The 57,671-nt window shown below is 43.0% G+C and carries 40 protein-coding genes and 1 tRNA gene (1 of these 41 cut by a window edge); 26 read left to right on the top strand and 15 right to left on the bottom strand.

Annotated features, from left to right (window positions below):
* Both dusB and apaG read left to right on the top strand, forming a co-directional pair.
* Positions 1 to 699, top strand: partial view of a tRNA dihydrouridine synthase DusB gene (gene dusB, locus AB6735_RS16790; RefSeq protein ID WP_370997006.1) — the 3' portion only. 294 nt of this gene lie to the left of the window's left edge; only the last 699 of its 993 coding nucleotides appear in the window; the start codon falls outside the window, past its left edge; it ends in the stop codon at positions 697 to 699.
* Positions 700 to 745: 46 nt separating this feature from the next.
* Positions 746 to 1,132: a Co2+/Mg2+ efflux protein ApaG gene (apaG, locus tag AB6735_RS16785; protein ID WP_370997005.1), complete on the top strand. Its 387-nt coding sequence runs from the start codon at positions 746 to 748 to the stop codon at positions 1,130 to 1,132.
* A gap of 106 nt (positions 1,133 to 1,238) precedes the next feature.
* Here apaG and AB6735_RS16780 read toward each other — a convergent pair whose 3' ends face one another.
* On the bottom strand, positions 1,239 to 2,270 hold the full coding sequence (locus AB6735_RS16780) for a YXWGXW repeat-containing protein (protein ID WP_370997004.1): 1,032 nt from the start codon (positions 2,268 to 2,270) through the stop codon (positions 1,239 to 1,241).
* Between the two features lie 367 nt (positions 2,271 to 2,637).
* Here AB6735_RS16780 and AB6735_RS16775 point away from each other — a divergent pair, with 367 nt between their 5' ends.
* Positions 2,638 to 4,314, top strand: a complete 1,677-nt coding sequence (locus tag AB6735_RS16775; RefSeq protein ID WP_370997003.1) for a GMC oxidoreductase — start codon at positions 2,638 to 2,640, stop codon at positions 4,312 to 4,314.
* A 496-nt stretch (positions 4,315 to 4,810) separates the two neighbouring features.
* Here the strand turns inward: AB6735_RS16775 and AB6735_RS16770 are convergent, their stop codons facing one another.
* A complete protein-coding gene (locus AB6735_RS16770; protein WP_370997002.1) occupies positions 4,811 to 5,539 on the bottom strand; it encodes a zinc metallopeptidase in 729 nt (242 codons plus the stop codon).
* Positions 5,540 to 5,677: 138 nt separating this feature from the next.
* Here AB6735_RS16770 and AB6735_RS16765 point away from each other — a divergent pair, with 138 nt between their 5' ends.
* On the top strand, positions 5,678 to 6,817 hold the full coding sequence (locus AB6735_RS16765; RefSeq protein WP_370997001.1) for an NAD(P)/FAD-dependent oxidoreductase: 1,140 nt from the start codon (positions 5,678 to 5,680) through the stop codon (positions 6,815 to 6,817).
* A gap of 220 nt (positions 6,818 to 7,037) precedes the next feature.
* On the opposite strand, the gene AB6735_RS16760 is transcribed toward AB6735_RS16765, so the two are convergent.
* Positions 7,038 to 7,430, bottom strand: a complete 393-nt coding sequence (locus AB6735_RS16760) for a winged helix-turn-helix transcriptional regulator (protein ID WP_370997000.1) — start codon at positions 7,428 to 7,430, stop codon at positions 7,038 to 7,040.
* A 94-nt stretch (positions 7,431 to 7,524) separates the two neighbouring features.
* Between AB6735_RS16760 and AB6735_RS16755 the strand changes: the two genes are divergently transcribed.
* Entirely contained in the window at positions 7,525 to 8,265 is a 741-nt protein-coding gene (locus tag AB6735_RS16755) for an SDR family NAD(P)-dependent oxidoreductase (RefSeq protein WP_370996999.1), read from the top strand.
* A 57-nt stretch (positions 8,266 to 8,322) separates the two neighbouring features.
* Here AB6735_RS16755 and murF read toward each other — a convergent pair whose 3' ends face one another.
* On the bottom strand, positions 8,323 to 9,675 hold the full coding sequence (gene murF / locus AB6735_RS16750) for a UDP-N-acetylmuramoyl-tripeptide--D-alanyl-D-alanine ligase (RefSeq protein ID WP_370996998.1): 1,353 nt from the start codon (positions 9,673 to 9,675) through the stop codon (positions 8,323 to 8,325).
* Positions 9,676 to 9,812: 137 nt separating this feature from the next.
* Positions 9,813 to 11,969, bottom strand: coding sequence for a DNA helicase RecQ (gene recQ / locus AB6735_RS16745; protein ID WP_370996997.1), 2,157 nt, complete (start codon positions 11,967 to 11,969; stop codon positions 9,813 to 9,815).
* A 204-nt stretch (positions 11,970 to 12,173) separates the two neighbouring features.
* Between recQ and AB6735_RS16740 the strand changes: the two genes are divergently transcribed.
* Positions 12,174 to 14,678, top strand: coding sequence for a M14 metallopeptidase family protein (locus AB6735_RS16740; RefSeq protein WP_370996996.1), 2,505 nt, complete (start codon positions 12,174 to 12,176; stop codon positions 14,676 to 14,678).
* A 121-nt stretch (positions 14,679 to 14,799) separates the two neighbouring features.
* Here the strand turns inward: AB6735_RS16740 and AB6735_RS16735 are convergent, their stop codons facing one another.
* The 4 genes from AB6735_RS16735 to AB6735_RS16720 all read right to left on the bottom strand — a co-directional run bounded on the left by AB6735_RS16735 (position 14,800) and on the right by AB6735_RS16720 (position 19,886).
* Positions 14,800 to 17,262 (bottom strand): TonB-dependent receptor domain-containing protein, encoded by a 2,463-nt coding sequence (locus tag AB6735_RS16735; RefSeq protein ID WP_370996995.1) that lies wholly within the window; start codon positions 17,260 to 17,262, stop codon positions 14,800 to 14,802.
* 345 nt (positions 17,263 to 17,607) lie between these two features.
* The gene (locus AB6735_RS16730) at positions 17,608 to 17,826 is read right to left on the bottom strand and encodes a hypothetical protein (RefSeq protein WP_370996994.1); all 219 of its coding nucleotides are present in this window, start codon (positions 17,824 to 17,826) and stop codon (positions 17,608 to 17,610) included.
* 29 nt (positions 17,827 to 17,855) lie between these two features.
* Positions 17,856 to 19,529: a PspC domain-containing protein gene (locus AB6735_RS16725; RefSeq protein ID WP_370996993.1), complete on the bottom strand. Its 1,674-nt coding sequence runs from the start codon at positions 19,527 to 19,529 to the stop codon at positions 17,856 to 17,858.
* 24 nt (positions 19,530 to 19,553) lie between these two features.
* Entirely contained in the window at positions 19,554 to 19,886 is a 333-nt protein-coding gene (locus tag AB6735_RS16720) for a PadR family transcriptional regulator (RefSeq protein WP_370996992.1), read from the bottom strand.
* A 183-nt stretch (positions 19,887 to 20,069) separates the two neighbouring features.
* Between AB6735_RS16720 and AB6735_RS16715 the strand changes: the two genes are divergently transcribed.
* From AB6735_RS16715 to AB6735_RS16690, 6 genes are all read left to right on the top strand, one after another.
* Entirely contained in the window at positions 20,070 to 23,297 is a 3,228-nt protein-coding gene (locus AB6735_RS16715; RefSeq protein ID WP_370996991.1) for a SusC/RagA family TonB-linked outer membrane protein, read from the top strand.
* An 11-nt stretch (positions 23,298 to 23,308) separates the two neighbouring features.
* Positions 23,309 to 24,808 carry a SusD/RagB family nutrient-binding outer membrane lipoprotein gene (locus tag AB6735_RS16710; protein ID WP_370996990.1) on the top strand — a complete coding sequence of 500 codons (1,500 nt, stop codon included), beginning with the start codon at positions 23,309 to 23,311 and terminating at the stop codon, positions 24,806 to 24,808.
* Positions 24,809 to 24,827: 19 nt separating this feature from the next.
* Complete coding sequence (locus AB6735_RS16705; RefSeq protein ID WP_370996989.1) at positions 24,828 to 25,676, top strand: BT_3987 domain-containing protein; 849 nt, start codon at positions 24,828 to 24,830, stop codon at positions 25,674 to 25,676.
* Between the two features lie 133 nt (positions 25,677 to 25,809).
* Positions 25,810 to 26,763, top strand: coding sequence for a carboxypeptidase-like regulatory domain-containing protein (locus AB6735_RS16700; protein WP_370996988.1), 954 nt, complete (start codon positions 25,810 to 25,812; stop codon positions 26,761 to 26,763).
* A gap of 506 nt (positions 26,764 to 27,269) precedes the next feature.
* Positions 27,270 to 30,590: a SusC/RagA family TonB-linked outer membrane protein gene (locus AB6735_RS16695; RefSeq protein WP_370996987.1), complete on the top strand. Its 3,321-nt coding sequence runs from the start codon at positions 27,270 to 27,272 to the stop codon at positions 30,588 to 30,590.
* A gap of 5 nt (positions 30,591 to 30,595) precedes the next feature.
* Positions 30,596 to 32,035, top strand: coding sequence for a SusD/RagB family nutrient-binding outer membrane lipoprotein (locus AB6735_RS16690; protein ID WP_370996986.1), 1,440 nt, complete (start codon positions 30,596 to 30,598; stop codon positions 32,033 to 32,035).
* Positions 32,036 to 32,118: 83 nt separating this feature from the next.
* On the opposite strand, the gene AB6735_RS16685 is transcribed toward AB6735_RS16690, so the two are convergent.
* Positions 32,119 to 32,526 (bottom strand): DoxX family protein, encoded by a 408-nt coding sequence (locus AB6735_RS16685; RefSeq protein WP_370996985.1) that lies wholly within the window; start codon positions 32,524 to 32,526, stop codon positions 32,119 to 32,121.
* A gap of 343 nt (positions 32,527 to 32,869) precedes the next feature.
* Positions 32,870 to 33,826: an LD-carboxypeptidase gene (locus AB6735_RS16680; protein WP_370996984.1), complete on the bottom strand. Its 957-nt coding sequence runs from the start codon at positions 33,824 to 33,826 to the stop codon at positions 32,870 to 32,872.
* A 409-nt stretch (positions 33,827 to 34,235) separates the two neighbouring features.
* Between AB6735_RS16680 and metG the strand changes: the two genes are divergently transcribed.
* From metG to AB6735_RS16635, 9 genes are all read left to right on the top strand, one after another.
* A complete protein-coding gene (metG, locus tag AB6735_RS16675) occupies positions 34,236 to 36,308 on the top strand; it encodes a methionine--tRNA ligase (protein ID WP_370996983.1) in 2,073 nt (690 codons plus the stop codon).
* A gap of 143 nt (positions 36,309 to 36,451) precedes the next feature.
* Positions 36,452 to 36,523 (top strand) — tRNA-Arg (locus AB6735_RS16670).
* Positions 36,524 to 36,639: 116 nt separating this feature from the next.
* On the top strand, positions 36,640 to 37,302 hold the full coding sequence (locus AB6735_RS16665) for a hypothetical protein (RefSeq protein ID WP_370996982.1): 663 nt from the start codon (positions 36,640 to 36,642) through the stop codon (positions 37,300 to 37,302).
* 206 nt (positions 37,303 to 37,508) lie between these two features.
* Positions 37,509 to 38,099, top strand: a complete 591-nt coding sequence (locus tag AB6735_RS16660; RefSeq protein ID WP_370996981.1) for an RNA polymerase sigma factor — start codon at positions 37,509 to 37,511, stop codon at positions 38,097 to 38,099.
* A 71-nt stretch (positions 38,100 to 38,170) separates the two neighbouring features.
* On the top strand, positions 38,171 to 39,115 hold the full coding sequence (locus AB6735_RS16655) for a FecR family protein (protein WP_370996980.1): 945 nt from the start codon (positions 38,171 to 38,173) through the stop codon (positions 39,113 to 39,115).
* Between the two features lie 128 nt (positions 39,116 to 39,243).
* Entirely contained in the window at positions 39,244 to 42,636 is a 3,393-nt protein-coding gene (locus AB6735_RS16650) for a SusC/RagA family TonB-linked outer membrane protein (protein ID WP_370996979.1), read from the top strand.
* 28 nt (positions 42,637 to 42,664) lie between these two features.
* The gene (locus tag AB6735_RS16645) at positions 42,665 to 44,203 is read left to right on the top strand and encodes a RagB/SusD family nutrient uptake outer membrane protein (RefSeq protein WP_370996978.1); all 1,539 of its coding nucleotides are present in this window, start codon (positions 42,665 to 42,667) and stop codon (positions 44,201 to 44,203) included.
* Positions 44,204 to 44,276: 73 nt separating this feature from the next.
* Positions 44,277 to 45,326, top strand: a complete 1,050-nt coding sequence (locus AB6735_RS16640; RefSeq protein ID WP_370996977.1) for a metallophosphoesterase — start codon at positions 44,277 to 44,279, stop codon at positions 45,324 to 45,326.
* Between the two features lie 299 nt (positions 45,327 to 45,625).
* A complete protein-coding gene (locus AB6735_RS16635; protein ID WP_370996976.1) occupies positions 45,626 to 46,006 on the top strand; it encodes a VOC family protein in 381 nt (126 codons plus the stop codon).
* 160 nt (positions 46,007 to 46,166) lie between these two features.
* Here AB6735_RS16635 and AB6735_RS16630 read toward each other — a convergent pair whose 3' ends face one another.
* Positions 46,167 to 48,797: a DUF5686 family protein gene (locus AB6735_RS16630; protein ID WP_370996975.1), complete on the bottom strand. Its 2,631-nt coding sequence runs from the start codon at positions 48,795 to 48,797 to the stop codon at positions 46,167 to 46,169.
* 203 nt (positions 48,798 to 49,000) lie between these two features.
* On the opposite strand from AB6735_RS16630, the gene AB6735_RS16625 reads away from it, so the two are divergent.
* The gene (locus AB6735_RS16625) at positions 49,001 to 49,531 is read left to right on the top strand and encodes a dihydrofolate reductase family protein (RefSeq protein WP_370996973.1); all 531 of its coding nucleotides are present in this window, start codon (positions 49,001 to 49,003) and stop codon (positions 49,529 to 49,531) included.
* 128 nt (positions 49,532 to 49,659) lie between these two features.
* On the opposite strand, the gene AB6735_RS16620 is transcribed toward AB6735_RS16625, so the two are convergent.
* Positions 49,660 to 50,115 carry a hypothetical protein gene (locus tag AB6735_RS16620; RefSeq protein WP_370996972.1) on the bottom strand — a complete coding sequence of 152 codons (456 nt, stop codon included), beginning with the start codon at positions 50,113 to 50,115 and terminating at the stop codon, positions 49,660 to 49,662.
* A gap of 225 nt (positions 50,116 to 50,340) precedes the next feature.
* On the opposite strand from AB6735_RS16620, the gene AB6735_RS16615 reads away from it, so the two are divergent.
* From AB6735_RS16615 to AB6735_RS16600, 4 genes are all read left to right on the top strand, one after another.
* The gene (locus AB6735_RS16615; RefSeq protein WP_370996971.1) at positions 50,341 to 52,518 is read left to right on the top strand and encodes a peptidase domain-containing ABC transporter; all 2,178 of its coding nucleotides are present in this window, start codon (positions 50,341 to 50,343) and stop codon (positions 52,516 to 52,518) included.
* Positions 52,519 to 52,648: 130 nt separating this feature from the next.
* Positions 52,649 to 53,947 (top strand): HlyD family secretion protein, encoded by a 1,299-nt coding sequence (locus AB6735_RS16610; RefSeq protein WP_370996970.1) that lies wholly within the window; start codon positions 52,649 to 52,651, stop codon positions 53,945 to 53,947.
* A gap of 391 nt (positions 53,948 to 54,338) precedes the next feature.
* Positions 54,339 to 55,088: an SDR family NAD(P)-dependent oxidoreductase gene (locus AB6735_RS16605; RefSeq protein ID WP_370996969.1), complete on the top strand. Its 750-nt coding sequence runs from the start codon at positions 54,339 to 54,341 to the stop codon at positions 55,086 to 55,088.
* A 172-nt stretch (positions 55,089 to 55,260) separates the two neighbouring features.
* Positions 55,261 to 55,842, top strand: a complete 582-nt coding sequence (locus tag AB6735_RS16600; protein ID WP_370996968.1) for a TetR/AcrR family transcriptional regulator — start codon at positions 55,261 to 55,263, stop codon at positions 55,840 to 55,842.
* On the opposite strand, the gene AB6735_RS16595 is transcribed toward AB6735_RS16600, so the two are convergent.
* Positions 55,839 to 56,729 carry a helix-turn-helix domain-containing protein gene (locus AB6735_RS16595; protein ID WP_370996967.1) on the bottom strand — a complete coding sequence of 297 codons (891 nt, stop codon included), beginning with the start codon at positions 56,727 to 56,729 and terminating at the stop codon, positions 55,839 to 55,841. The two genes, AB6735_RS16600 and AB6735_RS16595, sit on opposite strands and share 4 nt — an antisense overlap.
* An 89-nt stretch (positions 56,730 to 56,818) precedes the next feature.
* Positions 56,819 to 57,640, bottom strand: coding sequence for an SDR family oxidoreductase (locus tag AB6735_RS16590; RefSeq protein WP_370996966.1), 822 nt, complete (start codon positions 57,638 to 57,640; stop codon positions 56,819 to 56,821).
* Between the last annotated feature and the right edge of the window lie 31 nt (positions 57,641 to 57,671).

The following is a 57,671-nucleotide window of genomic DNA, read 5'->3' as shown; positions in this document are numbered from 1 at the left end:
ATCAACTATGGCTGCCCGGTAAAACAAGTGGCCTGCCGCGGTGCCGGCGCCAGTTTATTACAGGATATTGACAAAATGGTAGCCATGACCAAGGCCGTGGTTGAAGCTACGCACCTGCCCGTGACCGTAAAAACGCGCCTGGGCTGGGATGACAATACCAAAAACGTGTATGAAGTTGCAGAACGTTTGCAGGATGTGGGGATAAAAGCCCTCACTATTCATGGCCGTACACGGTCACAAATGTATAAAGGCGTGGCCGATTGGTCGCTGATTCGTGATATTAAGAAGAACCCCCGCATACAGATCCCGATATTTGGCAATGGCGATATTGATTCCCCGGAGAAAGCCGCTAACTGGCGTATGGAGTTTGGTGTTGACGGTATGATGATAGGCCGTGCCGCTATTGGTTATCCCTGGATCTTCCGCGAGATCAAGCATTTTTTTAATACCGGCGAGCATCTGGATAAACCAACCATTACCGAGCGTATAGCTGCCTGTACCACCCATTTACAAAAATCAATTGAGTGGAAAGGGCCTAAAACGGGCGTTTTTGAGATGCGCAGACATTACTCCAACTACTTTAAAGGCATCGAGAACTTTAAAGAATATCGCATGAAACTGGTAACCGCCGGTACTTTGGAGGAGCTCTATGAAATTTTAGCAGAAATTGACGAAAAATATACTGTTGAAATGGCGTAATATTTGTTTAGATGTTTATATTTGGAACTAAACAGAAACAATTCACATGGTTACTACTATAACTGAGGGTGTTAAGGTTTCTATCGAGACCGTATATCAGCCCGAATATTCAAACCCGGCTAATGACCACTTTATGTTTGCCTACAAGGTGAATATCGAAAATATGAGTAACTATGCCATACAGCTCATCAGCAGGCATTGGTATATTTTTGATTCGAACGGCGCCAAACGTGAAGTGGAAGGTGAAGGCGTAGTAGGCCAGCAACCCGTTATTGAGCCGGGTCACGCGCATGAGTATGTATCTGGCTGTAACCTTAAAACCGATATGGGCAGCATGAAAGGCGAGTATCAGATGAACCGTTTGTTGGATAACGCCTCCTTTAACGTGCAAATACCCGAATTTTACCTGATCGCCCTGTACAGGATGAATTAGGATTCAGAGTCAAGAAATTAGAATCAAGAATTAAGACATATAAAAAGCCCGGTTGATTTATCAACCGGGCTTTTGCGTATATATAGAATTGATTTGGGGAAAGCGATTACCGGTGCCTTTCGTGCTCCTGCGGTCTCGGATTGGCATGCGGTCTTCCGGGTGCAGGATGACGTACCAACTGTCTTGGTGCACGCGCCATGTTGTTACGTTGCTGGTTTTGGGCCGGTTGCCGGTTATTGCCCGCATTAAGGTTATTTGCCGTTTGCCACTGATGCGGGGCTTTTGCAGTCTGATCGGCAGATGGTGCATTTCTATTTGCATTATCCTGATTAGCATGGTTGTCGGCGTTGTTGTTCACTTGCTGACGATTACCCCGGTCGGCATTGTTATTTGTGGCATCCGGCGATGAGGCCCTGGCCCTGCGGCCTTCAGTATTAAAACGGTTGCCACCCACCTTGTTCATAGCTGCTGTAGCCGGATGACCGTTATTGGCTGATGCAAACTGGTTGTGATCTTTACCCGCCACCTGCTGGTGATTGATCTGATCGTTGGTAGGTTGTACGTGCTGCTCGCGGGCGGCAGCCAGTTCTTCTGGTCTGGCCTGGGCATTTACGCCGCCCGGTCCATTAAAACTGGTATGGTTGTTATTTACTGTTACGTTGTTATTGATAACCGTTTTGTTAATATAAGTATTGTGTACCACGGTATTATTTACGTTAACCACAGCGGTATTGTACTGAAAGGAGTTGCCTGCCCATCTGCCGCCAACATAACCTGCACCGCCATAACCATAGCCATAGTTTACACCGCCGTAAAAGCCAATGTGCCGGCCCCAGTAACCCTGGTGAAAAATATAGATGCCGCCATCATAACCCCAATAACCAGGTGTCCATAAAAAACCAACACGCGGAGGAGCTACCCAAACACCTGGTACCCAGTAATATCCACCATCATCGGTATATGCCCAGTAGCCCGGGGTCCATAAATAGCCGTCAACGGGGCATGGGGGTTGTGTGTAAACCGGCAGGGCAGGTGGCGCTATATGTACCGATAAGCCTATACTTACCTGCGCGTAAGTTTTAACGGTTGCTAATGTGGTAACCAAAAGCAGCGTTAATATTTTAATGGTTTTTTTCATTGGAGTAATTTGTTTTTTAATGGTAATGAAGCTATCATGATCTTCACATTTATGCCCTTGCGGGGAGGTGGTAGATCATGATGGTTTCATGTCGATAAATTTTAACCAAACCTATCGGGGTAACATGAATATTACATTAAGATTTACCAGTGGCTTTATCGCTCTTCATAAAAGCTTCATAAATTGTAAGGCATTGATAATTAGTTAGGTATGGCATGGGTGTGTCTGGGCAATAGATAGTAAGACTTGCCGAAGTTTTTAAAATTTGATAAGACTTTAAATATGTGTCTTAAACACATGTAACATGCAAAAGATACAAACCGTATTTTTATTTTAGCAAAGACCAATTAATGCTATTATAAAGCTTATGGACAATTACCATTATGATGCCATTGTTGTAGGCTCCGGAATTTCGGGGGGATGGGCGGCAAAAGAGCTCAGCGAACAGGGTTTAAAGGTATTGATGTTGGAGCGGGGCCGAAATATAGAACACATAAAAGGCTATACCAATGCCAATAAAGCACCATGGGAATTGCCGCACCGCGATGTAGCTCCGCAATCAAAAATAAAGGAATATACGGTGCAACAGGAGGCGCATGGCCTTAATGAAGCCAATATGGATTACTGGGTGAACGAGCAGGAAAGCCCATATACGCAGGTTAAGCCCTATAACTGGCGGAGAGGTTATCACGTAGGCGGCCGCTCCTTAATGTGGGGCAGGCAAAGTTACCGATGGAGCGATTTTGATTTTGAAGCCAATGCCAAAGAGGGCATAGCTATCAATTGGCCGGTGCGGTATAAAGATATAGCGCCCTGGTATGATCATGTAGAACGCTTTGCCGGCATCAGCGGTTCTGTGGAAGGTTTACCGCACCTGCCCGACGGGCAGTTTCAACCGGCCATGGAGTTAAATTGTGTAGAAAAAGAGGTATCGGCCCGTATAAAAAAGCAATATGGGGGCCAGCGTCATATGATCATCGGTCGTACGGCTAATATTACGAAGTCGTTGCCAGGCCGAACCAATTGCCAGTATCGCAATAAGTGCGCATTGGGTTGTCCCTTTGGGGGATATTTCAGTACGCAATCATCCACCTTGCCTGCGGCGATGGCTACGGGAAACCTTACGGTTCGCCCATGGTCTATAGTTACCCAGGTATTGTATAACAAGGATACCAAAAAGGCAACAGGTGTAGAAGTGCTGGATGCGGAAAACAATAAAACATATACTTATACCGCGAAGATCATTTTTTTAAATGCCTCCACTTTTAACAGTGCCTGGATCCTAATGAACTCGGCTACAGATGTATGGCCCGGTGGATTGGGCAGCAGCAGCGGCGAGTTGGGGCATAACGTGATGGATCATCATGTAGGAGGTGCGGCCAGAGGGATTATGGAGGGCTATGAGGATAAATACTATTTTGGACGCAGAGCCAATGGTATATACATACCGCGCTACCGTAATTTATTTGGCGACAAACGCGATTATCTGCGGGGTTTTGGTTACCAGGGTTCGGCAGGCCGTGAAGGATGGAGCAGGGAAATTGCCGAACTAAGCATAGGCGCCGATTTTAAAGACGCGTTGACAGAGCCGGGAAACTGGGTTATGTCTATGGCGAGTTTTGGTGAAGTACTGCCTTATCATGAAAATAAGATCAGCATAAATAAGCAGGTTAAAGACAAATGGGGGCTTAATACTTTATCTGTCGATATTGAGATGAAGGAAAATGAACGCCGGATGGAAGCCGAATCGTTAAATGATGCGGTGGAAATGCTTGAAAAGGCTGGGTTGAAAAATGTAAAAGGATTTATAGCCCGCAAAAATATAGGCGCTATACATGAAATGGGCGCTGCACGCATGGGACACGACCCCAAAACATCGGTACTTAATAAGTGGAACCAGGTTTGGGATGCCAAAAATGTATTTGTTACCGATGGATCATTCATGGTGTCCTCATCCTGCGTAAATCCATCGCTGTCCTACATGGCCTTTACCGCGCGGGCTGCACATTTTGCTGTTAATGAGTTAAAGCTGGGGAATTTGTAATAGATAAAGGGTGATGTTAATAAAGTCGTCATTGAGAGGCACGAAGCAATCTCTAAGCTATACAGGGCCGCTTGACTTGGCGTAGACCCGCTCTTGGCCGCGGGAAGCCAGTTACTTTTGTCTTGATACAAAAGGTAACCAAAAGATCAAGTCACCAGAAATGCTTCTTTGCGCACAAGGCCTTTACCCAGCAAACCGGGCAGAACCACGGGCTGCTAAACCTTACCTCCACTTCGTTCGCTCAATTCCCGATGCTTCGGCAAGGTTTGCTAATGCCCCTGCAGCCGCACAGGTCACTATTGTTCTGCCCGCTTTCACCCGAAGCTGTTCTGCTGACGGGGAAAAGAAGAACTACTTAATAGCGTAAAAATCAATAATTCACTAAATCAGTAATTCAATAATTAAAAACCGCCCGAAGCTGTTCTACTGACAGAGGAACCAAAAAAGGCCCGGCATTCTACTTGCTTATCGCTCCCCCTTCAGGGGGCTGGGGGGCTCAGTTTCTTCTGTTAAACAAAAACGAAGCGTAATAAACCAGCGTAGCCAGCGCGCTCAGGGCGGCAACTACATAGGTCATGGCAGCCCACCAGAGGGCATCTTTGGCTTGCTCATGCTCCTGCGTGGTTTGCATAATGCTGTAATTGTTATCCAGCCAGGCCAATGCCCGTCTGCTGGCGTCAAATTCAACGGGAAGTGTTATAAAACTAAAAAAGGTAACCAATGCCAGCGCGGCAACACCTACCGCCAATACATATGGGTTGTTGGCAAAAAATAACAGCATAATGCCGATGAACAAGGTCCACTGGGTTAGGGTTGATGCCACATTGATAATAGGTACCATAGCCGAGCGGAAACTTAGCCATCCGTAAGCCTGTGCATGCTGAACGGCATGCCCGCACTCATGCGCGGCAACAGCAGCCGCGGCAATACTCCGGCTGTAAAAAACATCCTGGCTAAGGTTCACTGTTTTTGTTTCGGGGTTATAATGATCAGTGAGCTGTCCTTCAACAGAAATTACCTGTACATCAAATATGCCGTGGGCGCGCAGCATTTTTACAGCCACTTCCTGGCCAGAAAGGCCGGACAATAATGCCTCCTCTGAGTATTGTTTAAACTTGCTTCGAAACCGCCACTGCACAATAAAGCTTATCAGGGCGATCGCGATCATCAGGAACCAGGCCGAATTGTAGCCGATATATCCAATAATTATTGATAAGTGATTCATTTTATTAAGTCAAAAGTCAAAACGCTTGTCAATTTTATTATTCAAAAACTATTCCGATTCATTTACTAAGCCAAATTAAAAGACCTTATTCTGTGTAATGTTCTATTTTGAATTTTGAATTTTTACTTTTGACTTAAATTGGAACCTTCATTTTCATACTGGGAGCACACCGCGTTTATTGATCAGGCTGATGTGATTATCGTTGGCAGTGGCCTTGTTGGCCTGAGTGCCGCGCTGCATTTAAAAAAACAGCAGCCTAATTTAAAAGTATTGGTGTTGGAGCGAGGCTTTTTACCATCGGGCGCCAGTACTAAAAACGCAGGTTTTGCCTGTTTTGGTACAGTTTCCGAGCAAATTTCTGTTATCAATCAATCATCCGAAGAAGAAGCCATGCGTTTGGTAGCCTATAAATGGCGCGGCCTGCAACGATTACGGGAAAACCTGGGCGATGCCTACATGGATTATTATCAGCATGGCGGTCATGAACTTTTTATGAGCCACGAAAAAGACATCGCTCAAAACTGTATAGAACAGATCAGTCATCTGAATAAATTATTGCAGCAAGCTATTGGCCAACCTGACATTTATGCAGTGGCTGATGCTAAAATTGCAGATTTTGGCTTCGGTAATGTTAGTCATTTAATATATAACCGCTTTGAAGGACAACTGCATACCGGTAAAATGATGCGTACCTTATTATATAAGGTATATAATTTAGGCGTGCTGGTGTTAAACAATTGCGAAATATCAGCCATTGAACAGGAAGACAGTCATATCAGGCTTATTACTTCGCAAGGCAATTTTAAGGCTGGTAAAGTAATAATGGCTACCAATGCCTTTGCCCGTCAGCTATACCCAGAGCTCAATGTGATCCCGGGCAGGGGGCAGGTGATGGTCACCAAACCCATTCCCGGCTTAAAACTGAAAGGCACTTATCACTTTAACGAGGGTTATTACTACTTCCGCAATATTGATAACCGCGTATTGTTTGGCGGCGGCCGTAACCTGGATTATAAAGCCGAAGAAACCTGGGATTTTGGACATACCGATACAGTAAAAGAAAGTTTAATTAGCTACTTACACGAAGTGATTTTGCCTGGTCAGGATGTGGAGGCTGATTACTGGTGGAGCGGCATCATGGGCTTTGGCGAAGAAATTACTCCTATAATAAAACAAATACAACCCAATATATTTTGCGCTGTACGCTGCAATGGTATGGGCGTGGCTATGGGGAGTTTGGTTGGTGAGGAAGTAGCGGAGCTGACTTTGAAAGGATAAATCATTTCGGTCGCTCAAATCCTGACTTCTGCAAAACCTTGCTATGCCCCCTACAGTCGCACAGGCCACCATTGTTCTGTCCGCTTTCGCCCGAGTTTATCTACTGACGGAAGGCAAGAAGAATGCGAGACTTTAATCAATAATTCACTAAATCACTAATTCAATAATTAGCCCCGTTTATCTGCTGACTGAGAAAAACCTGTGACTTTTGGCTGAAGACTCAAGACTTCGAACTCATGACTTCCTCTCCTGAACTTACAACTCTATTCGGCCTGTTGGCATCGCCCCATTCGGAGAGGCAGTAAAGCACTGATTTCAGGCTTTGACCTAATTCGGTTAAGCGGTATTCTACTTTTGGTGGTACTTCGGGATAAACCTGTCTGCTAATGAGTTTGTCCTGTTCCAGTTCACGCAGTTGTAAAATCAGTATCCGTTCAGAAACATTAGGAAGTGAGTTTTTGAGCTGACTGTAACGCATACAACCCTGCAATAACAATCGCCATAAAATTTGAGGTTTCCAGCGCCCGCCTATCAGGTCGAGCGTGTAAGAGGTACCGCAGCCGGCCAGGATCAGCTTTTCATTTTCAAGGTTGGTGGAGGTTTCCTTTCTCATACTTACATTTATGTTAGTACTATACAAATTTATCAGTATGTACAAATGTATGGGTTTGGTGGTAGCTTTGCAACAGTATTAAAACAAACAGCACATGCAAAAATTAAAAGATAAAATAGCCTTGGTTACCGGAGGCAGCCGGGGTATGGGCGCGGCAATAGTAAAACACCTGGCACAGGAAGGCGCCACGGTGGTTTTTACTTATGTAAACGGAAAAGAAAAAGCACAGATCCTGGTAGACGAATTAACCGGCGAAGGATTAAACGTATTGGCAGTTAAAGCGAATAACGCGGTGGATGGTGAAATAACCTCAGCCTTAACACAAACGGTTGAAAAGTTTGGTAAACTGGATATCCTGGTCAACAATGCGGGAGTTTATACGGGTAAACCGATGGAAGAACATACACTGGATGATTACCGCTTTACTATGGATGTAAATGTGAAAGCGGTTTTTGAGGCAGCGATTTTCGCCGCGCAAAAACTGGAAAAAGCAGGCAGATTTATTACCATAGGTAGTAATATGGCCGATAGGGTTGTTGCGGCGCAGGGCACATTGTACTCCATGAGTAAATCGGCGTTAATTGGCCTTACTAAAGGTTTAGCCCGAGATTTGGGTCCGAAAGGCATTACGGTAAACCTGGTACAACCCGGCCCTGTGAATACCGATATGAATCCGGCAGAAGGTAGTCATGCTGATCATGCACGCAGCTTAATGGCCATTCCCCAATATGGCGATCCGCAGCAGATAGCTGAAGTTGTAGCCTACCTGGCCAGCCCATCGGCAAGCTTTACCACGGGATCCATCATGACTATTGATGGTGGGTTTAATTGTTAAGTTTTAAGTCTTGGATGGTATTTTTTGACTTAGGACTCATGGCTTAGTGCTTATGACTCAAAACAACTCCACCAATCTTTCCAAAGCCATTCCACGGGAACCTTTGATCAGGATGGTGGAGTTTTTTATCGGATGACTTTTAAGCCCTGTAATGGCATCTTCGGCTGTTAAATAAAAAGTTGCAACCAGATTTTGACTTTTGACTTTTGACTTTTGATTTTCAAACTCCTTGCCTATAAATATCCTTTCATCAACAGGTGTATCAAACGCTTTTTGAAGAACGGTAAGATGTTCGGCCGGCGATTCATGGCCCAGCTCAAACATATCGCCCAGGATAAGCACTTTTCGTTTCGCATCAATTTTGTCCATGTTTTCGATGGCTACGGCCATGCTGCTGGGGTTGGCGTTGTAGTAATCGCAGATGAGCGTATTGGTAACAGTTTGCACAATCTGCGAGCGGTTATTTTTAGGTTGATAATTCTCGATGCCCGCGTTTATTTCCTGTGCTGAAATTTTAAAATAAGTACCGATGCTGATGGCCGCCAAAATATTATTCAGGTTATAGGCTCCGGTAAGTTGTGTTTTAACCTTATAGTTTTCGCCGGTTGTATTGTTGGTCCATTGAATAGTAAGTAAAGGCGCGTTCTCGATGATCTCACCGCTGATGAGGTTGTCAATATCCTGCGTGCCATAATAAACCACATGGTGTAAATGCCGTGCTTCGGCCATTTCCATTAACACCGCATCGTCGCTATTGATAAAAACAGCAGAATTGCTTTCGGACTTGCCGACTTTCGGGCTTTCGGACTTTCGGAAGAAATCATACAATTCCCCTTTACCCTTTTTTACACCTTCAACACCGCCGAAGCCTTCCAAATGGGCCTTGCCCACATTGGTAATTAACCCGTGTGAGGGCTGCGAGATGCTGCAAAGCAGTTCGATCTCCTTCTGGTGATTGGCGCCCATTTCTATTACCGCCGCCTCATGCGTGGCATCAATAGTTAATAGGGTGAGCGGCACACCAATATGGTTATTCAGGTTGCCCTGCGTAGCCTGGGTTTTAAAATGTTGGGATAGTACAGCATTGATGAGCTCCTTGGTGGTGGTTTTGCCATTGGTACCCGTAAGCCCGATGACTGGTATTTGTAATTGCCTTCGATGGTGCCTGGCCAGGTCCTGCAGAGCGCTTAATACATCCTCAACCAATAAATATCGCTCACCCAGTTGATATTCCGGATTATCTATAATAGCATAGGCTGCCCCGGCTTCTATGGCTTGCCTGGCAAAAGTATTAGCATCAAATTGAGCGCCTTTGAGAGCAAAAAATAAGCTGCCGATGCCAATTTTCCGGGTATCGGTACTGATTACAGGGTGTTGCAGGTATAACTGATATAGTTGTTCAGTAGTCATATTTTAGTATCAAGTAGCGAGTATCAAGTATCAAGACTTTTTTTAGAAGTGGATATCTTTACCGGCATATTAAAACGCTTTAAAATTATGCATTTTTTTGTCTTGATACTTGATACTCGCTACTTGATACTAAATAACTAATTTTTGTTCATCCAGCTTATTACGGCTTTAATTTCGCCGTAGGTGTAGGCATCGCCTAAAACTTCTTTAAGAGGGGCCAGGCGTTCAGCGCCATAATTTTCTACGGCTTCTATAATTATGGGCAATTTGGTTTCTGCCACCAGTTCTTTAACATCCAGATCGCCGGTTTGTACAAAATAGCTCAAGTGGCTTTCGATGGTTACCTGCGAAAGACCCCTCGCCGCCGCGATTTCTGTAACGTTTTTACCCTGGCGGTATAAGTTAAAAGTTTCGGTACGGGTGTCTGTTCCGCTTCGGGGGGTGCGTGCAGGGCGCTCCGTTTTGGTTTTGCGCTCCCGCTTGGGCGATTTATAGGCGATCTTCGATTCCAGGCCTTTGGCTTTGCAATAATCCTTAACCGGCTGTAAAAGCTCGCGGCCATAACGGGCCAATTTAACATCGCCAAAGCCGGATATCAGCCTCAGCTCATCCAAACTTTGGGGCAGGTAAGTAGCCATTTCCAGTAAGGTAGCGTCAGATACGATGATGTATGCCGGCACATTTTCCAGTTCGGCAATATCGCGGCGGGTGTTTTTTAACCTGCTCAGCAATTCTGCCTCATGTGGCGGCGCAGCTTCGGTATGGTGCTCTTCGGTGGTTTGTGTCTCAATAAATTCAACCTTTTGCAGGCCTTTAAGCACCAGCGAACTTTGGCTGGTTAGTTTCAATACCGGGTAACCATCGTCGGTTGCCTGCAGATATTCCAGGGTGATCAATTCCCTAATGTAACGCTGCCGGTCGACCTTGCTGATATCGGCACCGATGCCGTAGGTTTTTAATTGCTTATGCTCTTCGCGGATCTTCTCATTTTTCGATCCCCGTAAAAAATCGATCACATAATTTACACCGAACCGCTCATTCAACCGGGATACCGCCGACAATGCTTTTTGGGCGATCAACGTACCATCAAACCGTTTAAACTCGGTCAAACAAACATCGCAGGAACCACAGTTTGGCGGGAAAGCCTCGTCGAAATAATTCATGAGATATTGCCTGCGGCAGGTTTGTAGCTGGCAGTATTTTACCATATCGTTCAGCTTGTTGAGCATAATGCGGCTTTGCTCTTCGTTGCCTTCAATGCGGGCAAAGTGCTGCAGCTTACCGGCATCGCCCGGCGAATAAAGCAACAGAGCCTCCGACGCTAAACCATCTCTGCCTGCACGACCGGTTTCCTGATAATAGCCCTCAATGTTCTTAGGCAGATCTACATGCACCACATAGCGCACGTTCGATTTATTGATACCCATACCAAAAGCGATGGTAGCCACAATGATCTTGACATCGTCGCGTAGAAAAGCCTCCTGGTTTTTGGCCTTAACCTCATTATTGAGGCCCGCATGGTAGGCTTCGGCTGCAAAGCCTTCATCTTTTAGGTCGGCGGCCAAGTCTTCGGTTGATTTACGCGAAAGGCAATAGATGATTCCCGATTCATCCGGGCGCTCCTTTAAAAAAGTGATAAGTTGCTTAAACCAACTCTTTTTCGGCGTAACCCGGTACGTGATATTAGCCCGGTTAAATGAGGATACAAATACCGCCGGCTGGTGCAGGTTCAGTTTTTCGAGAATGTCTTTTTGGGTAAGCTTATCCGCAGTAGCCGTCAAAGCGATCACCGGCACATTCGGGAACTCGTTTTTCAGTTGGGCAAGCATCAGGTATTCGGGCCTGAAATCGTGACCCCATTGGGATATGCAATGCGCCTCGTCAATGGCTATTTGTACTACGTTGAGCGTTTTTAAAAAAGGTACCAGTTTGTTTTCCTGGCCGAAAAGACGCTCGGGGGCCAGGTATAACAGTTTGATCTGATTGTTTCTTAATCGTTCCACCAGCTGGCGCTGCTCCTCGGGTGTTTGGGCCGAGTTCAAAAACGCTGCCGGAATACCGCTCACATTCAGACTATCGACCTGGTCTTTCATCAAAGCTATCAATGGTGATATCACGATAGTGAGCCCGTTAAGTAACACTGCGGGTAGCTGATAACATAAGGACTTACCACCACCGGTGGGCATCAACGCCATCACATCCTGCTTGTTCAAAACATGCTGAATAATGGCCTCCTGCTGGTGCCTGAAATTGCTGTAACCGAAATATTTTTGAAGAGCCTGTAATGGGGTCATATAATTAGATGTGCAGATGTTTTTAGATGTGCGGATGTGCAGATATGCAAATGTGCAAATTTTGGATGATGTCTGAACTCGAATCAATAGAATTTAAGAATTAACAGAATAATCGGATTATATTCTGTTAATTCAATAATTCTACAAATTCCGGTTCAGACAAAAAATCACCATATTAGCGTATCTCATAACCATATTTTTACTATGATAAAAAAGCTACTCCTTGTTTTAATAGCCGTTGCTTCGACATCGGCTGCTTTTGCGCAAAAAATACAATCGCCCGATGAGTTTTTAGGGTATAAACTGGGCGACCAGTTTACGCCGCATTATTGCATTGTTGATTACTTTAAATACATTGCCCAGGCATCAAAAAATGTAAAGCTGCAACAGTTTGGCAGTACCAACGAAGGGCGCCCGCTGCTGGCCATGTTCATTGCTTCGGACGAGAACATTGGTCGCCTGGAAGAGATACGGCACAACAACCTGCGCCTGGCTGGTATGGAAGGCGGCAGCGTTATAGCTAACGCCCCTGTAATTACCTGGCTGAGCTATAATGTGCACGGTAACGAACCGGCATCAAGCGAGGCCGCTATGTGGACCTTGTATGATCTTGTGGACCCAGCCAATACGGCTACCAAAGCCTGGCTCAAAAATTCCGTGGTGGTTATCGATCCATGTTTAAACCCAGATGGACGCGATCGTTATGTGCATTTCTATAATTCGGTAAGGGGCGTCGTACCCGATGCCAGCCCCACTGCGCGTGAACACGTGGAGCCATGGCCCGGCGGACGCGTTAACCATTTTTATTTTGACCTGAACCGCGACTGGGCCTGGCAGGCACAAAAAGAAACACAGGCACGCGTAGGCCTGTTTAACCAATGGCTGCCCCAGGTTCATGTAGATTATCATGAACAGGGATACAACGCTCCCTATTATTTTGCACCCGCTGCCGAGCCCTATCACAAGGATATTACCAAATGGCAGCGCGATTTCCAGGTAACCATAGGTAAAAACAATGCCAAATATTTTGATCAGAATGGCTGGATGTATTTTACCAAGCAGGAGTTCGATCTGCTTTATCCATCTTACGGGGATACCTATCCTTTGTACAATGGCTCCATCGGTATGACTTATGAGCAGGGCGGCATCAGCGCTGGCCTGGCTGTACTTACCCGCAGCGGCGATACGCTTACTTTTGCCCAGCGTATAGCGCATCATCACACTACTGGCTTAAGTACAGTGGAAATAGCATCGGCCAATGCTCAAAAATTGCTGGATGAGTTTAAAAAGTTTTATGATAATAACCGCACTAACCCTCCGGGCGAGTATAAAACCTATGTTATTAAAAATGATAATAACAATAACATCAATACATTGGCCAAAATGCTGGGCCGCAATGGCATCCAGTATGGTTTTGGTTTAGGGAACAAAACGGTTATAGGGTATGATTATTTTACAGGCAAAACCGAGCAATATAAAGTAGGCCCTAATGATATGGTGATCAATGCACATCAGCCCAAAGCTGTGCTGCTACATGTATTGCTGGAACCCAAAACCTTTATTGCCGACTCCAACACCTATGATATTACAGGCTGGGCACTCCCTTATGCTTATGGGTTAAAAACTTATGGCGTAAAAGAGTCGTTAAAACCAACGGCTACTACCTCGGGTATTGTTGAGCCGCAGCCACTGGCTAATACCCACGCTTATGCTTACGTGGCCAACTGGCAATCGGTTAATGATGTGCGGTTTTTAGCTGCTTTGTTTAAAAAACATATCAAAGTTCGCTACTCCGAAAAACCTTTTGAAGCGGCCGGCAAAAAATTCACGGCTGGCTCATTGCTCATCACCCGCGCCAGTAATGATAGGGCCGATTTTGACCAGGTGGTTACCCAAACGGCTGCATCCCTTAATGAAGGGCTCACGCCTTTGGCATCGGGCTTTGTTGATAAAGGCTCAGACCTGGGGTCAGACGCGGTGCGGTATATCCGGCAGCCACGGGTAATGCTCATATCAGGCGATGGTGTAAACGCCGAAGCGATGGGCGAGGTTTGGCATTTGTTTGAACAGCAATTGGGCTATCCCATTACGCTAATAAACTACCAAAGTCTTGGTCGTACCCGCCTTGCTGATTTTGACGTGGCTATTTTCCCGGATGGTAATTATGATGATTTTCCATCAGAAAAGCTTCAAGGCTGGATCCGCGAGGGAGGCAGGTTAATTGCCCTGGACAACGCGGTAGTGCAACTGGCCGACAAAAAAGGTTTCGCCCTGAAAAAGAAAGAAGAGAAAAAAGATGAGAAAGCGGAAGCTAAAGAAAAGGAAAACATTAAAATATATGGCGACCGTGATCGTGATGCCATCCGCTCCATGATTCCCGGCGCTATATTTAAACTCACGATGGATAATACCCATCCACTTGGCTTCGGTTTACCCAACTATTATTACTCATTAAAACTGAATGATGATATTTATGATTATTTAGGCAGCGAGGATGGCTGGAATGTAGGCACAGTGAAAAAGAACAGTTATGTATCGGGCTTTGTAGGTGCACAATCTAAACACAAAATTAATAACGGCTTGCTACTGGGTGTACAATCACTGGGCCGGGGTTCAGTGATCTATATGGTTGATGATCCGCTGTTCCGCAGTTTCTGGGAAAACGGCAAACTGCTGTTCAGCAACGCGGTATTTATGGTGGGGCAGTAGCCCCCTAACCCCCTAAAGGGGGAACTTTTGATTAGCAAATTCAATATAAAAAAATGGCCTGCATTATCTTTACAATGCAGGCCATTTTGTTTTATAGCTCCCCCTTCAGGGGGCTGGGGGGTTAATTCGCTCCTTTCACCCTTCCTTTTTCATCATCGGCGCCGCTTCTGTGTTCGCGGGTTTTTATTTTGTTGTTACCGAAGTTATAGGTAAAGGTTAAACGACCAACGCGTGAATCGTAGTTTTGGCGGATATCGAAATCGTTACCCAGGGTACGGCTGCTTAGGTTGTTGCGGCGCATGTAAAAAATATCGTCGAGGGCCAGTTTAATATTCGCTTTTTTGTTGGCAAATGAGTGGCTTACACCGGCATCAATGCCATAACGTGGTCTTATTTTGTAGATGCCATAGGTAAGCGGTGACTGATAATCGCCCCTGATCTCAAACTTATAGCTGCCAAAGGTTAATGTTTGTGTGGCTTTAACCTGTACGGTTACCTGGCCGTCGTTTAATTTACCGGTTCCTACAGAGTCTGATTTAAAGCCCAGGTAAAAGGTATTCACGTCAATATTGCCGGTCCACCACTTGGTAATGGTATATGGCGCGTTGATATTAAGGCTATAGGAGTTTTGGGTTTGCAGGTTAAGATTGGTTTGGAAAGATTTTTGACCTTCTGTTAATATGATCTCGGTGATCACATCCGTGGTGCGGCTATAACCTAAACTTACATTGATACTTTTATTATAGGTATAGTTAAACTCAAAGTTATTGGTGTACTGTGGTTTCAGGAAAGCGTTACCTTTTGAAAAGGTGTACGGATCAAGATAGTATACAAAAGGGTTCAGGTCATCATAGCCCGGGCGGTCGATACGGCGGCTGTAAGAGAAACTTAGCTCATTTTTATCATTTAGCGTACGGTTGATGAATGCGCTTGGGAACAAGTTAAAGTAGCTGCGATCAACCGGGGTGCTACCTAACAGGTTTCCGTTTGATTGGGTATATTCACCACGCAGGCCTATTTGTATAGACATTTTTTTGAACTGTTTATTCAGATTAAGATAACCGGCACTCACTTTTTCGGTATAAATAAAGCGGTTGGTGCGGGTAGTATCGTTCACATAACTGTTACCATTAAATATCTGGGCCTCCAGGTCGTTATCGGTTTTAACACTACTGAATTTTGCACCGGTTTCCAATTTTACAGTTTTTGATAATGGTTTGGCGTAATCAACCTTACCGGTATATATAGTAATGTTTGATGGTGTTTGGTTACGCAGCAGTTCTGGTTCACGTTGTTTGCTGCCATCAGCTAAAAAATAATTGGTATTATATTCAGCAATAGAGTTGTTTTTAAATTTTGAATAATCCAGATCCACGCTTAATTCCTGGCCGCTGGTATCGATCTTGAACCTGTCGTTCAGGTTAGCCGCAAAGTTTTTATAGCTTTGATCAATAGTGGACACAGTAGTCAAATATGAGTCGACACGGTTAGGTTTGGCGCCTAATTTGGTATTGCCATCATTATTGTCAACCTCAGAATTCGAATAGCCGCTCACTACAAAACCAATAGTATTTCTTGAGGTAACATCATAATCGGCACCTACGCGGTAGTTGTTATAATGATAAACATGCGGCATGCGGGTAAACTGGGTAAAATAAGTCGTGTCTATTGTATTTTGAGGGTTCTTTGCCCTGGTAACACGGTCAATATAGATATCACGGGTATTTTTGTTATCGCCACGGCTAAAGGTACCAAATACATTCAGGTTGCCTTCTTTGTGGTTTAAGTTCAGGCTGCTGTTATCCCTCCAAAACGCACCGCGGGCGGCGCCAACAGTAATACTGCCGTTTGTGCCCGATTGACTGTTTTTCTTTAGCTTGATATTGATGATACCTGAGTTACCGGCAGCATCATATTTAGCAGACGGGTTGGTAATGATCTCGATGGATTTGATGGTATTGCCATCTGTTGAGCGTAACAGGGTAGCCAATTGCGCTGCGCTTAAATAAGTAAGCTTATCATTGATCATCACGGTTACACCTTGTTTGCCTTTCAGGCTGATGTTGTCATCCTTATCAACGGTAACGCCAGGCGCTTTCTCCAGGATCTCCAATGCGGTGTTGCCAGCTGCCAGTACGCTGTTTTCCACATTCATTACCGTACGGTCAATTTTGCGCTCGATGAGTGGTTTGGTGCCGGTAATGGTTACACCTTTAAGCTCGGTGCTGCCTACATGCATGCTTAGCGCTGGTGCGGTAACGGTTGCGGCGCTCTCCGGAACGATGAAAGGAGTGGTTACCGCTTTTTGATAACCCACTACAGATGCTTTAACCAGGTATTTTCCTGAACGGATGTTGTCAAAGGTGTAAACGCCATTGTCATTGCTCAAAGCGCCTTTAACCACGGTTGAGTCGGTCGCCCTGATGAGGCTTACGGTGGCGTAATCCATCGGTTTGCCCTGCTCATTAAGCAATGAGCCAGATACCCTGGCACCTCCAGATTTACCCCCCTGGGCAAAGGAAGCGCTCCAGCTGATAACTACAAGCAGGAGGGTACAAAATATGTTGTTTATAAAAGTTTTCATGGTTTTGGTATTAAAAATGTTTGGGCAGTAAAAAGCCATCAAAGAGTTTGCTTCTTTTTAAAATTTGTGAATGAATGTTTTAGTTTATCCGGCGTTTACCGGTAATAGTTTTAGTATATTATTTTATATAGGCCGATTTTTTCATTGTGTTTGTTTTTATAGTTCAAATGTGCAAACAGATCCGGTTTTTGAGTAATGCTTTTAGGCGAAAACATCTAAACTTCCGGTAAACGGCCCAAAAACACCGATGAACATTACAACTCTTTTACTTTTATGTTATCCAGCCCGGTTAAATTCCCAGCTTTGTGTGGATTTTACATTAAGATGCTAAAAGTGGAGATAAGGTTACAGAGTATTTAAACTTTTTAATACCGGGAAGGCATTTTTAACCAGGTGGGCAATAAACAGGATTCCGCGTGTAGGGTTTTTAAGCGAAGTATTCGATGCCGTTATAAATTGTTCGGACTTTAGTGGAACGGCTGTTTTTGTGTTTAGAGAAAAGCAAAAGGGAATAATAAGCCCGCTAAATAATAGCAGGCTTATGTATTTTATCAGGGCTCTCATGATATAATAATAGGTTTAGGCAGAGTCGTTTACTGATCCTGGGTTTTCGCAGTATCAGGTACCAAATGATTTTTGATGCTATCGGCTTTTGCAGCGGCAGCAATGGCCGCAGTATCTATTTTACATTGTAAGCCATCAGCAGCCATAATGTATACAGAGCCGTTAGGGTTCTTTGGTGTATTGGCCTGTCCGCAGTCATATATGTTAAGGTCAAGATTCCGGTCAAGCTTTTCGTCAATAATCAGCTTGGCGTTCAGTGGGACTTTTAGTGTGATGTGCAGCTCCTGTCCGCGCCACATGGCACGTCCAAGTCTTTCCAGGTGACGATCAAATTTTAATACCGAATCTTTTTGTATAAAACGGTAACTAATGTTGCGGGCGTTGATCAGCGCGTCTTCATCGGTACGGCCTCTTGCGGTAAAGGATTCGACAAGCATGGGTTGTGGCACATCGCTCTTTTCTATATCGATATGTACACGATCTTGATGGTCAAAATCGTCGCCGTTATAATCATCATCAAGAATGATCATGCCATTAAACCTTTCCTTAATGCGCAGGCGGGTACTATCCTCGTTGGTTAAATACTTGGCATCATTCAGCTGTAAATAATAGGTGTTGTTGGGTGTTGCCTTAATGTTGATGGTTTTGCTCAGTTTAGCGCCTTCCTTAAAATCGGCCGAAGCTCTTGCACCATAGTATACAACCGCGCCCAGCGAAGCCAGCCATACGCATAATAAGGTAGTACCAATGGAGCGGTTAAAGGTGGCGTTTTTGAATAAAAAGCCAATGGTAACTAATATAAGTGTTAATAAAGGTATGGCTAAAAGCAGGAAACCACCTACAAGGAATATCAGGTTAGTATTCTCGTTAACAATATTGAATGGGAATATATGATATATATCTGTTTTACCGAAGGCGACAAAACCCACAAACACTACAATAAGCGCGATGGCTAACCCAAAACAGGCCAGCAGAATAGCAACCCCGATGAGTTTACCCAGCAAACTGCCGGTGCCTCTTAAAAAAGTACCCAGGTGTTCAAAAAAATCGCCCAGGAAATCGCGCACTTTATAAACAAAGGGGCGGGCTTCGTGGCGAAAATTGGATAGGTTTTCTTTTACCAGGCTCATTTCGTCCTCAAAGTTCTTTTTAAAACCTTTCAAGTCCTGTTTTTCGCCTTTCATGGCCATACGGTCGGCCCGCGAGGTAGCTTTGGGTACCACTATCCATAATATAACATATAATATAAGGCCGCTGCCCGCAAAAATTAAAGAGAGCGCAAAAGCCAACCTGATCCATACAGCCGGGATATCAAAATAATTGGCTATACCCGCGGCAACCCCGCTCACCAGGTGATCGTCCGGGTCACGGAAAAGACGGCGGCGTTCTGAATTATAACCAAAAGGATTGCTTCCAGCCGGTTTGGCCTCATCATCGGCCGATTCAAAATCTTCTACCGAACCCATTTGCTCAATAACCACTTTAACATCGGCCTCTACGATAACCTGTTTGTTTTGGTTGGCCAGTAGCTCGTTAAACATTTCGGCAATACGGTTTTCGATGTCGGTGGTGATCTCCAGGCTATCGGCCGACGTTGAAAAGTGACGTTTTACGTCGGTCATGTAAGCTTTGAGTACCTCGTAAGCATCCTCTTCTATATGAAATACGATGCCATTTATATTTATGATGATAGTTTTATTCATGATCTGTGATTTTTTTATAGGTCTTTATTTTCTCTCGCCGATGGCGGTTTGCACGGCATAAACCAGTTCCTGCCAGGTTTTATCCAGCTGTTCCAATACATTTTTTCCTTCTTCCGATAGCACATAATACTTGCGCGGTGGGCCTGAAACCGACTCCACCCAGTTGTAAGTGAGCAGGCCGTTATTTTTTAAACGGGTTAGCAGAGGATACAGAGTACCCTCAACTACAAGTAGTTGGGCTTTTTTAAGTTCAGCAATAATGTCTGATGCATATATTTCGCCCCTGGATATGATGGAAAGGATGCAGTACTCCAGTATGCCTTTCCTCATTTGGGTTTGTGTGTTTTCTACAATCATAATACAAAGATATATGTTTTAAATTGTATTATGCAATACATAGTACTATAATTATTAATTTTACTACTAAAAATTGAATTTTTAAAAAAAAATCATTGAATTGTAAGAATTTACTTGACTTTTTGATAATGTAACATTACTTTTATGATTAATTAACTATTAACTGATCTTATTATTAACGAAATGAAAAAACTTCTACTAGCAAGTTTGTGCATTCTGCTGTTTTCTATTACGCAGGTTTTTGCACAAAACCGTACAGTTACTGGTACGGTTACGGCCAAAGATGATGGCTTACCCCTTCCGGGAGTATCAGTAAGGGTAAAAGGGACCACAACAGGTACCCAAACAAGCGCCTCCGGAAAGTTTACTCTTAATGTACCGGCAAACGGCAAACTTTTATTTTCTTTTATTGGCTATGCCCCACAGGAAGTTTCTGTAGGTACTAAAAGTGTTATTACTGTTGTGATGGAATCTTCGGCTAAAAGCCTTGGTGAGGTTCAGGTTACAGGTGCGTTAGGTGTTAAGCGCCAGGCTAAAGAGCTTGGTTATGCCGCTACAAACATCTCCAACAAGCAACTTACCGAAGCCCGTCCAACCAACTTTACTAACGGTTTAACTGCTAAGGTTGCAGGTTTGGTTATTAGTACGGTAAACAACGGTCTTAATCCCGATACCCGTTTTACATTGCGCGGTAACCGTCACATTACAGGTAACAACTATGCGTTGGTGGTATTAAACGGTACGCCGATATCACCAAATGAGGTTACCACTATTAACCCTGATGATATTGAAAGCGTAAACGTGCTGAATGGTGCAGGTGCAGCTGCCCTTTATGGCTCTGAGGCGTCAAACGGCGCCTTGGTTATCACCACCAAACACGGAAGCGGAAGTGGCCAGCCAACCATCACCTACTCCAATACGTATCTTCGCGAGTCTGTTGCTTACATGCCGGCTTTGCAAAATAAATTTGGCGGTTATGGCGGTGAAGGTACTCCTTATCAGGATGCGGTAACCGGTTTTATTACTACTACTGTACCTTATGAAAACCAGTCATACGGTCCTGCTTATGATGGTCACATGCAAATGTTGGGTATTCCGTTGGAGGATGGTACCACACAGTCATATCCATATCAGTCTCCGTCAGGAAAAAGCTATGCGCGCCGTTTCTTTGTATCCGGTAACCAGGATCAGCATAGCCTTTCATATGCGGCTGGTGATGCCAATAACTCCTTCAATCTGACCGCTTTTCGCGTAGATCAGACAGGCATTGTACCGGATGATAAGTATAATAAAACACAGGTCCGGATCTCAGGAACCAAAACAGCTGGTATTTTTAGAGCCGAAGGAACAGCCAGTTTTTCACAGGGAAATACCGACACTTACGGTAACTATGGCGACATATTGAGCACCATATTCAATACCCCAAGCTGGGTGCCGCTTCAAAACTTTAAGGACCCAACTAAGCCATTTGCTGATCCAAGCACTTATTTTAACTCTTATGGTATTAATCCATACTGGAGTATCAAAAATTCAAGATCAATAAGACGTACTGATGTATTTAATGGTAGTTTCTCGGGTACTTTAACCCCAACCAAATGGTTTGATGCTACTTATCGCTTAAGTTATAATGGCGGTACTTATCAGCAAACAGATACCCGCGCCGAGATTGATTATACCCCGTATGCACTTAGCGACCCTACTCATGGTGGCAGCACCGTTGGTTCAAGCTATGGCGCGTTGATCAACCCCGGAACTGTAAATAATATTAAAGTTTTTGGCGACGGTAGTCTCCCAACCAACAGCGTTTTTGCCGGTCCTCAAGGATATAACCGTTTACAACAGGACATCTTAACCAACTTTCATAAATCATTTCTGAATGATCAGTTGAAAGCTAATTTATTAGTAGGTAATACCATTTGGCAGGAATATGCCAGCTTTGTTCAAAACGGATCAAATAACCTCCTGGTAAAAGATTTCTATAATGTAGGGTCTTTATTGGGTGTGCCAAGCGCTTCGGCCGGAACATTCAAGATCCGCCAGGTAGCCTACTTTGGTGATCTTTCATTAGGCTGGAGAGATTTCGCGTTTTTGGAAGGTACCTTACGTAACGACCATGATTCAAGACTTTCTGCAGCTAACCGTTCTATCTGGTATCCATCAGTAAAAGGATCATTTGTGCTTACCTCTGCTTTTGATGCCTTAAAAAACAACAAGATCCTTAACTACGCTAAATTAAGAGGTGGTTATAGTCAGGTGGGTGATGTAAACATTGGCCCGTATAGCCTGCTCAATACATTTGCATCAACAAGCGGTTTCCCTTATGGTAACCTTGGCGGATTGAACCTGAGCACGCAGCTAAATAATCAGAACCTGAAACCTGAGTTAACAAAAGAGTTGGAAGTTGGTACCGACCTGGGCTTTTTTGATGGCCGTATTAACCTGAGTGCCACCTATTACAATACACACACTAAAAATCAAACATTACCTATTACGGTTTCGCCAACAACCGGCTACCAAAGTACAATTCTTAATATTGGTGAAACACAAAACACGGGTTACGAGTTTAAACTGGACGTAACCCCGCTGCAAAAAACAGCAAACGGCGTTGGGGTTAGTTTAAGCGGTAATTTCGCTATTCAAAACTCAAAAGTGTTATCGCTGTTTGGCCAAACCAAGCAACTAACTTTAGGTGGTTATACCAATGCTACTACCAGTGCAGTAGTAGGCCTTCCCTATAGTGTTATATTCGTAACTGATCTTAACCGCGATCCGCAGGGGCGTGCCATTGTTGATCCGGTTACAGGCTATCCTTCATTAAACAGTAACCTTGTAAATGCCGGCCAAACTACACCTAAATACGTATTGGGTTTAACGCAAACCATCAGCTATAAATTTATTACCTTAGCTGTAACGGAAGAATACCGCGCAGGTAACGTTATCTATAGCCAAAGCTTACAATCAGCTACAGCTGCAGGTGTATCCCAGTTCTCTGTATCTTCAGATCGTCAGCGTTTTATTTTCCCGAATTCAGTGATCAACACAGGTACTGCTGATAACCCGGTTTATACCCCTAATACTACTGTAAGCGTTCAGGATGGTGGTTTAGGCTTCTGGGATAACGGCGCGTATTTCCAGGCCGGAAGTACTTATATAACCAGCGGCGCATTCTGGAAATTGCGTGAAGCCAACCTTTCCTTCGATCTTTCCAGATGGATCAAAAAAACCGGATTTATCAAACGTGCTAATTTTGCTTTTATTGGTCGTAACCTGTTTATGTGGCGGCCAAAAACCAATAACTGGGTCGACCCTGAGTTTGCTAACAGTGCTACTAACGGCGATATTGGTGTTAACAGCACCCAGCAAATGCCGGCAAGCCGTTTTTACGGAGCTAACTTAACAGTGACATTTTAACTAACAAAACGATGAAAAAGTATTTATCTATAATATTTGCAACGCTTGCTTTAGCGGGAAGCAGTTGCAAAAAGGATTACCTGGAATTATCAACTAACCCCAACCAGCCCGTAACAACAACACCCAACCTGGCATTATCAGGCGCTTTAAAGATCACTGCCGATATTACCAACAATGTTGGTCCGGGGGGAGGATCAGTAACGTCATACGTTAATTATGCCTGCTGGATGGGCTACCTGAGCTGGAGCACAAGCTATCAGCCTAATGTGGCCCTGTTATCATACCAGATAACCTCTGCCAATTATAATTACTGGACACCGCTATATTTGAATGTAGCCAATTATAATGCGTTAAAGGCTTCAACTACAAATCCGTACTTTCAGGCCATTGCTGATATCATGATCGCGTTTGATTTTCAGGCGATAGTTGATAACTATAATAATGCCCCATATACCGACGCTTTAAAAGGAACAGCAGTGCTGAATCCTAAATATGATAAAGGATCGGCTATATATGACGATTTGTTGAAACGTGTAGATGCGGCTATGGCATCTATCCAGGCTGCACAAAAATTAGCCGTGCCACCAGCCACTCCTGGTACTGCAGATATCATGTATAAGGGCGACATGACCAAATGGTTAAAATTTGCCAATACCCTTAAATTGCGTTTAGCCATACGCCAAAGTAATATTGCATCAAAAACGGTAGCTCTTAAAGCAGCTGTAGCGGCAACACAAAGCATCGGTTATATTGACGCTACCATGCCAGGTAACGTAAACCCTGGTTACCTGAATAGCGATGCCTTCAACGGTCAGCAAAGCCCGCTTTGGAGAAACTACGGGACAACGCAAAATGGTGGAGCGCAAGGCAACAAAAACCAATATCAGGCTAATAGTTACGGTGCTACCGTGCTTACGTCAAATAGCGATGTTCGCGGCTTTGTAGTTTATACAACAACATCAGGCGCCATCAGCGCAACTGCTTTGGGTATAACACAGCCACCAGTGGTTGCCCCAAGTAAAGTTGGAACAGGCTTGTTGAAATCTGCTACCATGGATGCGGTGATCATGTCGGGCTCTGAAGCTCTATTTTTACAGGCCGAAGGTGTTAAAAGCGGATATATTACCAGTGGCAGCGCCGAAGCATTATACAATGCCGGTGTCAATGCTTCATATGCCGAATTGGGTTTAACCACTGAGCAGGCAGCTACTTATCTTGCAGCTAATCCATATCCTACAGGTGAAGATGCAACAGATGCTAAACAGGAACAGGCTATCATTACCGAAAAATGGAAAGCCCTGGCTATTTATGGCGCATTTGAGGCATTTAACGAATTCCGCAGAACCGGTTACCCTAATAATATCCCGCTTTCTGTTTACCCGGGAGCTAATCCTCCAAACCAGGTTACACGCGTTCCTTATCCTGCTATTGAGTATCAAACCAACGCGGCTAACGCAGGAGCAGAAGGCAATATATCGGTATTTACCTCTAAAATATTTTGGGCTAAATAACACTTAAACGAAAAGAAAAATGAAAACGAAATTATATATTAAAACAGCTTTTGTCGCGCTGGTGTCTATGGCGGGGTTAAGCTCGTGCCTGAAGGATAACCAGCATTATGTGGATTTTGCAAGCGCAAAACCGCTGGTAGAATTACCGGCCGCTACGGGAGTCGGAGCAAATGGCGGCTTATTTGAAGCAGTTGCTCTTGATATTTCTGATACCCCTATTCCTATTAATTTAATGGTTAACGTGGCTGCGCCTAAACCTTTATCGACACCCTTAACGGTGAAAATATCTGTTGATCAGGCTGCCTTAACTAAGTATAACGCGGATAATAGTACGAGTTATGTACTGTTGCCAGCTAATTATTACACCAGTACCCTTACAACAACAATTCCAGCTAATCAAAACTCGTCTAACATAGTTATCAATGTTAAATCAAGTTTAATATCACCCACCAATACAAGCTATGTGTTACCGTTAACAATTACGGATGGTGGCGGACAGCAGATCAGCAATTATAAAACGGTTTTGTTCAATGTTCAGGTTAAGAACAAATATGATGGTACTTATACCGCTTCTGGTTCAAGGATTCACCCAACTGCTGGTACTTTCACATTTAATTATGATGTAGCTATGGGAACAGCTGGCGCCACATCAGTTTCAGGAAGCGCTTTAGCCGATTTAAAAACGGATTTAAAGATTACTGTAAATCCGGATAATTCAGTTACATTATCAAGTGTTTCTCAACCATCAGTTGCCCTACAACCAGGAACTGTTAATAAATATGACCCGGCAACCAAAACGTTTACGCTAAATTACTATTACAATTCAGCGGCTCCTCGTTTGATTTCCGAAACGCTGGTAAAAAAGTAACTAATAAAAAAAGCGATTAATATAAGGTGCTTCAGTTATTGAAGCACCTTTTGTATTTATTAAGTGAGGATTAAAGCTAATTGAAAAAAAATACATAACTTTTAAGGCACTATATCACATTCTATTGCTACCAATGAAAAAAATAATTCTTATAGCGTTAACTGTATTATGTAAAATAAGTTTCGCTCAAACCATTGCCGTAAACGGAACGGTAACCGACCAAGCAGGTAAACCAGTTGCTTTTGCATTTGTAAGTGATTCTCAGCATCCCTATGCCACTTATTCAGATCAGAGTGGGGCGTTCAGCTTACAGGCCGACCCTGCCTCTAACCTCATTGTAACCGCCAATTTTCATAATGAGGCGCGGGTTAAGCTGGATAACCCCTCCAATGTTAAAGTGGTGATGACTGCCGGGGAAGCCCCCAAACAAGATGTAACAACCAAAACAACCGTGGCCAACTTTTTTAAACCCGATGAAAACCTGGTTGATCATAACGTGTCTATTAACCGGATAGGCACCGGACAGGAAGGCCTGCACGGCAGCCGCTTTTTGTTTAATGATTGGGTACATGGTTTTGCCGTAACTCCACAGGATTCGCTTAAACAAAGCGATGTTTATTTATTTAACTATGATAAAGTAGGAGGTAACCTCATATTTACCCGTAATAAAACCACCGCCATGCTGGTGGTAAAGCAGGAAATAAAGGGTTTTACCTTGTTTGACGAAAATGCAGTGCCTTATGTTTTTGAGGATGTGCCCGCTATAAATGCCAAACGCTACGTGGAGGTATTATCTGCCGGAAAAAAATACAAAATATACAAAGACCTGGGCACAACTTTTATAAAAGCCAATTTTGTAACCAACGGTATTACCTCAAGCGGTAATAACTATGATGAATACAAGGACGAAAGTGTTTATTACGTTGTAAAGCAGGGAGGGCAACCTCAAAAGACCGAGCTTAAAACCAAAGCTTTAAAATTGGTATTTGCTGATGACGCTGATAAATTAAAAAAGTTCCTGTCAGATAATGAAGGGGAGATTGACGATAATTACCTGAAAGCGCTGGGTGATTATTTGAACCAGTAATAGTTATTAAGACAAAAGAGGCCGGCTTATCATAATAAGCCGGCCTCTTTTGTTTATTAAACAATTGCTCATTGCTCCCGCGAGATTAGCGTAGCGTATCTCGTGGGTTGCATGGTTAAAGCCTCCGGCTTTAGTTAAGCTGAAAGCTGAACCTACGTTTACCAGGGGCTGGAAGCCCCGAGGTAGAGGAGCCCTCCAACCAATTACAAACCTGCAAATACAACACTCGTCACATGGCCGGTAAAACATCACCTGAGTGTCCATTTTACACAAAATACAACAAGGGAGTTGTGCCCAAAAAACAGCCGCAATAAAATATATATTAGGTAGACATTATAGGTGATATATGCAATAAATAAGGATTGATAATTTGGAAAAATAATCGGCTTTCTCTAATATTTTATGTAATATAGGCCCGGCGTTGTGTTATAATCCCGCAAAATATATTATAATACAACCCAAAAATTCACTTAGTTCTAACTATTAATTGATCTTATTCACAAAAAATGAAAAAACTTCTACTAGTAAGTTTGTGTTTCCTGTTGTCAATTACACAAACATTTGCACAAAATCGTGCAGTTACCGGTACGGTTACAGGCCTGGAAGACGGCCTGCCTATCCCGGGAGTAACCGTCAAGGTGAAAGGAACTACAACCGGTACCCAAACCGGCGTCAACGGAAAATACACGTTAAGTGTTCCGGAGGGTTCAACACTAATCATTAGCTTTATTGGCTATGCAACACAAGAGGTACAGGTAAGGGGCCCTGTTGTAAACGTACGGCTTGCTATGTCAAGCAAGCAGCTTGGCGAAGTTGTTGTAACCGGCGCGTTAGGCTTAAACAGAACCCGTAACCAACAGGCTTATGCGGCCCAGCAGGTTGGCGGTGATGAGGTGAGCAAACAGCGTGGCTCAAACTTTGTAAGCGGCCTATCGGGCAAGGTTGCCGGTTTAGAGATCAGGCAAAACAATGCCTTAGGTGGTTCAACCAATGTGGTTTTACGGGGTACAAAATCATTGTTAGGCGGAAACCAGGCATTATTTGTTGTTGATGGGGTGCCTATGAACAATGGCGGCCCCGGTGCAGGTAATGCCGGTACCAACAATGCCGGCGCCAATACCGGAGCTAACACCGGTAATGTTGAACAAGGCAGGGGCGGTTATGATTACGGCTCGCCAATTGCCAATATTAATCCGGATGATATCGAATCAGTTACTGTACTTAAAGGTGCGGCGGCCAGCGCTTTATATGGTTCTATCGGTGCCAACGGTGTAATCATGATCACTACTAAAAAGCCAAATAAGGGTTTAGGTATTTCCTTTAATAGCAGTTTTGGTATAGGTAGTGTCGATAAGAAAACATTACCAACCTATCAGCACGAATATGGTGCAGGTTATGGTCCAATTTATAATAAAAAAGATGGTATTGACCCAAGCGGCTATTTCCTGACACAAGATGTTAACGGCGATGGAACCATTGACCTGGCTTCTCCAATGCATGAAGATGCCTCTTATGGCCACAGGTTTGATCCTAATTTATTGGTTTATCAATGGGATTCTTTTGTTCCTACTTCTCCAAATTTTGGAAAAGCAACTCCATGGGTTGCGGCCGCAAATGATCCGCTTAAGTTCTTCAAAACCCAGGTGAGCAACAATCAAAGCTTATTTATAACCAATGGTACCGATAACGGAAGCTTTAAATTAGGCTATACCCGTAATAACCAAACCGGTGTTTTGCCAAACAGTAATATACTGAACAATAGCCTTGATTTTGCAAGTACTTACAAAATAAACAGCAAGTTAACCGCGAGCGCAAGTATTAACTACACAAGGACCGATGGTCTCGGGCGTTATGGCAGTGGTTACCAGGCTGAGAATGTTGTGCGCAACTTTAGACAATGGTGGCAGATGAATACGGATATTCTGGCGCAAAAAGATGCCTATTTTGCATCTGGTGGAAAAGATATAACCTGGAACTGGAAAAGCCCAACCAACCTGGTTCCTAATTTCCAGGATAACCCATACTGGACCCGTTATAAAAACTTCGAAGCTGACAGGCTTAACCGTTATTTTGGTAATGTGAGTTTGAATTATAAGGTTAACGACTGGTTAAATTTAATGGGCCGTATAACAGTTGATAATTATTCAACGCTACAGGAAGAAAGACGTGCCTTTGGTTCGCAGGGCGTATCTGGTTATACCAGAAGAAATATCAATTTCAACGAAACCAATTTAGACTTCCTGGCAACGGTTGACAAAAATATTAATCCTGACTTGAATTTTAAAGGTTTGGCGGGTGTTAACGTCCGTAAAAACCGTTTTGAGTTAATTTCAGCAACTACCAATGGAGGTTTGATCATCCCGGACGTTTATGCTTTGGCAAACTCTAAAAACGCGCCGGCTGCCCCAATTGAAAATGATATCAGGTACGAGGTAGACGGCTTATTTGCCGATGCAACTTTTACTTATAAAAAGATGCTGGTTTTAGACGGAACAATACGTCGTGATGTCACTTCCACTTTACCATCATACAGTAACAAGTTTTATTATCCATCAATTAACCTGGGCTTTACCTTTTCAGAATTACTTAAACAATACAGTTGGTTATCATATGGTAAAGTAAGGGTTAACTATGCCGAAGTAGGCAATGGCGGCCAGGCTCAAAATACCAAAAACTTCTATGCATTTGGAACACCATTTGGTTCAAACCCACAATCGTCTATCGGAACAACACAAAATAATGCATCCTTAAAACCGGAACGTTCAAAGGCAAAAGAAGCTGGTTTAGAGATGCAGTTTTTTAACAGCCGTTTAGGTTTTGATTTCACTTACTATGATAATAAAACGGTTGACGGATTATTGCCTGTTGCTATATCAACAGCTACAGGATATAACGCTACCTACATCAACTCAGGTACTTTACGCAACAAGGGTATCGAGGTTTCACTGAACGGTACTCCGGTAAGCAGTAAACTGGTAACCTGGAAAATTGGTGTTAACTTTAGCAAGAACAACAATACAGTTGTGGAGCTGTATACTGATCCTACAGGTCAGCAATCAACAAATTTGTTGCTATCTCCGTTCCAGGGTGGCGTATCATTGAATGCTACATTGGGTCATGCTTATGGTGATATTCGCGGTACCGCTTATACTGACATTAACGGAAAGCCATACACCAAAAAAGATGGCGGCCGTGTAGTTGATCAAACTGGTGACAATGCCGGATATTACAAGCAATCACCAAGTAATAGCACTATAGGTAATGTTAACCCCGACTGGATAGGTGGTATTACCAACTCTGTGCGTGTGCAAAACTTTACTTTAAGCTTCCTGATCGATATTCGTAAAGGTGGTGATGTATTCTCGTTAGATACCTATTATGGTATGGATACAGGTTTATATCCTGAAACTGTTGGCAACAATGACCTGGGTAACCCCTCAAGAAACTCATTGGCTACCGGTGGCGGTGTAATTATACAGGGTATTACTCCAGCCGGAGTAAAAAACGCGATCAGGGTACGTAATGACGCTACCGGTTTATATGGTTATGAGCATAACCCGGCAGCTGGTTTTGTTTATGATGCAGGCTATGTTAAACTGCGCGAAGCGTCATTGAACTACTCGTTCCCTCAAAGCCTTACATCTAAATGGGGCCCGATTAAAGGTGTAGATCTTGCTGTAAGCGGCAGGAACTTATGGATCATCCACAAAAATGTTCCATATTCTGACCCTGAAGAAACTTTAGGTGCCGGTAACCTGCAGGGTTATCAGAGTGGTGCTTTCCCAACAATAAGAACGTTTATCTTGAACTTAAAAGTAAGATTTTAACCAATATGAAAAAATATATATGGGCACTGCTTCCGCTGGTTATGCTGGGAGCGTGCAAAAAGGATTTTGAAAACCTGAATACCAACCCTAAGCTTTTCCCTACTGTACCTGCCCCAACATTGATTACGCAGGCCGAGCGGGTGCTTTCAAATGCGCTTACATCAGCAAACGTAAATAATAACGTTTTTAGGTTGGTAGAACAACAATGGCAGGAAACCACTTATAACGACGAAAGTCTTTATAACTTTGATACCCGTAACATCAACAGAGCTATGTGGAATAGCTTATTCAGGGATGTAGCAAACAATTTAAAGTTAGCTAAAGACATTATCCCTGGCGACCCGACTATAGTGGGCGATGTTGCAAAAAAGAATGATATCGCTATCGCGGATATATTACAGGTTTATACCTTTTATTACCTGGTTACCACTTATGGTGATGTTCCGTATACACAGGCATTTGATCCTAAAAACAACTTCCCTAAATATGATGACGCGGCAACAGTTTATAAAGATCTGTTAAAACGTTTAGATGCCGATATTGCTGCATTAAGTGGTACAACCAGTTTGGGCAGTGCTGACATTATTTACGGTGGTGATGTAGCTAAATGGAAAAAATTTGGTAACTCATTTAAATTAAAAATGGGTATGACCATTGCTGATTATGACGCAGCTTTGGCCAGCACAACCGTTAAGGCAGCATTTGCGGCTGGTGTTTTCACAGATAATGCAGATAATGCTACATTGGTATACCAGGCTGCTACACCAAATACCAATCCGATATGGGTTGACCTTGTTCAAAGCGGCAGGAATGATTTTGTGGCCAATGCTACATTAGTTAACCAGTTAAATAACAGTAATGGGATCCTTGACCCTCGTGCAGCAGTATTTTTTACCCTTTATAAGGCAAAACCGACTGATCCAGGAATATATTTAGGCGCTGATCCAGGTGTAAAAGCAAACTACGAAAGCTTTTCGCATGTAGGTCCTACGATAACAACAACTACAGCCCCCGGTTTATTACTTGACAACGCTGAAGTTCAGTTTTATTTGGCCGAAGCAAAGGAAAAAGGGTTACTAACAGACGGAGATGCCGCTGCCATTTATTATGCAAGAGGCGTCCAGCAATCATTTGCTTATTGGAAAGCTGGAGATGCATCTGCTTATTTAGCTCTTAATCCGTATAGCCTTAACAACCTGGCTATTCAAAAATGGGTTGCCAATTATAACAGGGGCTGGGATGCGTGGATTGAAACCAGGAGATTAGATTTTCCGGTACTTCATAAACCAGCAACTGGAGCTTTCTCTGATTTTCCGGTTCGTTTCAAATATCCGGTTGATGAGTCTAGTGTAAACCCTGCTAATTACAAAGCTGCATCTGCGGCCATTGGCGGCGATGTGGTAACAACCAGGCTGTTTTTTGATAAAAATGTTATGCCTAAATAGTTAACCATAACGTTTAAATAATAAAAAAGGGGTTTGCCATTATGGCAAATCCCTTTTTTATTGCAGATTAAAATCAAAACGACTTATTTTTTATCCACACTGTATTTGCCCGGGCCAACAAATAATAAACCCGCAAATATCAGCGCATCTTCTATAGCATGAATAGCGCCCTTAAATCCTTCACCCTCGCCTAAATGAGTGGCTGCGGCTACAATAAGCGTCAGTATCATCAGTATACATACCGGGCGGAAGGCAAAGCCAATCAGGATGAGGAAGCCGCCAAAAGCCTCTGTGGCCGCGGCCAGAAATCCCCACACTACCGGCCAAAAATGTACGCCGATGTATCTGGTAGAATGGCCAAGGTCTTTCCAGCCGTTTACGCCGCCCATCAGCATGGGGTATCCGTATGTAATAAAAGTGATGCCCAGGCCCAAACGGATGATCAGCAGGCCGAAGTTTTTGTAATTGCTTAAATTGCTCAGTATAGCCATAAATTATAGGGGTGTTTTATTTAATATAATTGAATTTTGATTTAATATATAAAATTCTTTTCGGGAAGGAAATGATATATATCAAGAGAGGCCTTTACGCCATTAAAAGCCGGCACCGTGCGATTCCTTCCCTCGGAAAGGGGGAGGAAGGGATTTCATCGCTTGATAATTCTGTTGCTCGTATAAACCCCTCCTGCCTTAGCACTCATGCCATCCGCACCCCTCCTGTGGGCAGGGAATGGAAGAAATAATATCGAATAATGAATCTTAAATATCGAACATGGATCTCCATTCATCATTCGATATTAGGAATTCTGTGGTCGATATTAAAAAGTTTGTTCGCTTAGCGTCCAACAAATTTTAAGCTTACCTCCTGCCCCTGCACGGATAGCCGCGCCTTTTTGCCAAAAATTAAACTGCAATTATCGGGGATGTGCCCGGCTGGGAAATCAAAACATACGGGATAATCATACTCCTGTACAATGTCCATCACAATTTCGGGTACGGTTTGCCCAAAGGGGATATCGTTATCTTTCATGTCGGTAAATCCGCCAACTATGAGGCCCGCAAGCTGGGCAAGCTTGCCTGCCCGTTTCAGGTTGCGCAGCATACGGTCAACCGAGTAAAGATATTCGCCAACATCTTCTATAAATAATATTTTACCGCTATAGTCGATGTCAGACACCGAGCCGGATACGGTTACCAGTAGGGATAAATTACCGCCTACCAATATTCCTTTGCCCTGGCCGCCTCGGTTTAAGGCATGGGCATGGTATTGATAACTTAAGGCTTCGCCAAACAGGGCCATGCGCAATGTATCCAAGGAATGCGTGGAAGCATCCGGGATATTAACCGGCATTTGGCCATGTATGGTTTGAGCCCAATAATTGGCAAACAGATGGGTATGCAGCACGGTAATATCACTAAAGCCGATGAGCCATTTGGGGTTTTGTGCAAAACGGCTAAAATCAACCTTGTCAATCATCCTGATGGTGCCATAACCGCCCCGCGCCGCTATAATGGCTTTAATGCTGTCATCATCAATAAAACGTTGCAGATCCTGCGCTCTCAGATCGTCATCGCCGGCAAACTGGTGGTAGGAGGCTGTTACGGTATCGCCCAAAACCACTTCAAGTCCCCATGATTGTAACAGGGTCACCGCGTCGGTCATGGGCTTGGGCAGTTTTTTAGCCGGACAGGTGATCGCTATCTTATCGCCCTTTTTTAAGTAAGGAGGTAGGAGTCCGGAAGTTGGGAAGTCGGTAAGTCCGGAAGAAGCGGCGTCAGCAAGTTTATGCATAGACAATTATAATAAAAGTTTTGCTTTCGTTGCAGCGGCGCCTCACCTAAATCCTCTCCTTTTGGAGAGGATTTTATCCGACCTGTTTTAACCTGATGTAGTATTTGATAATCAATTTATGAATCTTTTTAAATCTTATAAATCCTGCCAGGAATTTGTTAAAAAGTGTTAAAATCAATGGTTTTGAATCAATTTTCAACAGTTTTTGAAAGGTTTTTGCTCCGATTATAACCCGAAAAGTGTTAAAATTAAGGTTTAAAAAGTTTTGGGTTGTTTGAATTTCACAATAAGGCTCATCAAGTAATCCTGAAAGTTTGATAAAAGATTTTAAGGCAAAGAAATCCGCAGCCCCGGACTTTCCGACTTAAATGAATTATCTTTGCCGCTTATTTACATTGCCGCATATTTCATGTCACAACTCAACAAATACAAACGATTCACTATAACATCTGCCCTGCCATATGCTAATGGTCCGCTACATATTGGTCACCTGGCCGGGGCGTATATCCCGGGCGATATTTTTGTACGCCACCTGAGGCTCAAAAAAAAGGATGTAGTATACGTTTGCGGGTCTGACGAGCATGGCGCCGCCATAACCATCAAGGCTAAAAAGGAAGGCACTACGCCACAGGCTATTATAGATAAATATCACGAGCAGATAAAAGATAGCTTTGAGCAGTTTGGGATAGCTTTTGACATCTATCACCGCACCTCATCGCCCATACATCATGAACTGTCGCAGGAGTTTTTCCTGAACCTGTATGAGAAAGATGAGTTTATTGAAAAAATAAGCGAGCAGTATTATGATGAAGATTTTGACCAGTTTTTGGCCGACAGATATATTATTGGTACCTGCCCCAATTGCCATAATGAGAATGCCTACGGCGATCAGTGCGAAAAGTGCGGTACGTCTCTAAGTCCAACCGACCTGATCAACCCGGTATCAACACTGAGCGGAAAACCGCCGGTTTTGAAACCAACCAAACACTGGTACCTGCCGCTGGATAAATATCAGCCCTGGCTGGAGCAATGGATTGATACCAAAGAAGGGAGCTGGAAGGTAAATGTTTTTGGGCAATGCAAATCATGGCTTAAACAAGGGCTGCAACCACGTTCCATGACCCGCGACCTGGACTGGGGCATCGACGTTCCGCTGGCAGATGCCAAAGGCAAAAAACTATATGTTTGGATGGACGCGCCTATCGGCTATATATCTGCCACCAAACAATGGGCTATTGATAACAACAAAGACTGGAAATTATACTGGAAAAAGCAAGCCGACGAGCAGGATAACTCTTGTTTGATCCATTTTATAGGGAAGGATAATATCGTGTTCCACTGCATCACTTTCCCATCCATACTGCATGCACACGGCGAATATATTTTACCGCAGAATGTGCCTGCCAATGAGTTTCTGAACCTGGAGGGCGATAAGCTTTCCACCTCGCGCAATCATGCCGTTTGGCTGCACGAATACCTGGAAGAGCTACCCAACAAACAGGACGAATTGCGTTATGTGCTAACCTCTATACTGCCTGAAACCAGCGACAGCGAATTTACCTGGAAAGATTACCAGGCCCGGATCAACAACGAACTGGTAGCTATATTAGGCAACTTTGTGAACCGGGTGATGATATTAATGCACAAGTTTTATGAGGGCAAAATAGAGGGTGAAACTGACCGTATTGAACTAACTGACCAGGCGCTGAACACTGAATTAGGTGATTATTATGATGAAATAGAAAAGAACCTGGAGGCTTACCGTTATCGGCAGGCCCTGCAGGCGGTAATGGATATAGCCCGCCTGGGTAACCGTTACCTGACCGAAAAAGAGCCCTGGAAAACCATTAAAACTGATCCGGATGGAGCTAAACAGGCCTTGCACAATTGCCTGCTGCTGATAGGGCATTTAGCAACTTGTGCACAGCCATTTTTGCCTGCAACGGCTAAAAAGATCATCGGTATGCTGAACTGGCCCAATGAGGTGATCCATTATGACCAGGAGATCTATTTTAACAATGGGCACCAGTTAAACCCGCCGGCACTGTTATTTGAAAAAATAGAGGATGAGGTGATAACGTATCAATTGGAAAAGCTACAGACTAAAAAGACTGCAGCAGAGCCACCAAAGTCAATAGATGTGCAACCGGCTAAAGAAAGTATCAATTACGAAACGTTTGCCACTTTGGATATCCGTACAGGTACTATTCTGGCGGCCGAAAAAATAGCTAAAACTAAGAAACTACTCAAGCTGACCATTGATACAGGTATTGACGTACGCACAGTAGTTTCTGGCATTGCAGAATACTATGAACCAGAAGCTATTATCGGTCAAAAGGTGAGCATACTGGTAAACCTGGAGCCCCGTGAAATAAAAGGTATTTTTTCGCAGGGAATGATCCTGATGGCCGAAGACAGTACAGGCAAGCTTAGCTTTGTAACCCCTGTAGATGATTTTCATAACGGAGCAGTTATCAGGTAATTAGATATGCGGATGTGCATATTTCAAATGTGCAGATATGGAAACAGGTCACTAACAAATTTTGCAAGTGAGGGTGTGATTTTTCATTGATAATTTGCACCTTTGCAAACTGTTTGCAGATTTACCATTCGGCAAGCCATAAAGGTCCCGTAGTTCAACGGATAGAATAGGAGTTTCCTAAACTCTAGATATGAGTTCGATTCTCGTCGGGACCACAAAATGACCCACCGTATGCCAAGTATGGGAATAAAATTGAAAAGCCTTTAGATGAAAGTCTGAAGGCTTTTGTTTGGAAACTATTTTTAAATTTATGAAAATTTTGTAGCCAATAATGGAAGCATTTATTACATATGATGGTTTACCACTTAGCTCAGGTGGTGCCCATCATTTACGGACAAAATCACCTCATCAAATATATGCTTCGACCTTTACTTTTTTAGAAAAATACACAGATAGTATTTATGCTGATAAAGTTTATATACAGCAATTAAAATTTAACCTTAAAACTGCGTTGAAGTATTCATTAAAATTTGGCATGCCATCTTTTGAATGGAATAATTTTTTAGCGAACGGCTTAAAAGTTGTTTATTGGCCGATTTATAGTAAGAATCTCGATAAGCATATTAATCATATTGCCGAAACCGATGAATTGAGTTTGCATATATTATGGAAATTTAAATTTATAGACTTTAATAGTAAAGAGATTTTGCCCGGACAAAATGAGATCCCTAATATTGATATTCGACTGAGCAATTCACAAATATATATATCTCTATCTGCACTAAAGTCAACAGCATCTGCTTGGTTCGCATTTCCGTTTAGTAGTTTGACAGCAGATAACTTATTATATATACAAGGTATCCAAGAGCTATTGCCGTTCAAGTTTTCTAAATACTCCTGGCGATTGTGGAAAAAGTCAAAGAGCGGTAAATGGATTCCTGAAAAATTTCAGTTTAATTCCTCCAAACTCCCAGCACAACACAATCAACCATAAAGAAGTTCGAGTTTTGTAGTTTAAGGATCATTAAAAAGCTCGGTAGTTTTCCATATCACCGAATTTTTTAATGGATTTTTTGTACGGGAACTTTTTGAGCATTCACATATGCCTTATCCAATCCAGAATATGGCCTAACAACCATGCCATACTTGCTTTCTTAAAGTTCAGTTAACATTAGTAGTGTAGGTTTGTGCCACTAAGTCATGGAAACTGCTGATGCCATTTTACTTTCGCGTATCCGGGAAGACGATCATTCGGCTTTTGACCAGATGTTTGAACGTTATTGGGAGCGGCTGTACAGAGCTGCCCTTTTCAGACTTAATGATGAAGCGCAGGCACAAGACCTTGTACAGGAGATTTTTATTAAACTCTGGCAGCGGAGGCATACCTTATCCATTCAAACCACGCTGGAGCAATACTTACTAAGCGCTGTGCGCTTTAGCGTGATCAGTTATTTCAGATCGCAAAAAGTTACGCATGTTCGTATGGAGGATGCCTTACAACGGGTAGAGCTGCTTGAAAATTCGATCCATGACCATGCCGGCTATCTTGAGTTGGAGCAAACTCTTGAACAGGCCGTTAAACATATGCCCGAAATGCTGCAAAGGGTTTATGAGCTACGCAGCGAAAATCAATCGGTAAAGGCTATTGCCAGTGAGCTGGGTTTGGCCGAACAAACGGTGAAAAATTATATCTCCGAAGTGTTGCGAAGATTACGCATTGTTGTTTCTGAAAAACACCCCGAACAAAGCGCCGCTTATATCGCCCTGATATTATTGGTGCTTTACAATTAATTAACAAAATGTTGATGTAAATTATAAGTACCTCCATGGCTTTTTAACGACTTACTGTTGAAAACCCCAACATGGAGCTACGTAAATTTATAAAACAACTTCGCCGGTACCAGCAAGGTACAACTAATGAAACTGAAAAAGCCATCATTGAAGCCTGGTATGATTCATACGGCGCAGAAAGTGAAAAGCAAGCTTTATCAACAGAAGAACGTGCGCATGTCAGAAATGCCATGCAAACAAACATCCACCAATCTATCCATACGTCAGCACGTCCTTTATGGCCCAAATACCGCATTGCGGCAAGTGTTTTATTATTATGCGCTTTATCCTTATTGATATATTTCGTGCTTAGGCCTGCGGCTCCGACTCAGGAAACCTTTACTACTTTACGCACGCTTAACGGAGAGATCAGGAAGCTGACTCTGCCCGACAGCTCGGTTATATGGCTGAATGCACAAAGCAGGATGCGTATCCCTTCTAATTTTGATAAAAACATACGCCTGGTTTATTTAGATGAAGGTGAAGCTTTTTTCGAAGTAAAACACAACAGCCATAAACCATTCAGGGTTATTACCTCCCCATTGCAGGTACAAGTTTTAGGAACCTCGTTCAATATCAATGCCTATCATGGCCTGCCCCATGTTAAGGTCACCGTAGTTACCGGTAAGGTGGGCGTGAGTAAGGGCGCAAAAGTACTGTCATTTCTTACACCGGGGCATGAGATCACTTATCTGACCGCCCAGGGTATTTTTGAGCTGAAAGAAGCGGATGCCAGTCAGAGCCAAAGCTGGAAAGACGGCGATACTTATGTGAACCGCGTAAAATTTGAAGAATTATCACTTGTTTTTAAAAACCTGTACGGCCTTACTTTAAAAGCCGACAACCAACATGTACATGACTATCTGTTTAGCTTGCGCATTAAACATGGTATGCCCGCTTCAGAAGCGCTAAAACTTATCAACGCAATACATAATGCTCATTTCAGAAAGGAGGGCACTAACGTAATTATTTATTAGCCCTAATTAATAAAGAAACCGGTCCCTGTTTCAGCAGGAGCCGGCTTTAGTTTTCAGCAGGTGAAGGTTTGCCGACCCCGCCTGCCATGCTCAGCAACTATTTGACTCATTACAAAGCAATCAAAAATATGAATTTCCATACACAGTTATGCAGACAGTTTATGCGTATCTCTTTTTTACTTATTTCCATATCAATAACCATAGGCCTGGTATCGGTACAGGCCACTGAGTTAGCCGCTCAGGGGGTGAATACCCGGGTAGATATCAGCTTCGGCAACGAGGATCTTTCTTCGGTTATCAAAAAGCTGGAGCAAAAGGCCAACGTGGTATTTGCCTATGACGATGTATTTTTAAAACTCGCCAGCAAATATACCGATGCGGCGAACTATAAAAATGAAAGCCTGAAAAACATTCTTATGGCCCTGTTCAAGGGGCAGGAGATCGGTTTTAAAGAGCAGGCCGGTAATATCATACTCTACCGCCAACTTTCCGGGCGGATAAACGGGAGGGTCACCGATGAAAACGGCGAACCCATGCCAGGCGCGTCGGTCAGTATCGTGGGTACCTCGTACGGTATGATAACCGATCTTGATGGCAAATATAACCTCACTCTGCCTGAAGGCGCTTACACCGTAGCGGTCACCTTTGTGGGTTACAACCGTTTTGAATCGGCCAATGTAAAAGTTACTGCTTATCAAGCCACGGTGTTAAATATCCGTTTGGTGGCGGATAATCAGCTTAAAGAGGTTACGGTAAGTTATGGTAAGCAGCGCGCCCGCGAAATTACAGGTTCAATAGCACAGGTTAATGCCGCGCCATTACAGGATATGCCGGTAATGCAGTTTGCGCAACAACTGCAAGGTAAGGTAGCCGGTGTATCGGTTGTGCAAAGCAGTGGTCAGCCAGGTAGAGGGATAGATTTCCGTATTCGTGGCGCTGCATCTTTTTTTACGGATAACCAGCCCCTTTTTGTAATTGATGGAATGCCTGTAACCGGTAGCATCAACAATATTAATCCCGATGAAATTGAGAGTTTTAGTATCCTGAAAGATGCGTCTGCCACGGCTTTGTACGGTTCAAGGGCGTCTAACGGGGTAGTATTGATCACCACCCGCCACGCTAAACCGGGAGGAGGCACTTCGGTGGAGTTTAATGCTAACTATGGCGTGCAGGTACTTCCCGGTAACCGGGTACCGAAAGTAATGAACGGCGAGCAGTTTGCGGAGTTTATGAGAGAGCGGGCACAGGATGGTTTGTTATATGAAAAGAATTATACCATCGCCAATGATTATAAAGCCGCTTACCTCGATGTCGACCCATCAAGCTATGGTACCGGAACCAACTGGTATAAACTGCTTACGCGCACCGCGCCTATTCAGAGTTACGATGTAGCGATACAATCGGCAACCGAAAAATCATCTTCTACTGCCATAGTAAGTTACCAGGATCAGCAAGGTGTTTTAATTAACACGGGGACACGTTTATTTTCTGCACGTTTCAATAAAGATCTGTCTGTAGCCAATGGCAAACTAAAAGCAGGGATTAATTTGGCACCAAGCTACCGTTTGGATCATAACAACCGTTTAACAACGGATGGTGTGGGTGGCTTATTTGAGCGCATCTTCGAAGCCAGCCCGCTGATTTCTCCTTTCAATGCCGATGGATTTTATCAGCGCAATGTGAGTTCGCCAGGCATGGTAGCCTATGTTAATCCATTGGCACAGTTTAATCTTACTAATGATAATTACAAAACTACACGCATACTTGGAAATGCTTACCTCAATTACGAGGTTATAAAAGATCTGCTTTTAAAAGTAAACGTAGGCGTTGATAAAGGTGGCGAAACACGTAACTATTACCAGTCTGGTATTGTAACGTCTACAGCTAATAACCCCACGGGTACCAGCAGCTCGGTGGATAATGGTTCATATACAGCAGAGGGCTATCTGAACTATACTAAAACTTTTCATCAGGATCATCATTTCGAAATATTAGGTGGATATTCTGTCCAAAAGTATTCATCAACTTCAAATACGCTAAGCGGCCTGGGATTCCCGAACGATGATATCCCGTACCTGACCGCGGCCACCAGCGTAACCGGTAATAGCTCGTACACAGCTTATTCGTTATTATCGGTTATCGGCCGTATCAACTATAATTATAAAGGTAAGTATCTGCTGCAGGGAGCATTCCGTAACGACGGGTCTTCCCGCTTTGGTGTAAATTCCAGGTACGGTAATTTTCCTTCTGTATCGGCCGGTTGGATAGCAAGTGACGAGAAATTTATGGAACGTTTAAAAGTTGTTGACCTGTTTAAAATTCGCGCCAGTTATGGGATAACAGGTAATAATTTCTTTTCGAATAATTATGTAGCACAATCTACTACTTCAAATTACTATTACAATTATAATAATACCATTACCCAGGGTACTACACTTAGTAATTTGGGTAACCCCAATTTGCAATGGGAGCGGAGTTTACAACTTGATTTAGGGTTTGACCTGAGTTTGCTGAAAAATCGTATCAGTTTGACTTATGATTATTATCACAAAATTTCTGACCACCTGATTCAAGCCAGGGCGCTACCAACATCATCGGGTTATACAACTGTTTATGATAATGTAGGTAAGCTGGCTTTCTGGGGTCATGAGATCACGATCAATACGGTTAATATTAACAAGCGTGATTTTAACTGGAGCAGTTCTTTCAATGTATCGTTTGATCGTAACCTGATCAAGAGCCTGGTATCACCAGGATACATCCGTCGCAATAACACGGTATCATCCGATTACTTCAGGCAACAGGTTGGTCATCATTTAGGTGAGTTTTACGGGTTTGTTTTTGAAGGCTTGTATAAAGACGCGGCCGATCTGGCCAATTCTCCAAAATATCAGGCTACGGCTACCTCGCCTAAGGGAGTATCAGATATAGGCACTATCAAGGTTAAAGATATCAATGGTGATGGCGTGATTGACGATGTGAACGACCGTACATTTATAGGTGATCCTACACCTAAATTTACCGGCGGCTTTACCAACCACTTTACCTATAAGAAGTTCGACCTGAATATCCATACCTCGTTTTCTGTAGGGGGTAAGATCCTTAATGCCGCAAAATGGGCTTACCAAACCAACATGGATGGTTCGCGTGTGCCACTTGCTGCGGCGCTTGACCATTGGCGTTCGGTTGAGAACCCGGGTTCGGGCATTTATCCTCGCACCGAAACGGGCACTACAGCGCTTGGACGTGCTGTAAACTCCCAATGGATCGAAAACGGCTCGTACCTCGCCATAAAAAACATTTCGCTGGGATACACGGTGCACTTCAAAAATAATTTCGCGTTTAAATCTCTCCGTGTTTATACTTCAGTTCAGCAGGCTTTTGTATTTACCGGTTACTCGGGTATGAACCCCGAAATTAACCTGAGCGGGCAGGACCCAACCCAGGGTATTGGTGTTGATGAAAATGCATATCCCATACCCAGGACTTTCTCATTAGGCATTTCAGCCTCCATAAAATAATCAAAAGCAAAACTTTAAAAAGAGCACAATGAAAAGAATATATATTTTGATGGGGCTATTATTACTAACAGCTGCCTCATGTAAAAAAAGCTTTATTGATTTAACACCCCAATCGTCATACAGCGATCAAAATTATTATAAAACCGATGCCCAATTTGGGCAGGCGGTTACAGCTGCATATTCTGGCTTGCGGCTTGTGGTGTCAACAGATTATCTGTTTTCTGAGATGCGCTCGGATAACACTATATATCAATCTTTTTTAAATAACAGGGGTACGGCATATACGGATCGCGAGAAACTTTCCGATTTTATGGATGCTTCAACCGATAGTTATACTGCAGCCGAATGGCAAAAGCTTTACTGGGTAGTATCCAAAGCTAATATTGTTATCTCCAGGCTAAAGACGGCATCAGGCATTGCTGATGCTTCAGTAAAAAGTTATGACGGGCAATGTAAATTTCTGCGTGCGCTGATGTACTTTAAATTGGTACGGTTGTTTGGTGGCGTTCCGTTGTTTATTAAAGAAGTGACTACGCCGGAGGGTGCCTTTTTGCCGCGATCGTCTGTAGATGATGTATATAAACAGATTATTGCTGATGCTACAGATGCCATAAACGAACTGCCGGTGCCAACAAAATTTCCGCAAACGGGTGCAGCTACCAAAGGTTCGGCTACCGTGTTGCTGGCCGATGTATACGTAACCTTAAAACGCTGGGCTGATGCAGAAGCGCAACTAAGCACCTTAGCGGCTATGGGTTACAGCTTAAACACCAATTATGCCGATGCTTTTTTACCTGCCAATAAAAACAGCAAAGAGTCGTTGTTCGAGGTTCAGTTTTTAGATGGAACAGTCACCGGTTCCACGCCTGATTCATTGTGTTTTCATTTCCTGCCCCGAAGTAAAAATACATCGTTAATTACTACACTGGCTATTGACAATACTACAACCGGTGGCTGGAATACACCATCCCAGGACATGATCAGTGATTATGAAACCGGAGACAAACGTCTGGATGCCTCTATCGGTATGGCCGAGGGTACATATGATGGCAGTAGCTATTTTACTTATTCGGCCGTTAAGAGCGTTGTAAATTACAGTGGGCCCCCAAGTGGAAAAACAGCAGTGCCTTATATCAAGAAATATGAGCACACACCAGGCGCCATAACCGGCTCTGCGGATGATTTTCCGATCTACCGTTATTCAGAGGCTTTACTATTACTGGCCGAAGCCCAAAACGAGCAGGGTAAATCACCGCTGTCGGCTTTAAATACGGTTAGGGCCCGCGCAGGTCTGGCGCCAATTGCCGGTGCTGATCAGACAACGTTGCGCAATACTATTTTGCATGAACGCCGTGTTGAGCTGGCATTCGAAAACAAGCGCTGGCACGATCTGGTGCGCACCGGTAATGCAGTTAATGTAATGAACGCTTTTGGTGTTAAACTAAAAACCCAGATCAACTACATCTCGCCTGATTCATACATTGTTAATAGTAATAAACTGTTATATCCTTTACCTCAGGCTGAAATAGGCTTGAATACATTGCTTACACAAAACCCTGGTTATTGATCTGATATTTTTTACGTCCCCTCGTGCACGTAAGGCAGGAGGGGATATTATTAATCTTTAAACAAAAAATATAATGCCGAATTACAGAAAAACATTTATAGCCGGGGCTTGCCTTGGCCTGTTATTACTGAATTATCATGCAAGTGCCGAAAGCAATTTACCCCTGGCAGATACGGTTTTAAATACTCCAGGTCCCGACGCGGTGGTTAAACCGGGTGATTTTTGCATCGCGGTACTGCCCGATACCCAATATTACCTGGCCCAGGCCCAGCTTGGCGGAACCTTTGATATGTTCAAGGCCCAGATTGATTGGATAAAAAAGAACCAGGTTAAGGAAAACATCGCTTATGTAGCGCACATGGGCGATATTACAGAGCATGGCGATAACCCGGTTACGGCAAAAAGCGAATGGTATCTGGCCAAAACCGCGCTTTACGGCCTGGAAAATCCAGTAAGCATCCCTTACGGTTTGGCTGTTGGTAACCATGACCAGTTTCCGTCGCAATACCCGGTTAAGGGCACTACCAACGGCTATAATCAATATTTTGGGGTGAAGCATTTTGAGGGCCGCTCTTATTATGGTGGTCATTACGGCAGTAATAACGATAGCCACTATGATCTGTTCACCGCTGGCGGTGTTGATTTTATGGTGCTGTTCCTGGAATTTGATGTCTTTAACGAAGACCAGGCAGGTATGTACAGCTGGGCCAACCAGATCTTAGCTAAATATGCAACCCGGAAGGCAATTGTGGTGAGCCATTCCATTTTACATTTTAATCCGGTAACCGGTTCCAATACACCACAGGCCCCTTTTAACGCGCAGGGTAAAGCCATTTACGAAAGCCTTAAGGGTAATCCAAACCTGTTTATGATGCTATGCGGGCACGTAGGCGACAATGGCGAAGGTTATCGTACCGAAACTTTCAACGGACATACCATTAAAACTTTCCTTAACGATTATCAAAACCGGCCAAACGGTGGTAATGGTTTAATGCGTCTGTATAAATTCTCCGTTAAGAATAATGAGTTATCGGTCAAAACATTTTCGCCTTATGCCAATACAAGTGAAACAGATGCAGATAGCCAGTTCACCGTTCCTTTGTTTGATAAACCCATAAAGTAAATCTAACCATTGATATGTTCGCCGAAACATACTCCCCTCTGCAACACAAGCCTTGCGCTTAACCCCGCTGTCCGGAAATATGGACCTGAGTGTGCCAGTATCAGAAAGGTAATCAGCCATTTATCAATGATTCTTTTATTCTTATATCAAATTAAATCGCTGTATTTTTAGAATGTTATTTCTGAACAACAAGGTATTAGAGCCTCTTTTTTAAAATTCACCCTAAAGTATGACCATAGGGTTTTTTAGATAATATAATTTTGACTAAGATTTAAAACCTAACAAGGAACTGATTAAATATGAAAAAAGTAACCGGCCTGGGTGGCGTATTTTTTAAGTGCAATGACCCGAAAGCAATGAATGACTGGTATGCCAAAAATTTAGGATTGCCCCAAAGCGAGTATGGAACAACGTTTGAGTGGAGGGAAGATGATGATCCGGAAAAAAAAGGATCAACATCCTGGTGCACATTTCCGCAGGATACCAAATATTTCAATCCGTCTGAAAAGCCTTTTATGATCAACTACCGTGTAGAAAATCTGGTGGCGCTGGTTGACGAGCTAAAAAAAGAAAACGTGACCATTGTTGATGAAATTGCCGAGTATGACTATGGCAAATTTGTTCATGTGCTGGATCCGGAAGGCAACATTATTGAACTTTGGGAACCGAAGGACGAGTAGGGGCAGGATAGCGTAAGAACTTTTAAGGCAACCGGGCATAAGGATCCGGTTGCCTTTGTTTTTTTAATACTCAAAAGGTGGTATGTTGAAGGCGATCCCATCAGCCGTTAAATATTGGCTTTCAATTAATAGAATAGGCATAACAAATTATCAAACTAATTTAAAGATGCGGATCAAAGCTAAGTTTTACACCATAGGGCGAAACCGCGGGATGATCGAGATAATTGAACCTTTTGATCACATCTATTCTTAAAAATTTAAAAATATTTCCGATACCAACACCTCCTTCAACATACGGTGTATCGCCTAAGGCAAAGGTGCCGTTTGATCCGTTTGAAGCTACCGGGAATTGATACAGGTCTTTTGAAAACAAAGGGTTGTTTTCATTACGTAAACCACCATATAATACTTTAAAAGAAAGATATTCTCTCCATTTCAAATGCCTGATCAGTGGGATCTTATTAAGGATAAACCCACTAAAGCTATGTGTAAAGTTGATGCCTATATAATGATCACTAACAAATTCCAGGTAGTTCATTTTGTTATACGCATCGGGATCATAGGCTATGGATTGGTTGGCCCGCAGAATGCTCAACAGGGGGAACGGTACTTTCCCTGTGGTAACTCCACCCAATAAAGTAATATCCGAGTAGCCCAACTGGGAAAGGTAAAAGCGTTTGTAAATATTGGCGGTAATATTATTATAGGTATATGAGCTGTTAAGTACATCTTTAAACGCGTGGCTAAACTGCAGGTTCAGGATCGGATATCGGCTATGGATGGTATGCCGTACTTCTGTACCTTGTATTATTTGCTCATGCGGCGCATATCTTAGGTTCAGCTCAACCGTGCTGGTAGTTAAGTTATGTATGGTATGATTGTCAGCGTTATTTGATATGAATTCCAACGTGCCTGCTGGTTGCTGGTTCCAGTTTCTAAGGGCAATGTTAAAGGAAAAATGATTTTCAAAGTCCCTTACGTAAGCAGCCGTATAAGTTTTGTTGTATAGCCAGTAATCTGTTTTACCTGTACTGAATGATGTGAGTGCGGCCTGTTCCGGAATAACGGTGAGGCTTTGCCCCGGAAGGTCGGCATCATACCGGTAGCTTAACTTAAAATAGTCGCGGGGATACCGGAAAGGAGATACCTTGTTTAGCGAAAAATAAGTGTTAAGGTTATATTTTACCTGTTTATCCTTAAAGCCATAGGCAATGTGATCTTCCAGGTAAATGGTCTTGTTAAATTGGGGCGTTGTCCTTCCGCCCAGCTGCAGCCGGGCGCCCTCCTGTGAGTCATAAGCAAAAGTAGAACCAAGAGGCCCTAACTGCACCGGTCCGATATTGGCATAGCCCCCGGTTAATGCCGAGGCGATCCAGGTGGCTCTTTTAAATGAAGGCATCTTCTCCAACCGGGTAATATGCGCGTATACTGTAGCCTGCTGATGGCTTAGCGTATCCGGGCGATGGTGAGCCCAATAACTGGTATCGGTTTGGTATGAATTTGCTGCAACCTGCTCGCTTTTACCCTCATAAAAAGCGTCGGGCTGAGGGGCGTTTAATTTATAATTGGAAAATACGGCAGTGCGTTCACCTAATATTCCTATCCCTTTATTCTTTAAAAGGCCAAAGTCAGCTTTAACATTGCTTTTTACCAGGAAATAGCGGCCCGAATCCTGCTTATTAAAATCCTGCCGGACCTTGAGGCTGCGCATAAAATTGATATTGATCTCTTTATTTACATTCAACTCGCACGATTTGACAGCATAATTTCCATCCATCGTCACATATAATTTGCCTTCAAACAAAAGGTCGCCCTTGTTGCGTGGGGTAAAACTGATCTCTATTAATTTTTCGGCGGTTGTTTTAATGGTATCGGTGATGAAAAACTTATAAAAGTCTGGGGCGTGGTTGGCGATCGGGCTCAGGAACTGCCGGTTGATAATAAAGATATTATTGGAATAGATATCGATACTATTGCCGTAGAGACGGTTGACATAAATATCGAGCCCCGCGGTATCTATAAACTTAATGATGTTGGTTTGCTTTTGAGCGTTGAGGATCTGGATAGACTTTGAAGGCTCCTTGCGATAATAGTTTTGAAACAATTTTTCGCTGAAAAAAACGGGTAGCGTGGTTTGCGTATGCCCGTTTACTTTTGAAGTTGTATCCAGCATAAACTTGTACTTGCTGAAAAACCGCCCGTTCAGGAATTTATTGGAAAGGTTGAAAACTGAAAGCCCGATACGCTCATACAAATCATATTGCAGGTAGTTTGAGCTTTGCATCCGGTTTCTTTCCTTATGGTCAATAACCTGTTGAATAAGTTCAACCGCGGGGTTGCCTTTATTGCGGTACCTGCCTTTTTTGCCCGATGTTATTTTAACTTCTTTGAGCTGGTTTTCGGCGTACCTGAGTTTAATGGATACGTTATTGAGCTGCCCTGGATTAATTTTCCTGGTTTCTGGCATATATCCCATTGACGAAAAGGTTACCTGGCTAAAAGAACCGGGAGCGCTTAATAAGTAATTGCCATGATTATCAGAAGCAGTGCTGTAAGAACTGCCGGTAAAACTAATACGGATAAATGGAAGTGGTGCTCCGGATACGGCGTCGGTAATACGCCCGCTTACCTGTGTCACTATGGTATTGCTTTGTTGTGCTGATGCGCTTAGCGAAATAAAAATAAAGTATAAAAAACTTAGTTTCTTAAGTTTGTAAACGCTTTGCGATGGGATTATCGCCCACACAGCGGAAGCCAATCGAATAAGCGGATTCCAAAAAATAAATGCCAACTGAATAAATAATTTATTAATAAAAAATTATGTGGGTATTTATTCAGTCATTCAGTTACGTTAGAGCGTTTAAATTTTGCCCTAATTTAACACTTTAATCTGTATTTAGCCTTGGGCTTTAACATATTTAACAAATTGTCACAATGTATATCCGCAAATAATATTCCCAGATGGCGACAGACATATTTAAAATAACCATACATATGGTTTCGAGTCTCGACGGCTATATTGCCAAAAAAGACAATAGTATTTCCTGGTTTGAAACACCCGACAGCTACGAGAAAGGAGTTCATATTACCGAACAGGATGCTAAGGAGTTTCTTAAAACAATAGACTGTTATATAATGGGTGCACGGACATATGAACACGCGCTGGAACTTTCAAAATCATATGGATGGGTTTACGGGGATGTGCCGACTATAGTTTTAACGCACAGGAAACTGCCGGTTGACAGGCCTAATATCGAATTTTATGCTGGCGATCTAAACCATTTTGTAGATGAACGGCTAAAACCATATTACAAGAATGTTTGGCTTGTAGGCGGCGCGGAGCTTGCTAAAGATTTCATTTGTTTAAGTTTAGCTGATGAAATACGACAGTCAATTTTGCCTGTTATTTTAGGCGACGGGATACCGTTTTTTGACCGGATAGGAAAAGAACAGACATTGCACCTGAAAAACGTAACAGCATACAAAACCGGCATGGTTGAACTATGTTACGAAATAAGAAAATAACAGAACGGATCTGGATAATATGTTTAATTTAATTACACTAAAATAGTTTTTGATTGGAAACTGCTTTATCGTGAGTAGCTTTTCATCAATTAATGCAATCATTTTTTTTAATGCAATCATTTTTTTTGTTAATCAAAATCAAACTCAATATTTGAAAAAACACATTTATCTTTTCCTGTTATTATTTGTATTTCAAGGGGGGAACTACAGATCCCGGATTGCGTTAATTTTTCTTGTATTGCGTTAGGAAGGTTGGGATCTATCCTAATTATTTCTTGATTAAATTCTTTCAATTTATCAACATAATATTTGAGTTTATTAGCATAGGCGCTCTTGGCAAAAATAGAAGTGCTTTTATTCTTCACATTATACCTGACTGCATCTCTAATTATCATTAATACTTTCCAGTGAGCACTGTAATAATCGTCCCCTGGATCTATAAAACCAATTAAATATCCAACGGGCGTATTTATACTTCCGCCGGAACTATTCCTAACAACGAAAAATAGCTCTCCAATAAATTCCGAGTTGGATTTAGCTATCCAATGAACTGTGTAGTTTAAAATATGGGTAGTGTCTATCATCGTTGATATTGGGCGATTTACTGATTTGGTAAACGTACATAAATCTACAAATTATCCTGTAACCCAGTTGTGTTATACAGATTGGCCATAAATAGCTCGGGGTTAACCGGCAGCTTTAAAAAATTGATACAGAAATAATGATATATTTCCCTCACTTACCTTAGATATTACATTTATCTTTATCTTCATATAAAAAAATAATACAAAATAATAACCCCAAGATTAATGGCCTTTCCTTTCTATAAGCAACCTGATCAAATGGATTGCGGCCCTACTTGTTTGCGAATGGTGGCAAAATATTATGGTCGTAATTTTACAGTACAAACCCTAAGGCGGCTTTGCGAAATCAATAAAGAAGGTGTTTCCTTACTGGGTATCAGCGATGCTGCCGAAAAAATCGGCTTTCGGTCAATAGGTGTTAAACTAAATACGGCCCAGTTAAAAGAGGCCGAGCTGCCGTGTATCCTGCACTGGCGGCAAAACCACTTTGTGGTATTATACAAGATAAAAAACCACAAATATTACCTGGCCGATCCGGCCGCCGGATTGATAACGCTTAGTGAAGAAGATTTTAAGCGCAATTGGGAAAGTGATACCGAAAGCATGGAGGGCATTGCACTTTTACTTTCACCCACTCCTCAATTTTATGAGCAGGAGGACGAGAAAGGCAACGAAGTTCGGTGGTCGTTTCTGTTGCGATATCTTATTACTTATCGTAAGTTGGTTATTCAGCTGTTATTTGGTTTGGGTATTGGTAGTTTATTGCAGCTCATTACCCCTTTCTTAACGCAGTCAATTGTTGATATTGGTATCAATACCCGTAACCTTAATTTTATTTATATCATCCTGTTTGCGCAAACGGCACTTATTATAGGCCGTGTCAGCGTTGATTTTATACGCTCATGGATCCTGCTGCATATCAGTACCCGGGTTAATGTTTCTATCCTGACCGATTTTTTGATCAAGCTGATGAAACTGCCCATGAGTTTTTTTGATACCAAAATGACCGGTGATATCCTTCAGCGCATGAGCGACCAAAAAAGGATTGAAAGTTTTTTGACAGGTTCTACGTTAAGCACCTTGTTTTCCATGTTTAACTTACTGGTTTTTTCGATAGTGCTTGCTTATTACAATGCAACTATATTTTTTGTATTTGCTGTTAGCAGCGTTATTTATACCGCATGGATCGTGATCTTTTTAAAACGGCGCAGGGCGCTTAATTACAAAAGTTTTGAAATTTCAGCCAAAAACCAAAGCAGCATTGTGCAGCTGATAAACGGTATGCAGGAAATTAAACTCAATAACTGTGAGCAGCAAAAACGCTGGGAATGGGAGCATATCCAGGCCCGGCTATTTAAGTTCAGTGTAAAAACGCTGGCCCTTAATCAATATCAGCAAGGCGGGGCAACGTTTATTAATGAGGGTAAAAATATATTGATCACCTTTTTAAGTGCGCAGGCCGTAATCACCGGAAACTTAACCCTGGGCGCCATGGTTGCCGTGCAGTACATTGTTGGCCAGTTAAGCAGCCCGATTGAACAGTTATTAGGTTTTATTCAAGGTTTTCAGGATGCCAAGATCAGCCTGGAACGGTTGAATGAAATTCACCAGATGGATGATGAAGAACCTGTAGATAAGGAATGGAGCCACAGCCTGCCTGAAAACAAAAGTTTATCCATCAATAACCTTACTTTCCGTTATCCGGGTGCAGGGAATGAGCCGGTGCTGGAAAATATAGATATGGTTATTCCCCAGGGTAAAACCACAGCCATAGTAGGCATGAGCGGCAGCGGGAAAACAACCATATTAAAACTGCTTTTACGCTTTTATGAGCCTCAAAAAGGAGATATTAAAGTTGGCGGGCAGCAAATAGGTAATATTGGCTTTAAAACATGGCGCAGCGGTTGCGGCGTTGTTATGCAGGATGGATTTATTTTTTCTGATACTATAGAGCGTAATATTGCCGTAGGCGATGATTATCCGGATAAGGCTAAATTAAGGCATGCTATAAAAATAGCCAATATTCAGGATTTTATTGACGGACTGCCTTTGGGCCTGAATACCAAGATTGGTGCCGAAGGAAACGGCATTAGCCAGGGCCAGCGCCAGCGGATGCTGATTGCGCGTGCTGTTTACAAAGATCCGCATTATATATTTTTTGATGAGGCCACCAACGCTTTGGATGCCAATAATGAAAGAGTGATCATGGATAACCTGGATGAGTTTTTTGAAGGGCGTACGGTGGTTATTGTAGCGCACCGGTTAAGTACCGTGAGCAATGCCGATAATATCATCGTACTGGATAAAGGGCGCATTATTGAACAGGGAACACATCATGAGCTAACCGCGCTAAAAGGCGATTATTATAAGTTAGTTAAAAATCAACTGGAATTGGGAGCATGAGATTAGATGTGCAGATATGCAAATTTCAAATGTGCAAATTAACTTCGTTGTTTCAGATATGCAAATGATAGGATTCTGTTAATTCTTAGATTCGTTTAATTCGGGTTCAGACAAAAAATCATAGGATAAAATGCCGGTAACATATATTAATAACGGACAAGAGCGGCATACAGACGATATGCAGGATATTATTACCACAGTACCCTCGTGGATACTGCGCTGGGGTATCACCTTGTTTTTTGGTATCCTCGTGCTGATCGTATCCCTGTCGGCAATGGTAAAATATCCCGATATTGTTAAAACGCAACTAAAAATAGAGTCGCCAAACTCTCCTAAGCCGGTAGTTTCTAAAGTGCCGGGTAAACTGATCAAACTACTGGTGAAGGAAAATACCAACGTTGTTGCCGGGCAGGCATTAGCCTATATGGAAAGCACCGGCGATCATGATAAGATCTGGCGTTTGGCAGCAAATTTAAAAGGATTGCAAAGCCAGGTGTTACAAAATAAGCCGGTTAGTCCGCTGCTTTTTCCGGAATCTGATAACATTCAGTTAGGCGAACTGCAATCAGCCTATCAAACTTTTTACCAGGAATATTTGAATTATAAATCGGCTGTTAATGATGGCTTTTATTTAAAGAAGCGAGCGTTTTTGCAAAACGACCTAATGGATCTTACCAAACAGGCACAGCAGCTTAATCAGCAAAAACAGATCCAGCAACGCAATTTTGCCATAGCCGATGATGATTATCAAATGCATAAAAAGCTGGAAAAAGAAAAGGTAGAAACCCCGGCAGAACTGAGGCAACAGGAAAGCAAATACCTGGCCCAGAAAGAACCCCTGGTACAAACCGAATCAGCCCTGATCACTGCGAATAATAATTATGCTGCCAAACAAAAGGATATATTGGAGCTGGATAACCAGATCAGGGAAGAAAAGGCCAAATTTCTGCAGGCACTCAACAGCCTGATAAGCCAGGCCGAGGATTGGAAAAGCAAGTATATTTTAACAGCAGCCCAATCGGGCAAGCTTTCTTATGCCGGTATTGTTCAGGAAAACCAGGTACTCACTGCCGGTCAGGAAGTTTTTGCTATAAACCCGGGTAACGAAGCATTTTTTGGTCAAATGGCTATCCCCCAGGATAATATGGGTAAAGTTAAAGAAGGGCAGGAAGTCCTGGTAAAATTGAAAAGCTATCCATTTGAAGAATATGGTATGATCAGGGGCAAGATCAGTTACATTGCGGATGTTCCGTATAAAGACAGTGTTTTTGTTTCCAAGGTTGATTTTAAGGTAAGAAGCGCATCGGATATGAGAAAACCGATCCACCTTAAACAAGGTATGATGGCTGATGCCGAGATCATTACACAGGATGCCACTATTTTGCAAAGGATAAGCAGGAGCGTATTTAAGATACTCAAGAGTAATTAGATCTTATTATAAAGCCTACTCAATATCACCAAAGATTATGCTTACCCACTGGAAGCCATGAAAAAACTGTCGTTTAATATTTGGCTGACATCCCATGCCAGTTAGTTTTGAGTTTTAACACACTCGCCTACCCGGATCCTGCTTATAGCCCCGATGCTCTTATAGGCAAAAGATATGATGAGGAAATGAGCGATCGGGAATCTTTTTTAAAGGAAGTAAGGAGCCAATAATCATAAGCTAAAAAACCTGTTGGCGAAAGATCTTTTCTGATATCAGTTTTTTTCATTTGTCATGACAGCATAATATTGCAATTAAAACGGAACGTTTGTTCCGTTATGTTATACATTTGCGGAACGATTATTCCAAATAAGAAAAATTAATCATCCCTAAAATGAAAAAATTAGAAAATAAAGTAGCGGTAATTACCGGAGCATCAAAAGGTATTGGTGCCGGTATTGCCAAAAGCCTGGCAGCAGCAGGAGCATCTGTAGTAGTTAATTACGCTTCGGCAAAAGCAGGTGCCGATAAAGTGGTAGAAGAAATTGTGAGTAATGGCGGTAAAGCCATAGCCGTTCAGGGTGATGTTTCAAAAGCAGACGACATCAGCCGTTTGTTTGAAGAAACTACCAAAGCTTTTGGCGCGGTTGATATCCTGGTGAACAATGCCGGGGTCTACAAATTTGGCGCCATTGAAGAAATTAGTGCCGAAGATTTTCACAATCAGTTTGACACCAATGTGCTGGGTTTATTATTGACCACACAGGGCGCATTGAAAAGCTTTAATGCCGATGGTGGCAGTATCATCAACATTGGTTCGGTGGTGAGTAATATCGCCCCGGTTGGCAGCTCTATTTACACAGCCACCAAAGGCGCGGTTGATGCTATTACCCACGTGCTTTCAAAAGAACTGGGTCCTAAAAAGATCCGTGTAAACTCTATCAACCCCGGTATGGTAGAAACCGAAGGTACACATACCGCAGGCTTCATCGGCAGCGATTTCCAAGCTGAAACAGAACGTACAGCGCCACTGGGCCGTATCGGGCAGCCGGAAGATATTGCGCTGGTTGCCGTATTCCTGGCTTCGGAAGAGTCTCGCTGGTTAACCGGCGAAACCCTGCTGGCCGGTGGCGGTGTACGGTAAGGCTTAGAGTCAAGATATTAGAATCAAGAGTCAAGAATCATTTTCTGAAGAGCTTTTTCAAGGTAAAGCAAGTTTTTTCTTGATTCTTGACTCTTGTTTCTTGATTCCTGGCGTTCAAGTTAATAGCTTTTTAATAGCTTTGCTTAATTATTAGGCAAAGCTATTCGCAATTATGGCAAGGACTAAAGAGTTTGATGAAAATGAGGTGCTGAACAAGGCTATTGACCTTTTTTGGTTAAAGGGGTACAATGGTACGTCTATGCAGGACCTTGTGGATGGGCTGGGCATTAGCCGGTCAAGCTTGTACGATACTTATGGCGATAAACATACACTGTTCATCAAGGCCCTGGAAAGTTATCAATGTACATCCTCAGGTAAAATAATCCAGATTGTTGAGAATAACCTGCCAGCCAAAGAAACCATTAAACAGATATTGGAGTTTATTACCGATGAATTATTGGGTGATAGCAGCCGCAAAGGCTGTTTCATGGTGAATGCCGAAGTGGAGATTGCACCACATGATGCGGTGGTGAAACAAATGATTTGCCGGAACGACCAGCAGGTGGAAGATATTTTTTACCGGATTGTTAAAAAAGGCCAGGATAACGGGGAGATCGCCCATACGCAAGACGGCAGGGCAGTTGCCCGGGCTATCTCCAATACGGTAAAAGGCATGCAGGTAACCGCCAAATCAACCAGTGAAAAAACCGTTTTTGACGATATTATCAGGCTAACTCTGGCTATGATAAACTAATTCATGATCTGTTTTCTGAACTGAACAGGACTAATGCCCACTTCTTTTTTAAACAAACGCGAAAAATAGGGTAGGTTATCAAAGCCCAGCGTGTAAGCAGTTTCGGCAATGTTATTGTCCGATCCTTTGAGCAGGTTTTTGGCTTCGGATATGAGGTAAATGTGTATCAGCTCCATGGCCGTTTTGCCGGTTTCCTGTTTCAGCAGATCGCTCAGGTAACTGGGTGACAGGTTAAGTTCAGCAGCCATTGATTTAACAGTAGGCAGGCCCTTTTCCAGTAAATAGCCTTTTTCGAAATATACCGAAAGCGCCTCATTGAATTTAGAAGCCACTTTGCCGGCTACGGTAATGCGGTTAATGAATTGCCTTTTATAAAAACGCTGCGAATATTTCAGGATAGATTCGATATGCCCAAGGATAATATCACGGCTGTACTCATCCTGGTTGTTGTTGTATTCAGTTTCAATTTCATTGAACAAACCCCAGATGATCTGTTCTTCCTTTGGCGAAAGGTGCAGTGCCTCGTTGGTTTCATATTCAAAATAACCATACTTTTTGATCTCGGTATGCAGCGGATGACCGTTTAAAAAGTCTTCATGAATCAGGATCAGGAAACCTTTTTCCTCAAATTTCATGTTTTTGAACTCAATGACCTGCCTTGGTTTCACAAACGACATGGAGCCATTATCATGATCGTATTTGGTACGGCCATATAAAAACATACCCGATATCAGCTTTTTAAATCCGATCAGATAAAAATCACTGGTAAACTCCTGTTCCACAACATGGCAGGATTTGTCGCAATGCACCAGGCCAAGTAAAGGGTTTTCCGGGGGCGGAAAACCGTTGTCGTGACTTAACTGGGCCAGGCTTTTATAATGTTTCATGAGCAGAAATAATTAAAGCATAATTCACACTAATAAAAGTATGAATTATGCCAGGTTATTTAGTTGAGTTAAAGTAAAATTAACAACGCTTATTTTCCATGTGCGGCAGCTGCTACAGGCTGCCATTCTTCCCACGATGCCAGGCGTTGTTCATAAACCTGTTTTACCCATGGCAAAGCTACTTTACCCAGGAACAGGCGCAATGGCGGGTTAGCGCTGTCTACCAGTTTAAGCACCGCTTCTGACGTAGCTTCTGGCACACCAAATGCGTCTGTATCTGTTAACCCTGCCTGGAAGGCCGCCCTTACACCCTCATATTCCGGTAAAACCTGGGTATGAGTAGCCGAGGCACCTGCCCAGTCGGTCGCAAAGCCGTTTGGTTCAATTAAAGACACTTTGATGCCAAAACCGCCAACCTCGGTTGCCAGGGTTTCGCTCAAGCCCTCTACCGCAAATTTAGAGGCATTGTATAAACCTAAAACAGGTAAGGTAGCTATACCCAACACGCTTGACACTTGTATAATGTGGCCATGGCCTTGCGCGCGCATCACCGGCAATACAGCCTGGGTAAGCCATAATAGGCCAAATACATTAGTTTCTATCTGCTCACGGGCTTCCTGCTCGCTGGTTTCTTCAATAGTACCAAACAGGCCGTAACCGGCATTGTTGATCAGTACATCGATAGTTCCGAAATGTTGTTTTGCCTGCTCAATAGCTGCAAAGTCGGCTTCACGGTTATTTACATCAAGCTGTAAAGGTAATATGGCATCGCCATAAGTACTTACCAGATCGGCCAGGGTGTCCAGGTTGCGTGCGGTGGCTACTACTTTATCACCACGTTTTAAAAATGCTTCGGCCCAAAGTTTTCCAAATCCACGGGAAGCTCCGGTTATAAAAATTGTCTTTGACATTGTTTTAATGATTGAATTAATTTATATGACA

It is taken from the genome of Mucilaginibacter sp. RCC_168 (assembly GCF_041355315.1).
Taxonomy (GTDB): Bacteria; Bacteroidota; Bacteroidia; order Sphingobacteriales; family Sphingobacteriaceae; genus Mucilaginibacter.
This window is presented reverse-complemented; position numbering and strand designations above follow the sequence as displayed.

Bases quoted from the DNA above. Each gene is read 5' to 3' on its own strand.
- apaG (WP_370997005.1), top strand. From the start codon at position 746: ATGGTTACTACTATAACTGAGGGTGTTAAGGTTTCTATCGAGACCGTA.
- AB6735_RS16780 (WP_370997004.1), bottom strand. From the start codon at position 2,270: ATGAAAAAAACCATTAAAATATTAACGCTGCTTTTGGTTACCACATTA.
- AB6735_RS16775 (WP_370997003.1), top strand. From the start codon at position 2,638: ATGGACAATTACCATTATGATGCCATTGTTGTAGGCTCCGGAATTTCG.
- AB6735_RS16770 (WP_370997002.1), bottom strand. From the start codon at position 5,539: ATGAATCACTTATCAATAATTATTGGATATATCGGCTACAATTCGGCC.
- AB6735_RS16760 (WP_370997000.1), bottom strand. From the start codon at position 7,430: ATGAGAAAGGAAACCTCCACCAACCTTGAAAATGAAAAGCTGATCCTG.
- AB6735_RS16755 (WP_370996999.1), top strand. From the start codon at position 7,525: ATGCAAAAATTAAAAGATAAAATAGCCTTGGTTACCGGAGGCAGCCGG.
- murF (WP_370996998.1), bottom strand. From the start codon at position 9,675: ATGACTACTGAACAACTATATCAGTTATACCTGCAACACCCTGTAATC.
- recQ (WP_370996997.1), bottom strand. From the start codon at position 11,969: ATGACCCCATTACAGGCTCTTCAAAAATATTTCGGTTACAGCAATTTC.
- AB6735_RS16740 (WP_370996996.1), top strand. From the start codon at position 12,174: ATGATAAAAAAGCTACTCCTTGTTTTAATAGCCGTTGCTTCGACATCG.
- AB6735_RS16735 (WP_370996995.1), bottom strand. From the start codon at position 17,262: ATGAAAACTTTTATAAACAACATATTTTGTACCCTCCTGCTTGTAGTT.
- AB6735_RS16730 (WP_370996994.1), bottom strand. From the start codon at position 17,826: ATGAGAGCCCTGATAAAATACATAAGCCTGCTATTATTTAGCGGGCTT.
- AB6735_RS16725 (WP_370996993.1), bottom strand. From the start codon at position 19,529: ATGAATAAAACTATCATCATAAATATAAATGGCATCGTATTTCATATA.
- AB6735_RS16720 (WP_370996992.1), bottom strand. From the start codon at position 19,886: ATGATTGTAGAAAACACACAAACCCAAATGAGGAAAGGCATACTGGAG.
- AB6735_RS16715 (WP_370996991.1), top strand. From the start codon at position 20,070: ATGAAAAAACTTCTACTAGCAAGTTTGTGCATTCTGCTGTTTTCTATT.
- AB6735_RS16710 (WP_370996990.1), top strand. From the start codon at position 23,309: ATGAAAAAGTATTTATCTATAATATTTGCAACGCTTGCTTTAGCGGGA.
- AB6735_RS16705 (WP_370996989.1), top strand. From the start codon at position 24,828: ATGAAAACGAAATTATATATTAAAACAGCTTTTGTCGCGCTGGTGTCT.
- AB6735_RS16700 (WP_370996988.1), top strand. From the start codon at position 25,810: ATGAAAAAAATAATTCTTATAGCGTTAACTGTATTATGTAAAATAAGT.
- AB6735_RS16695 (WP_370996987.1), top strand. From the start codon at position 27,270: ATGAAAAAACTTCTACTAGTAAGTTTGTGTTTCCTGTTGTCAATTACA.
- AB6735_RS16690 (WP_370996986.1), top strand. From the start codon at position 30,596: ATGAAAAAATATATATGGGCACTGCTTCCGCTGGTTATGCTGGGAGCG.
- AB6735_RS16685 (WP_370996985.1), bottom strand. From the start codon at position 32,526: ATGGCTATACTGAGCAATTTAAGCAATTACAAAAACTTCGGCCTGCTG.
- AB6735_RS16680 (WP_370996984.1), bottom strand. From the start codon at position 33,826: ATGCATAAACTTGCTGACGCCGCTTCTTCCGGACTTACCGACTTCCCA.
- metG (WP_370996983.1), top strand. From the start codon at position 34,236: ATGTCACAACTCAACAAATACAAACGATTCACTATAACATCTGCCCTG.
- AB6735_RS16665 (WP_370996982.1), top strand. From the start codon at position 36,640: ATGGAAGCATTTATTACATATGATGGTTTACCACTTAGCTCAGGTGGT.
- AB6735_RS16660 (WP_370996981.1), top strand. From the start codon at position 37,509: ATGGAAACTGCTGATGCCATTTTACTTTCGCGTATCCGGGAAGACGAT.
- AB6735_RS16655 (WP_370996980.1), top strand. From the start codon at position 38,171: ATGGAGCTACGTAAATTTATAAAACAACTTCGCCGGTACCAGCAAGGT.
- AB6735_RS16650 (WP_370996979.1), top strand. From the start codon at position 39,244: ATGAATTTCCATACACAGTTATGCAGACAGTTTATGCGTATCTCTTTT.
- AB6735_RS16645 (WP_370996978.1), top strand. From the start codon at position 42,665: ATGAAAAGAATATATATTTTGATGGGGCTATTATTACTAACAGCTGCC.
- AB6735_RS16640 (WP_370996977.1), top strand. From the start codon at position 44,277: ATGCCGAATTACAGAAAAACATTTATAGCCGGGGCTTGCCTTGGCCTG.
- AB6735_RS16635 (WP_370996976.1), top strand. From the start codon at position 45,626: ATGAAAAAAGTAACCGGCCTGGGTGGCGTATTTTTTAAGTGCAATGAC.
- AB6735_RS16625 (WP_370996973.1), top strand. From the start codon at position 49,001: ATGGTTTCGAGTCTCGACGGCTATATTGCCAAAAAAGACAATAGTATT.
- AB6735_RS16620 (WP_370996972.1), bottom strand. From the start codon at position 50,115: ATGATAGACACTACCCATATTTTAAACTACACAGTTCATTGGATAGCT.
- AB6735_RS16615 (WP_370996971.1), top strand. From the start codon at position 50,341: ATGGCCTTTCCTTTCTATAAGCAACCTGATCAAATGGATTGCGGCCCT.
- AB6735_RS16610 (WP_370996970.1), top strand. From the start codon at position 52,649: ATGCCGGTAACATATATTAATAACGGACAAGAGCGGCATACAGACGAT.
- AB6735_RS16605 (WP_370996969.1), top strand. From the start codon at position 54,339: ATGAAAAAATTAGAAAATAAAGTAGCGGTAATTACCGGAGCATCAAAA.
- AB6735_RS16600 (WP_370996968.1), top strand. From the start codon at position 55,261: ATGGCAAGGACTAAAGAGTTTGATGAAAATGAGGTGCTGAACAAGGCT.
- AB6735_RS16595 (WP_370996967.1), bottom strand. From the start codon at position 56,729: ATGAAACATTATAAAAGCCTGGCCCAGTTAAGTCACGACAACGGTTTT.
- AB6735_RS16590 (WP_370996966.1), bottom strand. From the start codon at position 57,640: ATGTCAAAGACAATTTTTATAACCGGAGCTTCCCGTGGATTTGGAAAA.